The sequence below is a fragment of the Nostoc sp. genome (assembly GCF_036918245.1).
GTDB lineage: Bacteria > Cyanobacteriota > Cyanobacteriia > Cyanobacteriales > Nostocaceae > Nostoc.
Genome location: NZ_JBALEF010000049.1, coordinates 1 through 57,671, shown reverse-complemented (window position 1 = coordinate 57,671; position 57,671 = coordinate 1). Strand labels below are relative to the sequence as shown.

The following is a 57,671-nucleotide window of genomic DNA, read 5'->3' as shown; positions in this document are numbered from 1 at the left end:
GGTAGCAATAGAAACTTATGGTTGTGCAAAGTATGAATAGTTAAAAATATTTTTAGAACTACCGAATGGCATTATTAGTAATTATCTCAAAATCTCATCACTATGTTGCTAAAAAGTCTACAAGGATTTATCTCAAATCCTTGTAAAAACTGGATTGCAACTTTTCCGACAAGTTTATTTATCCTTAATCTTTGAATACTTGAGCTGCTAAGAACGCTAATGCTACTGTACCAGCGATCGCACCCCACTGGAGAAGCGGATTTTTATCTAGCCAGTCGGAAACGCTAGGTATAACTAAGTTACCAAAATCTCCGTTAACTCTGTCGTCTTCAGGAACAGATTGGTAAAAATTATTTGGTGCATCTTCAGACTTTGGCTCAGAAGAACGTAGTAAATCGAAGCCGACGAGCAGTAACAGTGAATCTACTAATGATGGTGAGACGCGCTGTACCACATCTAATATTTTAGATACATCCCCAACCAAGAAGTCACGAGTTGGATGTTCGGCTACATAGAGGATAGCATCAGCTACAAGTTTAGGCTCGTAGTAAGGTGGTATCCCAAAAGGCTTTACGCCTAATTTCGTCAGACCATTATTCCAGAAGGGGGTGTTGATCACCCCTGGTTTCACACTCGTGACGCTGATCGGCCATTTTTCATGTTTCAACTCAAGGCGCATGGCTTCGATAAAGCCCTCTACCCCGTGCTTGGCTGCCGAGTAAGCACTTTGGTAGGGGAGCGATCGCCTACCTTCCATTGAAGAGACGTGGATCAGTGCCCCCCTTCCCTCACGCTTCAGATGGGGTAGGGCTGCCATTGCACCATACACTTGTCCCATAAGATCGACATCAATGACATGCTTAAACTCTTCCGGTGTTGTGTTGTCGAAAGTGGCAAAGATGCCGATAGCAGAGACATGTACCCATGTATCGAGTCGCCCGTAGACTTCTACAGTTTTATCTGCGATCGCTTTAACTTGCTCAAATGCTTCCACATCAGCTACGTAAAAAGTTGCCTCACCACCAAAGCCGCGAATCTCCTCCACTAAAGACTTTAGCTTCGACTCACTGCGAGCCGAGACTACCACTTTTGCCCCGCGTCTTGCAAACTCAAGAGCTGTGACACGTCCGATACCGCTGGAGGCTCCAACGACAGAAACGACTTGCTGATTGATTGGCTTTAATTGCATAAGTGTTACTTTTTAAAATAAATTAGGGATTGGAAATTGGCTTCGACAGCGTTAGAGACTTTAGCTTCAGTAGGTAATTCAGTCGCTTTGTTAGTATCAGTTGCTATTAAAAATATTTTTTAATAACTCTACTCTACATATATATGTTAATTATTATTACGGTTCCAGTTCTCTGTCTATTGGGGAATCTGAAAACGTCACAGGATGTATCTCAGGGCATTGTCTAGACTTTTGATAGTTTCGACTAAGAAGTATCAGGAACTTACCCGACAAAGTTTAGAAAATCTCATCTGTAGCCGTTTACCTACTTCAGACTCAAATTTCAAATGACGCAATTTCCTGATACTATTTACTTTTTTTACAAACAGCCTCTTAGTCTGATTCACTCCTCAAGATAGATGTCAAAGCAGATTTGATTGTACCTCCCGCTTCCTTGAGTTTCTGGGCGATGGGTTGCTCATTATGCAAAAACACACGCGCACAGTTGCGTCCCGGCAAACCGGAAATTGAACCACCCGGATGAGTTCCAGCACCAGTAAGATACAAGTTATCAATTGGTGTTTTGTAGTTAGCTAATTCCGGCAAGGGACGGAAGCAAAGCATCTGTTCTAAGGTCATATCGATGTGGTAATAATTACCTTTATAAGTCCCTAACCGTTCTCCCAACTCAGCCGGACTTTCTACATGACGGGCAATAATTGAATGTTGCAGATTAGGCGAGTACTGCGCCAGTTTATTAATCACCTTGTCTGCAACTTTGTTTTTCAGTTCATCCGTCCAACCCGTACCTTTTAACCCCGTACCCTCTGCACCAGCAATTTGATAAGGGGCAAAAAACTCTATCCATAATGTGTGTTTGCCTTCCGGTGCCATTGATGGGTCGAGTCCGGTAGGCATTACCACATACATTGATGGGTCTTCATCAGGAATTTTGCCTAGAGTAATCAGACTATGAGCTTGTTCCACATGATTGACGGAATCGGCAATCAGAACAGAACCCATCAAATAATTATCTTGGTGATTGTGGTGTACAAAACGCAACGGTTCAGATAAAGCACAATCGATTTTGAGGATGGTTTCATTATTGTTGACGATACGGCGGTCTAACCTTTCGCGCAAATTGCAATCGGCACTATCGACATCGCTAGTATCCATTAATTGCAGGAATAAGCGCTTGGCATCAATACTTGAGATTACACCTTTGTTAGCACGATATTCTTTTCCACCAGCAACCCGCACACCGACAGCTTTACCATCATCTACCAATACTTTTTCTACCTTTTGGTCGGTGAGAATCGTACCACCTTCACTTGTTACCAGCTTCACCAAAGCTTCGACGAGTCCGCCGCTACCGCCACGTGGTCTTGCCATACCGGGATTATGACGCAACATCATCATCATCGCCCCAAAGGACATAGCTTTTTGCGAGGGAGGAGAACTCAGTTCTGCTGAGAGTCTAGCCAGAGGTGCTTTGAGAAACTCAGAATCGAAATACTCGTTAATATTATCTGTAGCACTGCTGAGTAGGGTACGCAGTAAGTCAAGGGTTGTGTTAGAGCCACCTAGAAGAGAAAATAAGTCTTGCAGACTATTGAGATTGTAATTACCAGCAATATCAACAATTGATTTGGGTGGTGCATTGAAGAAAGGAGCAATCCCTGTGATAAACCGCTGCCAAAAGTCAGCATACTCAGCGTATTTTTGAGCATCACGCTGACTGTAACGGGCTATTTCTGCACAAGTCTTTTCCACTGATTTATGGGCTAAGAAATACTTGCCATCAGGATGGGGGCAAAAGACAACCGGATCGCAGCTAAGATATTCCAAGCCGTACTTATGCAGTTCCAATTCTTGAATAACTGGCCCTAAGAAAATAAATAGATGGTTAATCGCGCAAGGACTAAATTTAAAACCAGGCGCTTCGTTAGGCATAAGTTCTTCTGTAGTACAACCGCCACCAGGGAGCGATCGCCCTTCTAATAACAGGACGCTGTAACCAGCTTTCAGTAGGTAGCCTGCACAAACTAAGCCATTATGACCAGCGCCAATAATTACAACGTCATACGCTTCCATGACTGCAATGTGGGGATTAAAGTATATTCCCTAATATTAGAAAGTGCTGAAGATATCTAAATCTTTCATAGGTTATAGAATATTTATATGTCTAGCAGTAGTATTTTTATCGCCAAGAAGCAAATTTATTTTTAATCTAATTTGGCTACTATCTACGTATAGGATTGTGCCCAAATGAGCAAGACTATAAATAAATTAAAATCTTAGATTACTTGCCATTTAAATCTAGCGATAAATAAGAGCGACATTATTATATTCAAATTATATAAAAATTCTATCTATCAAATGAAGTATAGATTATTAAGTTTCAATGTAATCTTCATTACAATTGAATCTTTACTAACAGTAAAATGCCTATATTTAATCTTTTTTAGCTATTTAAAATAAAAAATGCCAGACAATATATAATATAAAAAATCGTTAATAATCTCAAAAATTAATTTTATTTTTTACCAACTTAGCTTAACTGCTTTACCAAATGTAACCATAGTATTCTAAGTTATTTATTTTAATTTTTTCCTCAATTGTATAAAACGAAGTTAATTCCTTTAGGATTTAGGCAAAGAACCTCAGTTTCTACGATAAATAAAACTTTCTAATACCAGATATGAACAATGGTGTTGTTTAAGGGAGCCATTGTAATCCTTTCTTTTCTAATTTATGCTCGATATGCTGCATTTCTTCGATAGTTTTTCCAGTAACGATCGCATAAATTTCGGTGTAGATTTTTCCGTATTTGACCTTCTCTAAAGCCGACAGAATGATTAAGTCTTTGCGATCTAGTTCTGGTTTTAAGGTCACTAAAATTGAATCCAACGTTCCTTCCATGCGGTAGTCACTGGAATATTTAGCAACTTCCTTTCCCAGCCCCAGTAGGGTATGACGCTGCAAGCACAACGGAGTTGAGCCATTGACTCGGAAATTGGCATCGATCGCATAAAATTGTCCGTCTTGGTCTTCTAGCACATCAAACCCAATTACGCCGAAATAACCCTGTTTGTGAGCATACTGACCAATGCCGGCAATCATCTCAAAGAACTTGCTCATGTCAGTGTTGCGGTAGTCAATCAGTCCCCCTAAATAGTTGCCTTCTGGAGTGACGAGTTGCCTGGTAGTGCCGATGAGGGTTATCTCTCCCGCCTTGTTGACATAGAACTGTACGCAGTAATTCTGCACCTCATTCTTGACGAACTCCGAGACAATAATTTTATCGAGCAACTTAATATCCAGATATTTCTTGATTTCTTCAAGGCAGTAGTTCAAATCGCTGAGGCTTTTGATGATATAAGTGCCTTCTCCTGAGAGTCCGTGGGACGTTTTAATTAAGTAGGGAAATTGTGGTAACTGAATGTCTTCGAGATTGACTTCGTGCAAATTGTAACTCTCGTATTTTGGACATTGCACCCCCAGTTCGGCTAGGGTTACTTTGCTGAGTAAGCGGTAATGTGTGTCTGAATCAATAGCGTGTTTTTCAGGTTTTAGACGATCAAAGGGAAATAGAGTGATGAGTTTGTCAAAGCGTTCGCTGTGGCTGAGATCATCCAGATAAGTCAAGCGATCCATCATCAACCTATTGGAGTAGCTGAAGCCAAAATGCTCTTGCCAGTATGCAAGCAGCGATTTTGGCGGCGGATTAATCGCAATTCCTGGAATGCGATCGCCTAACACAGCTAAAATTTTCCAAGGTTCCTTTTGGCAAATCTTGTCAAAGGAGGTTTTGGTGGCTTCACTACTGCCATCTTGAATAAAATATTTTTCCAGGTTGGGATAAGCAGCCCAACTGGCAGTTGCAGGGTAATTTAGGATAAACCCATAAGATGCATCTGTAATGTCTTGAGCAAATAGATCGGAAAGAGAACTTCCTTGAAAGTATTGAAAGTTATATTTTGAGTTCATTTAGCCCTCCGAAAAACCGCATCCCTAAACAGTTGGACAGATACATCTTCTGTCTGCACTCCTACCAGTAGCACCCTGTCTTGCTCAGAGACAATTTTTTTAGTAATTACAGCTAAGGCTTGGACAAATTCCGGCGAAATGAATCTATCTTTTGGTTGATTTTGCTTGTAAAATCGTTGTATTTTTTTTGTTTTACTAGATTTTATACTCTGAAGATTGCTATAGTTTTTTTGCATAAAGCTAATATTTGATAAATTACTCTTTATTTATATATCTTACTTGTATTTTAATTAACTCTATCAAACGAAATAAATAAGTAAATTAGTTTATTTATTATTTTAAAATAACATTCGTCTGAAATGATTGTTCATCTGATAAAGCAATATGCATGAAGGTGTAAATGTGTAAATATTGCTGTAGCTAAAAGCTGATCTTAGCTATAGGTAATGCACCAACTAGTTCATACTCTAGATAAATGCGTAGGCGTAGCCTGTCTTAGACATCGCAACCTACTTTCAAAACACCAAATTATAGACGAGCAAATACGATCCATTTGCTCGTCAAAGTTTTTCAGAGTGAGATGCTAGTGGCTAAGTGCGTGAAGACTCAGATTTGAATGAAAATCTAAGTTTAGGTATTCCACTTTCCTGTAAGCGACTTTTGATAATGTCTACAACTTCGTTGTATGACATATCATCTTTAGGGCCAAATGGTATATCTGCTCTCCATTTTCCGTTTAAACTGACAGAAAGCATAGCAGGTACTAGGAATTTTCTAGGGGATATATATGCTTTGCTTATGTATCCTTCTTCTTCGTTAAGCTTTACTTGGACAAAATCTGATAAGTATGGTTCTAACATCAACCAAAAAACTCGATCTACTGTCGCTGCTAAATAAACTTCTTTGTAAAGAGAACCTTGTAATGTACTACCTTTTGCTCCATGTATGAAATTACCTCTACCAACTGTCGTTGTTTTACCATTCTCTAGCTTAATAACCATGTAGCTTATTGGTTCTTTAAGATTACCCAAAAATGTTTTGACAAAGATAGTTATCCTTTTATCTTTCATGCTGTCTACGTAGTCATCATTTATTGGTATAGACTCCAAATACTTATTAACCTGATACTGCTCCAAGTCAATACCACGTTCTATTAATAATTTCTTGAAATACTCTTTTTTGGCAATAAGGTTTGTTAGTCTATTCGGAGAGTTGGTATTGCTTTCTTCTTCCGTCTTGTGTTCTATCAGAAAAACTTTAAGTTTGCTAGTGTCTATGTGTTCGTTAAATAGTAATTTAATCAGTCCTTCTTATATGGAGACAATCGTTCTATTGCCTTCTGACAATTTTGCTCATATGCATGGTATTGCTTCTCAGAAGACATATAAATTCCAGTAACACTTAGCAGGCATTTATTTTTGAGTGCAACTAGAGAGTTTTCATTGATAACCCTCATATCAACTCCAGCCAATTGAGTCAATTCATAACCTTGAATATGTTCTAAAGCTTCTTTCGCGGCTCTGTAGATTTCGATAGCAAAGCCATTAACTAATAGTCTTCTTAAGAAGAATAAACCATATTTTTCATCTTTTCTTTGACCTTTACAAGCCCAGTTATCTGAATAGTTAGTGCGCTGCCTGAATACATGTTTTAAGAAACGATTAACAGACCACCAATCCTTTGCAAATTCTTCTAACTCTTTTAAATTTATACAGATGTGTATTACATTCAGTGGCAATACAGCTTTCTGAACTCTCCAATCATCTCGCCAATGTATAGAATCATTAATCAGTTTAGGATCTTGTTTTCGCGGAGGTTCTACACCTAGTAGAAAACTGTATGGTGCAAGGGTAGTTAGTGTTTCCCGTAATAGCGTTTCTGTTGGATGTAGTTTCTTTGTTCTAATTTTAGTTCCATTCAGTTGCGGGTTGTACTCTTGAATGCGCTGTCGTTCCATAGCATTGAGATGTGATTCAGCTACCAATTCGTAGTATATGACAAACTGCTTCTTTCGCTGTTTTTGTAACTGATACAGTCTGTGATGGCTATCACCTGCCCAACGACTACGTAAATTTTTCGCCTGCCCTACATACCAAACTATAAATTGTTCATCTAGTACATAGTATATCCCTGAATTTTCAGGAAGTAATTCTCTATTTTTTATACTTATATGAGGTAATTGTAAGATAAATTCAGTCGCATTCATATTCACGTTCTATAGTTACTAAGTTAAGTCTCTACAGCTAATATTCCCAACTTTGCAAGCTATATGAAAATGTATCTCACAACTTAACAATAAAACTATCCCGCAGATGAAAGTCAGCTTTCTCACCTCTATGAGTTAAAGCCCAGTAACTCACATTACCATCTATATTTTTGATAACAGTAGTAATGCCAATTTTAATAGCTTGTTCTGCCGAGACGATTTTATCCAAATCGACATCTAACGCAAGTGCTAGACTGTCAGCTTTATTCTGAACATTAAACGGTAGCTTTTCAAAAGCTGTTTCCTCTTGCATCCCTTGACGATATCCATCAAAGCGATAGATATTCCAATGTCCGGCGGGAGAAAGGTTAAATTCCCAATATCGTTGAGAATCTTTGATACCAAGGAAGAACTCAAAGCAAGTGTCTTCCCACAATTCGTGCTTGCGTGATGGTGCATTTGATGGTAGAGCAATTGCAATTTTTTTTAAGTCACCTCCAAGGTTGTAGCAGATGGCAAGTTGATTAGCATTTCGGGAGATATTGCCTGTAATTTTCAAATTAGGAAAGGACTCGGTAGAAGGGAAAGGTTGCAGGGAAAATGTCTGCTTGTTCATTTCATATCTTGAATAATTTTGCGAATCTGCGTTTCTTGAGATTCGATACTTTCAGTCAGCTTAAACTGGACGATCGCTCTTGCTAAGTTATGTTCTGGGTGCTTAACTTTGAAGTAGACATTCCCTGCTAAATAATCAGCAAAAAATCTCAGTCCTAGTTCAAAAGTAATTAGACGCATGGCATCATAGATGTATGCATAATCATTCTCGGTCAGAAATGCCTTAGCCACAGCGAGATAACCCCGGAGAATTTCCTGACACAGATCAGTATCGAAATTAATACTTTCCCAATTCTCGGTTTCTTCACCAGCAGGATTGCAACCCGATCGCAGGCAATCACCAATATCGTAATGTACCAAACCGGGTTTCACGGTGTCCAGGTCGATGACGCTGACGGCTTGCTGGGTAACAATGTCAAACATAACGTTATTTATTTTTGGATCGCCATGCATCAGACGTAGGGGTAGTTTGCCTTCAGCTTTGGCATTTTCTAGGATATGTGCAAAGGCTTGGCGATCGCTAACAAACTGTAAGCAATAATTAACATCAGAAGATTGACGCACACTAGTTTTTGGCAAAACTTCCTGATAATGCTGGAGATAAAACGGTGTAATATGGAACCCTTCGAGGGTGTCAGCAAGTTTTTCTGCTGGCAAATCGCTGATCAGATTGTGGAACATTCCCAAGGCATAACCGATTTCTTTCGCGTGTGAGCGATCGCCTATACTATCAAAGGACTGGGAGCCTTGAATAAAGCTGATTGCCCGCCAAAATGAGCCATCTGCATCCTTCCAGTGGTCTTGAGCGTTTTTGGTCAACAGTACGCTTGGCACTTCCCAACGACGATTAAGGGGGATATCCTGCAACCTTTTTTGAACGTGTTCAGTTAAGGTACGCATATTCTGCATAATCAGTTGTGGCTGACGAAACACCTGTGTGTTAATGCGTTGCAGGACAAAATGTTGTTCCTTTGAGGAATCTAGAGTTGCTAAAAAAGTGTCATTTATATTACCACTGCCAAATGCTTTAACGCTTGTAACCTTCTCCAATTGGGCGAATTGGTTCGCGATCGCCACCAGATTCTCTGCGGCCTGTGTATTGAATTCTTCTGTCATATTTTTGACCTGTCCTACTCCTCATATACATTGCATCAAAGCAATAGGGGATATCGTAGCGCAAGTGTCAAAATAATTTGTAATTAAAAAGGGTTTGTTTCCTGATGCTACAAAAACCTCTACCTAACCCACTGGTCGGTCTTTTCGTTGTGGGATTGGTTCTGCAACCGATGGCTAGCCATTCCCAGACTGTAACATATTCATTGAATGCACATTTATTTAAGCTGTTCTTGGTAATAAGTCAAGTTAGACCAGGTGGGAGTTGTGAAGCAAACGACAACTTAAGTTTATTTGCTGATACTTTCATTAGTACGTGCTGCAAAGCATCAATTAGACGGGAGTTTCCCAGCCAGTATTTAAACTCCTATTTAGAAGACATCAAAAATGATAAATCAGCCCCCGGTAAAAGGGCTTGGAAGTTATTGAATGATGGTAGATTCAAGAAGTAGTCTTGGAGGAAATTGGATGAAACCCGAAAGTGCAGATAAAACGGAATCCTTCTACATTGCTGTAATTCTTTATGAATCATCCTCCGATGCACCGGATTATCAACCGTTGTACCAGGAATGCTTTGTTTTGCTCAAATCTAGTTCTTTAGAAAAAGCCAAAGAAAAGGCTATAAGTTATGCTAAAAAAGAAGAAGGAAGCTATAAAAATGAGGATGGAGAAACTATTACCTGGTCTTTGAAAAAGGTAATAGATGTGAATTCAGTATTAGATGATGGCTTTGAATCGGCTAGTGATGGTGTTGACTTATACGCTAGACATTTTCGTAATTATGAGGCTTATCATTTATTTGAACCATTCTTATCTCAACAGTAATAGGACTTACGCAAAAAACCTCTCAAACTCTTATTCCTCCGTGTCGCGCCAGTTGCTTCTCCTGTCGGAGACGCTACGCGTAGCTTGCTTCCCCGAAGGGGGTACAAGTCGGGGAACCGCAAGGGCGCACTGGCTTCTCTGCGTCCTCTGTGGTAGCCTGCGGCAAGCCGCTTCTCTACGAGACGCTCCGCGAATGCGTCTACGATTTTCCGTTCCTTGTGCGTAAGTCCTGAGTAATTCTGACTAAGAGAATTATTCTTCAATTATGAATTTTGATAAATGCTGTATGCTAGCACAGGGCGCGATACTCAATAGCCCATCGCAGATATTGCTCTCGTCGGCCCCGTGCTAATTCAACAGTTAGGAAATCTCATCGCTATCAACCCACTCGTCATAAGATGAGTCATAACCAACGTAGTGAAGATAGTATTGCTGACCTTGGATTTGCTCAATCGTTGCGGAATACCAAGCCTCTTGGTCATCATCCCAACATTTTACCTTTTGACCTACTGCATATCCATTCTCATCAGTGGAGCGAAGATCGCGAGTCCGAATGTCATCTTCGCCTACCCACTCGTTATAAGATGAACCGTAACCAAGGTAATGAACAAAGAACTGGTCATCTTCGATTTTTTCAATTGTTCCCTGATACCAATCCTCGTCATCATTATCCCAGACTTCTACTGTTTTACTTACTTCATACTGATTCTTATCTGATTTAACAGCAGATGAGACATCTTGAATCGGCTTTTGTTCCTCTTGCTTGATTTCCTCTTTTACTAAAGTGTATGCTTGCAAAATCAAACTGCGAACGACAGTTTGAATTCCTGTATGCTCATAGTAATTGGTAGTTTGATCTAAGAATGCTGCAACTAAATCTAAATTATCATCAGCAATCTGAATAAAATTACCCAAATTACTAGAAATTGATTGTGGGGTTATACCTGTCTTGGATACTAAATTCTTCATCCAGCCTTCCACAGAGTTGAAACCCTGACTGATAAAACCAACTTTATCAGAAGGATTATTGCCTGGAAGAAAGTTATTAACGGCTAAGAAAACCGGATTTTGAGTTATTGCACTAGCATCAGTACCACTAATAACTCCGTGAATTTTGCTGAGGAAGTCAGGGCCCAAGGGTAGAATTCCATCTAGACAAACTAAAGCTACCATCCGCATTAGGGATGCATTTTGATAGTTGTTAGTCAGGGAATTAGCAAACTCTTGGGGATTAGGTTGAGGAATGCCGTTTAGTTTGCAAAAGGCGATGATTTCGACGGCAATTTTTAGTACTAAGTCAATGGATTGAGTGACATCAGCTTTGGGAGTAATTTTGCCTAAAAAAGAGAGAAAGCCGATTTTTTCACTAACTTTATTCGCTAAAGCTGCCGCTGCCATAGCTGTGTCTGCCTTATCAATTGTTTGATAAAGTTTGATTGCAAACTGGTAGCCTTGTTGAGGATCTTCGTATAAAGTAGCAGCGCGATCGCGGATTTTTTGAATTACCTTAGCATCGGTTTCTCCAGTAATAGCGCGGATATTATTGTCAAACCCCGTCAAATTGCTCCATTCACCTGGTGCTACATAATCAAGAGCCTTTAAAACTTTGACAGTAATATTGTCAGTCGGTAATTCGTCAACCAACTGAATAATTGATTTATCCATCAGCCGATCCTCAAAACTCAGAATATCGTTAAAACACGGTTCAGAACAGCCCACATCCAGGGCTGGGCAATTACTGAACCGTATTTATAGAGTTCCCCAACCTGACCAAAAAATAACGATGTTAGTAACAGGTGCTACATCTAAAGATATTGCACATGCACAGGCGATCGCATCCCAAATGCAAAACTGAATCAACAGCTTGAGTCTGCGATGGATGCGATCGCGTTTAATCGCGCCTACTTACTTCGGCAAAACGACGCTTTGACGCACAGCACGCTTGCGATCGCTTTTACGAGTACCTCCAGCCATCTGATACTCATGGCTATTATTACCATACTTATAAGCAATACCACGCAAAACTTTCTCAGAATAATCTGCTAAATCCTGTTCATTTTCGACGAGCTGGGTTAGTAAGACATCGATAGTAGACAGGGTGGTATTGTATGCTTCTAGAGATTGCCGCATCCTTTCAATTTTTTCAGTATAATCTTTGACTGTTAACCCCTCTCCGACATCGAGAGTTTGACTAATAGATTTAACGCTTGCTAGACGTAGTTCAGCTTTGCCAAGAGTACGTGAATTGCGTTTTCGCCTTCCCATAATTAATACTCATTTTCTCAATTTCTCATAACTCTATAGTGGACAATTGTTGAAAAGGTTGTCATACGTGGAATTGTTGATTTTTCTGAAAAAGCCTAAAATCTATTTGCTTTATACCAATTCGTAATTACGAATTCTGAATTACGAATTGATAGAATGTCAAAGCAGAAGCTGCTACAGACTGCGCGAAACACGGAAACGTCAAAGCAGAAGTTGCTGCAAGCAAAGCGGAAGTTGCTACAGCTTGCGCGAAACGCGGAAACGTTAAAGCAGAAGTTGCTGCAAGCAAAGCGGAAGTTGCTACAGCTTGCGCGAAACACGGAAACGTGAAAGTGGAAGTTGCTGCAAGCAAAGCGGAAGTTGCTACAGCTTGCGCGAATTGATACTGATTTATTCCAGCATTTCTTCCGAATCCTTTATCTCCGTTCGGCTCCCTTCGACGGCTTCTTTTGACTGCTCCCTGAGCGAAGTCGAAGGGAGCGTTCTTGTGTCGAAGCCATCACCACCGAAGCCAGCCAACCTACTGTAATGAGTTTCATTTTGACATTCGGCTAACTTATGCAACAAATTTGTATTCCCTGAAATCAGAGCTTGCTTCTTTTTTCGACTCCAACCTTGCACCTGCTTCTCACGCTCAAAAGCATCCACTACGCACTGATAATACTCGCAAAAAACTAGCTTCACAGGCAACCGTTTTGCCGTGTGGTTTGCGCCCTCACCTTGTTGATGTTGCCACAGCCGCCGCTCAAGATCCGTTGTACTACCCGTGTAGTAACTACCATCAGCACATTCAAGAATGTACATATAAGCCATAAATTGATTTGCGCGATCGCTTTTTATTAGAAAAAGTGTTCCCTTCGACTTCGCTCAGGGAACACCTCCTGCTGAATTTTCATAATTCTTGTAAAATTTGAACAGCAGTCAACTTTAGGTCGGCAAATACCAGTGAAGCGATCGCCTCAAAATCCCGAAAGTGCGATCGCTACGCCCCCGCAGGCATCGCAGTAGCAGTAATTGATTTCCCTAAACAAAACCTTCCCTGAGCAAAACGTTCCCTGAGCGGAGTCGAAGGGAACATTCTAATTGCTCTTAGTACCAATGCCATCGCAGAGAGTGCGATCGCTATCGCTCACATTGGGATTTGATTGTAAATAAACATGTAGCCTATTGCAACTGTAGCTCATCAGATCGTTGAGGCTACCAGAAATTATTAAATTCTTAAGGTGATTTGGGTACATATTCCAGAGTTTGACGGTATGGTCAGTACTAGCAGAAGCGATGGTCTTGCCATCGGGGCTGAATGCTACACTAGTGACCTCATTGCTATGTCCGTTGAGGGTGATGATTTCTTTACCTGTAGACGCATTCCAAAGTTTGACGGTATTGTCAGCACTAGCAGAAGCGATGGTCTTGCCATCGGGGCTAAATGCTACACTCCAGATATAATTGCTATGCCCGTTGAGGGTAGTAATTTCCTTGCCTGTAGCCACATTCCAGAGTTTGACGGTTTTGTCAGCACTAGCAGAAGCGATGGTCTTACCATCAGGGCTGAATGCTACGCTATAGACCCAATCGCTATGCCCGTTGAGGGTAGTAATTTCTATGCCTGTAGCCGTATTCCAGAGTTTGACGTTTTTGTCAGCACTAGCAGAAGCGATGGTTTTGCCATCGGGGCTGAATGCTACACTACGTACCAAATTGCTATGCCCGTTGAGGGTAGTAATTTCCTTACCTGTAGCCGCATTCCAGAATTTTACGGTTTTGTCAGCACTAGCAGAAGCAATGGTCTTGCCATCGGGGCTGAATGCTACGCTAAAGACCTGATCACTATGCCCGTTGAGGGTAGTAATTTCCTTACCTGTAGTCGCATTCCAAAGTTTAACGGTTTTGTCTTTACTAGCTGAAGCAATGATCTTGCCATTGGGGCTGAATGCTACGCTATTGACCTCATTGCTATGTCCCTTGAGGGGAATAATTTCCTTGCCTGTAGCCGCATTCCAGAGTTTGACGGTATTGTCAGCACTAGCAGAAGCGATGGTCTTGCCATCGGGGCTAAATGCTACGCCCCAGACATAATAGTAATTCGCTTGGAGGGTAGTAATTTCCTTCTCTGTAGCCGCATTCCAGAGTTTGACGGTATTATCAGCACTAGCAGAAGCGATGGTCTTGCCATCGGGACTAAATGCTACGCTAAAGACAGAATTGCTATGCTCGTCGAAGGTGATGATTTCTTTACCTGTAGACGCATTCCAGAGTTTGACGGTATTGTCAGCACTAGCAGAAGCGATGGTCTTGCCATCGGGGCTGAATGCTACGCTACGTACCCAATTTTTATGCCCTTTAAGAGTAATAATTTCCTTGCCTGTAGCCGCATTCCAGAGTTTGACGGTTTCGTCAACACTAGCAGAAGCGATGGTCTTGCCATCGGGACTAAATACTACGCTATAGACGCAATTGCTATGCCCGTTGAAGGTAATGATTTCTTTACCTGTAGCCGCATTCCAGAGTTTGACGGTTTTGTCTTTACTCGCTGAAGCGATGGTCTTGCCATCGGGGCTGAATACTATGCTATTGACAGAATTGCTATGCGCGTTGAGGGTAGTAATTTCCTTCTCTGTAGACGCATTCCAGAATTTTACGGTTTTGTCAGCACTAGCAGAAGCAATGGTCTTGCCATCGGGGCTGAATGCTACGCTATTGACCGCAGAGCTATGCCCGTTGAGGGTGGTAATTTCCTTACCTGTAGTCGCATTCCAAAGTTTAACGGTTTTGTCTTTACTAGCTGAAGCAATGATCTTGCCATCGGGGCTGAATGCTACGCTATTGACCGCAGAGCTATGCCCCTTGAGGGTAGTAATTTCCTTGCCTGTAGCCGCATTCCAGAGTTTGACGGTATTATCAGCACTAGCAGAAGCGATGGTCTTACTATCGGGGCTGAATGCTACGCTATAGACCCAATTGCTATGCCCTTCCAAGCGATTTTGCTCTTGCATATTGTAGATTGCTTGCCTTAGTGCGACTACAGCTTGCTGGTTAGCCGTTTGTTCTAAATTGACATCTTTCCTAAGTGTTCTACTTGAAAGTTCTCTGTTTGACTGTGTAGCTGCAATTAAAGCTTCAATTTGCTTGTTAGATACTAGCGAAGATTCAGAACTTTGCGCCAGAGCGATCGCAGTTTGTTGTGCTGCTTCCTTAGCTTTGTTTTGGGCATCATACCATTGAGAAATCGCAAAGATAGCTACTCCAGCTAACCCCATGCTAAACATAGTGACAACTCGGTTTTGCCGCCGTGCTGCTGCCAACTTTTCTTGTTGGCGTTCTTTTTCTTCTCGAACCAGGCGATTTTGCAGTTCTTGACTCTCCTGAATATACTCCTCGGCTACCCCATTCAGCATTTGCCAATCACCAAATCTAGCTAAATATCCCTCTGCTACTGCTAACCTGTCATCTTTTCTGAGAAATCCTGGCTTTTTATCATTCTTCTCCCATTCTTCGGCTTCCGCTTCAATCTGTCGCTCAATGCCTATTCCCAACTTATATTCCTCTTTCCAATCCCGCAACATTTGCCAGTGGCGGATTAAGGCTTCGTGGACAACATCTAAAATTACATCCTGGGAATCCGGCTCATCCGTCTTTGTAATTAATCGGGCATCTTTATCCGCTAACTTATCGCTCACCTGTTGCAAAAGTTCCAAGAAATGATGGGAATTAACCAACTCGCCCAAACGCACGCGCCGCCGTACATCTGTAGTTTCTCCCATTTGCGTCAATTCTAGAAAAATCCGCCGCGCCACAGTTTTTTCTGTTGGTAAAAGACTGTCGTAAACTGCATCGGCGCGTTTTTGTAGCGTTCCTTCCACGCCGCCTAAATCCTGATAAGTTTTCAGGCTGAGAAGTTCATCGCTTTGATTTATCGATTCACGCCACAATTCTGTCAACGTATATTGCAGCAAGGGCAAACTTCCGGGGTAATCCTCAACATCATTAATTAGTTGCTGTTCTAATCTTCCCTCTATGCCTAATCCTACCCAATCAGCCGGTTTAGTAATCGCTTCTTCAATTTCCTCACGGGTTAAGTGTTCGACGTTGATGTAAGGTTTATGGATTCTGCCCGCAAATTCGGGATATTCTCGCCATCTCCCCCGAAAATCCGATCGCATCCCAATGAAAATATAGAGGTTATCTGTACAGTCAATTAATTCTTGCAAACAGTCAAAGAATTTTTGGCGCTGGCTGTCATCGCACATGGTAAAGCATTCTTCAAACTGATCGATAATCAAAATGACTGGTGTGTTTAATGCTTTTAACTCCTCGCCGATGACATGGGCAAAATTACCCCTCCCCAACCCTCCCCTTGTAAAGGGGAGGGAGTTAGATTTTCCGGTTTCCCCCCTTTCCAAGCGATGCCCTGAGCTTGTCGAAGGGGGGGGATTAAGGGGGGTAATTTGACTTGTGTGTACACCGTAGCTTGGCAAGGGGGTACGGGAAAGATTAGGCAAGGAAAGTGCAAAAGCCTCCTGTAAACTGTTAACAGGAGTTTCTTTAGGCGTAAACGGAGTAATATAAGTCCAGCGATCGCTTCCTGGAATTTCTTGTCCTAGCTTCAGCTGGTAGAGTAACCCAGCCCGTAACATAGATGATTTTCCACTACCGGAAGCACCTAATACGGCAATTAGGCCATGCTTCTCTCTTACCTGTTGAATCAACTCCTGAGTCAGCGCACTCCGCCCATAAAAAACCTCAGCATCTTCCTTTGTCTCGGTAAAATATGACAGGGAACGATAAGGACACTTATCCTGAAAGCTTTTTTGAGAAAACTTAGTAGTCAGCAGAATTGCTCGTGGAGAATTGGCAATTAACGGACGCTGGACTGTATTTGGCATTTGGCTGATAATTAAATCTGCCAATTTGTGGCTATTGATGATCCCATCTGCGTCATTTTCCGGGTTCAATCCTACAAGTAACGCCTCCGTCAACAACCCCTGCGTGTGGGGAATTTCGACTCCAGTTTCGTAGGAACGGGTTGCAGTAATCAAACAGTAGTCTCTATCTGTGGGAATAAATTTTAACAATTCACCGCTAAAGCAGCAATCTAGCCAAACAACGACTCGTTTAGCCGGACTTCTTTGCAACTGCTCACCCAACCAACTTAAGGGAATACCATAGATTTCTGCATCAGGTAGGACATCACTGGTAGCGAGAAATACTTCTTCTTTGCCCGCCACAGTTTTGCACCACCCATGTCCTGAAAAGAAGAATAACGCTGTTTCTGGGATGGGGTTAGGAGGAGGAGGATTGAAAAGATTAGCGATCGCCTCTTGTAATTCTTGCACCTTTACCGTCCCTTGGCGATCGATTTTACTTTCTCCCTTCTGGTTTAAAGTTCTAGGTAAACACTGAGCGCGAAAAGGTCTATAACCGTATTGTTCTAATTGTTCGGCAATTTTCTCAGCATCCTCTGCTGCTGCTGTTAGCGGCTTTAAGGTGGTGTACTCTGGGTAATAATTAATTCCAATAACAATAGCCGCCCATTCCGATGCCATTTTTCTTACCTGACTAACCATTAGAACTTTTTGTTGAACTGTAGGCAAAATCTGCACACAGCTTTAATACCTAATTCACAGCATTCTTTAGTTTTTACGGAAAATAACTAGAAAACCGTGCAATCAGCTATATTAATTTACGCAACAAAAAGTATAATAAAGAGCATTTTATTGTGTCAATTATTCTTTCTAGACATAAAAAATCAAAACTGAACATCAAATATCTGCTGTAATCATCTCACTTAAATTATGTTTATACTAGTCGTAGTAAGTTAAGTTTGGTATAAAAACCTATGAAGACAAAGCCTGACAATACTATCATCGCTTTTCTCTTGGCATTTCAAGATTTAAAAACCGCCCTCGGAGAAGAACATAAACAGAATTTAAAAGAAGTTGCCAAGCAATTAGAAACCCAACCTAAAGCTTGGGAAGTCCATATTAAAGAACGTTTATTAGAGATAATTGCTGCTAATTCTGAATTAAGTCAGTCTTATGAATTTTATCAGTCTCAATTGGAGAATCTAGAAGAAATTCCTGATAATTTACTTCCAACTGAAGCTGAAATTAGTAAGCTCGTTTCTCGTGACAAGGCTCCAATAACTAGAGGCTTTAAACCCAAGGATGAAGCTATAGGCTACGAAAGCCAACTCAATAATGTTGTAGTCATTGTTGGTAATTCTGAAAAACCAGAAGAAACAGTTAAAGAAGCCACATTTTTAGGAAAATGGAAACAACTTTTATCTCAATCCAATCAATCAAATTAGTTTTTACCTTGTAATGAGCGATTTAATCTATCCTACAGTCGATTTATTTTTATATGCTTTAAAAAGTTCCTTAAACACAACTGATACAGAAACAGAAAAAAACAAAGCAGCTTTTTTAGCTCAATTACCCTCTGATACTCAATTTAACGATCCTGACATTGAAACCGAGTATTTAGAGATTACCCATCCTACTCAAATTAACTTTATTTCCCACAATAAAACTTTAGAAGGATACTACTATGCTGTTAGATTAAATGACACTTATGGCTTACAAATTGATTGTTCTATTAATAATCAAACCGAAAGTCAACCAGCTAAATCTTTTACAATATTAAAAACTGAAATTGAACAAAAACTAAATAAAGAACTAGCAACAATTGGAAAAACCTGGTTGCTTTCTGGTTGGCTACCAGAAAAATCGTCTCATAACCATGAGGATATTGCCAAAAATTGCTATTATGCTTTATTTAAAGATACTTATTGGCAACCAGAAAAAGGTACTTTTTTAGACGGGAAAGTTTTTGAAATATGGCGTTCAGAAAATACAAATTACAGCCTAGAGAAAGCAACCAATGCTCTAAATAGTCATGAACATCATGTGATTATTGCTATTTATACTAATCGAGAGAGTGCAGAACAAGCTGCGGAATTTTATAAAGATTGGATGGGGTTATTTTGTTATCGAAGTAAGATTTCGTGGGCTTATTGGCAAAGTCGTTTAATCAAACAATCTCTGCTGAATCATTATAAACAGATTGAAGCAAATAGAAAAATTACCAATCGAAGCAATTCTAGGCAAGAAAAGCAGAATATTACAACTTCTCGCAAGATTTTAAATAATATTGATAACATTCTCCAGCAATATACAATCGACTTACTCAACCTCTCTTTTCAAAAACAAATTATTGAAATTAATTTATCTAATTATCAACTTCGTTTAGCTTTGATTCAAGAAAAAGCAGGTCAAAATAATCAGTTAGATTTTTTAGAAAAATTGAGCGGACTAGCGAACAAAAAATATTTACCACAAATTACCAAAGATATTGAGAATATGCAACTTGGTTTGCAACTTTTAGAAGATACAATTAACACTACTCGCAGTCGTATAGAAGTCGAAAAATCTGAACGCGATCGCAATTTTCAAGAATTAGTAGCTGTCGCTGGTTCAGTAATAGCAACAACATCTCTAGTACAATCACCTGCCAAAGATTTTTGTAGTAAAGAAAGTATGAAAGATATCTTTCCTAAAATTCCTTATTTTTGCGACTACCCTTTCAGTTCCAGTCTGATGGTTGGAATCATTGTTGGTTTTATGGTTTGGTGGCTGAGAAAACGAGTGCGATAAGCGAAGCTTAAGCCTTCTCCTTCTCCCAAAGGGAGAGGCTACGCCAATGGAGACGCTAGCGCAAACGGCTATCGTGAGATAATTTAATATCCTCACTAGTCAAATTTCTTGGCTAATCGACTAAAATAACTTTTTCGTAAACACTACCGAGTATTGCGTAGGCGCAGCCCAACCTAAGCATCGCTATTTTTTAACCAACATTACCCGCAGCTAACACTTGTTCAACTGTAAGCACAATTTTTGGGAAAGTTGCAGACACAATTTGCTGATTTTCGCTAAACTCTTTTTCCTCGTACAATCCATCTTCCAACAATAAAATCGTAATTTTTGACTTTATTGGGTCTACAATCCAATACTCAGGAATTTCTAACGCTGCATATTCAGAACGTTTATATCGATAATCGCGTTTTACTGAATCAAGACTGACAACTACCACTACTAATAACGGCACAGACTGACAAACAGCAGACTCATCAAGAAATTCCATCACCTGTTCAGCCGTGACAACATAAACATCAGGCAATCTTGACTTTCGCCATCCCGTTCTTACCCCCGCCTCTCTAAAACATAGCCAAGGTAAACTCAAGCGATTGATTTCTGTGTCAAATGTCTGTTCTATGAATTTAGCAAGTAGTAAATGTCTAAAAGTTGGTGGATTGATGCGTTCTAGTTTCCCATCCACCAACTCATAACGGCTATCAGTACTATCGTCATAAACGAGATATTCTTCAAAAGAGTATAGACACTCTGTAGTTGTCTGTGTCATCGCGCTACTTTATAAATAAAGGTTTTTTTGAGGTAGTTCTCAAAAAACCATGAGCAATTGCACATTGGCTTATAGTAGCGTTTAAAGGCAAACTGTGCATGAATAATTCGATAAGCATGATTACTGTGTAACCAAAAACTACGGTTAATTTATCAATTACATGTATTTAATGCCTGAAAGCAGGTATTATAAGAATTTATAAGAAATCAAGTCTTAATTCTTTTAGCTGGGTTGGAAATGCATTTAGTCCCGGTAGATAGACTTGATAAAGCAGGCGTAACTATTTATTTTAACTAAGACCGCCATGAACCCTAGTTTTTTAACTGCCCATACTCCAACCACGATCGCGATTGTTGGCGGAGGTTTTAGTGGTTCTCTAGTCGCTACCCACCTATTGAAAACTGCCAGCCAACCCCTCACCATTAAGCTGATTGAGCGTAGTGATCAAATTGGCAAGGGAATTGCCTACAGCACAGATACCAATTGTCATTTGCTGAATGTATCGGCAGGCAACATGAGTGCATTTGCCCATGATCCGGGGCATTTGTTACGTTGGCTTCAGCACAACCGCGATGAGTTAACAGCATTTTTGCCCCAAAAAGTCAATGCCAGTACCTTCATACCTCGTAAGGTCTATGGTTTATACATTCAATCGGTTTTGGCAGAAGCAGAAGCCACAGCACCCAGTGATGTGCGACTAGAACGCTTGACTGATGAAGTGGTAGGGGTACAGCCTGAAGAAAAAGGCGCAATGATTTCTCTGCGTAGTGGTCGCTGTTTTACCGCAGACAGAGTTGTGTTGGCATTGGGGAACTCACCCTCTGCACCCCCCACTATTGAAAACGCAAACAGTAATGATGAAAGTTATCTACGGAATGCTTGGTCAGCCGATGCCCTAGCAGACCTTGATGCTGATGCACCTGTGTTGCTAATTGGTACAGGACTGACGATGGTGGATATGGTTTTATCTCTGAGCGATCGCCAACATCGGGGCAAAATTTATGCTGTGTCGCGACGAGGATTATTTCCCCTCAAACATCAAGCAGCTCAACCTTATCCCTCCTTTTTGACCCCAGAAAATTTACCAAAAAGTGTACGCGGCTGGTTACATCGGGTGCGTGCCGAGGTGGAAATTGCTGCTGCCCAAGGCTACGACTGGCGAGCAGTAATTGATTCTCTGCGTCCCATGATTCAGAAAATCTGGCAAAAACTACCGACGGAGGAACAGCAACGTTTTTTGCGTCATTTGACACCCTATTGGGATGTGCATCGTCACCGCATTGCCCCAAGAGTGGCGGATGTTGTCACCCAAATGCTGGATTCTGCTCAACTCACCATTACCGCAGGGCGAATTCGGGAATATCAAGCTTTGCCGGACGGTGTAGCTGTTACCGTGTGCCAGCGCAAAACCCAAACTAATAATATCTTGCACGTCCGCCGGGTGGTGAATTGTACAGGGGTAGCAGCAGATTATCGCCGATCGCCTCATCCTCTGATTACTAATTTGCGATCGCAGAAATTAATTCGCCCCAATGCCATCGGTTTAGGATTAGATACAGATACCCACGGTGCTTTATATGCAGCAGATGGTAACGTTTCGACGCTGCTTTATACCTTGGGAACTCCCCGCAAGGGCGACTTGTGGGAAAGTATTGCCGTTCCAGAATTACGGGGACAGGCGCAGGAATTATCTAAGGCGTTGTTGCAGTCGTTACCAGTGCGTATGCGGACTATTGCGACGATGCCTTTGTTAAGCGTAACTGATGGCAGTGCAGAGATACCGCAGTCAACTTTCCTATTTCGGCAATTTTTTGACCCGGAAACTAGTAGTTACACTTATTTAATTGCCGATCAGCAGACAGGAGATGCTGTTCTAGTCGATCCTGTATTAGAGCAAGTTGACCGCGATTTGCAATCATTAGGTGAACTGGGATTAAAGCTACGCTACTGTTTAGAAACTCACCTTCATGCCGATCACATCACAGGGGCAGGCAAACTCAGGCAACAAACAGGCGCTCAGGTAATTGTTCCCCAGAATACTGCTGTGACAAAAGCCGATCGCTCCCTTGTCGGTGGCGAAATCCTAGAGGTGGGATCGGTAATCATCGAAACAATTTCCACACCAGGACACACCGCCGGTCATATAGCATATTTGGTGAACAAAAGCCATCTGTTAACTGGTGATGCCTTATTTATTCGTGGTTGTGGACGCACAGATTTTCAGGGAGGCGATGCTGGAACTTTATACGATGTAGTGACACAACGCTTATTCACCTTGCCAGATGATACCAAGGTATATCCTGCCCATGACTATAAAGGGCGCACAGTTTCCACCATTGGCGAAGAAAAGCGGCTTAATCCTAGATTTAGCGATCGCAGCCGTAGTCAATTCATTACCATCATGAATAATCTCAAATTGAGTTATCCCCAAAAGATGAATGCAGCTGTACCTGCGAATGAATACTGTGGTGATTTTATCCTCCAAGAAAGCTTAGACCAGGCTACGAGTTCGGCAACAGATGAAGAACAGAAACAAATAGAACTCACAGTCATGACTAATACAGAAATCTACAATGATTACTTTGCTATGTATATCTAGAGCAGAGTGAAAATCAAAATTTTTCTACCCAAGGTCGCAATTCAACTTCCCAAGTCCAAGCATTGCGAGGTTGGCGGAGAATGTTCAGATAAGTTTGAGCGATGGCATCTGGATCAAGTAAACTATCTGGTTGATTATCTGGTTCTATCCGGGTAGCAGAACGAATTCCTCCATCAATCACAAAATGCGCCACATGGATATTCTGAGGAGCCAATTCACGGGCAATGCTTTGAGCCAAACCCCGTAAAGCAAATTTACCCATTGCAAACGGTGCAGACTGAGGATAACCCTTAACACTGGCGGAAGCACCTGTAAAAAAGATAGCTCCTCCACCCACAGCTAACTGACGTTTTGCCGCCGCTTGTGCTACTAAAAAGCCACCATACGCAGTAATTTCTAGTGTTTTGGCAACATCGGCTGGGTCAAGTTCCACAAATGAACCCCGAACGCGCCAGCTAGGATTATACACAACCAATGTTGGTACTCCTAGTTTTTGTTCGACATCTGTAAATAGTTGTTCAACTTCATCTAATTGAGAAGCATCGGCAGTAAAACTGACGGCTCCAATTTCATCAGATAATGCTTTAAGCTTATCAATTTGTCGCGCTGCTAAAGCAATAGTAAAGCCTTCTTTTGCCAATAAACGGGCTAGTGAGGCACTGAGTCCACTACCAGCCCCAACAATCAATGCAATATTTGGCATACCCTCAAGTTCTCCGTCAAATTAATAACATAACCAACAATTTACCAAAGCTGTACTAAACAAGCTCCTGACTTCTTGTCAAAATGAGCAACAGAGATATTTTTGCAGTTAGGAGAGTTTCAACCTTCTACCTGTTCTATCTCTACACCCGTTCCTTGGTCTAGTTCTATGAACTTTGGCCCGGCGATCAGAACTACAATCATCATTAAAATACTCGTCACCATGATGATGCTGACTACGCTGGGATCTTCAAAATTACTTGTAGCTACTAATAATGCTGCGGCAAAATTACGTTGAGCTGTTCCGACTCCTAGCACTCGTTGGGTATCGATACCAGGGCCGCCCAAAAGATAACCCACGGTAAAGGAGAAGACTATGAAAACGGCACAAACTAAAATTGCACCTGTTTGTAATAAGCCAATGATATCGTTAGTGTGAACTATCAGCCTGACTACCAGACCTAAAAGCAATCCAGCATTAGATAATTTGAACAAAATCGGCTGGATAATGGGGGCGATCGCACTCAATTTTGCTTTGATGAATAACCCAATGATCAATGGGCTGACCATCATTAACAATAAGGGTTTAGCAATGTCCCAAGAGTTAATTTGCACACCTTCCACCACTAAGGGTAATACAATCGGCATATAAAAAATTGTGCCCAGCATTAGCAACATCATTAATCCCACCGAGAAAGCTATATTGCCTTTGACTATGTGGGCAAGTTTAGGTAGTGCTGGAGGCCCTGATGCTACTGCCATGATTAGTAAGCCATCTCTGAGTGGTTCACTTAAATGTACTACTTGTAGTAACAAATATACAAAAAGCGGCACTAGCACAAAATTAGTTAGCAGCGATGATATGACTAAGCGGAGGTTGCGGAGTGGTTCCCAAATCTGTTGTACGGTGAGACTTAACCCTGCACCCAGCATGGTGAACACGATAAATGTGAAAAGTGCGAGTTTGTCGATTAGTGACAAGATTTCGTTCATGATTTTTTTCTCACGCAGAGTGGCGGAGGGGCAGAGGGGCAAAGGAAAATAACCAATGCCCAATCTCCAATCCCCAATGCCCAGTTTCTATTACTTCAATTCCAGGGTGACTTGCTGTAAGTTGCCGGTGAATGCAAAAGGTGTTTGGTAAGTATCTACCGCAGGTGTGCCAGTATCTTGACCAACATCAAAGGTTTCATCTAAACCAAATCGGTAGCCTACGGTTTTATCAATGCGGCCTTCGGCAACCTGCTGCTCATTAATCAAGAGCTTACCAGTACCACCTGCTCCCGGAGCGCCACCATCATAAGTAAAGTCAAATTTGATTTGGGATTTGCCGATCGCAATTGGTTGGGAAGATTGAATGATTGTGCGATCGCTATTTAAGAAGTTGTAAGCAAAGGTGGGTTTACCTTTTTTCAAGAAGAAACTCCAACCCGCAAAACGTCCGCCTTGGGTGACTAAAACGCCTTCAGTACCATCTTTGGCAACATCCACATCGGCAGTGATGCTAAAGGAGCGACTCTTAATATTGGGAGCGCTGCCTTCGGGAATCCCTGCAACAGATGTGTGATAAGTAAAGTTATTGCGTCCTGTGATTAGGTTAGAACGGGTTTTGACATCAAACCGTTGAATCAAGCGATCGTCCAAGGGCAGAACTTTGTACTTCTTTGCTTCCTTCAGAAATAGATTTTGTAGTTGCGCTAACTTGTCAGGGTTCTGCTTGGCTAAATCGTTGGCTTCACTGAAGTCTTTGGTAATATCGTATAGTTCCCAATTATCTTCATCGAAGGTGGTTTTGGAGACACGCTCCCAAGGTAAGCGTCCATGACGGGCGGCTGCTACCCAACCTTGATCGTAAATGCCACGATTGCCAAACATCTCAAAATACTGGGTTTTGTGATGGGATGGTACAGCAGGATTATCAAAGCTATAGACAAGGCTAGTACCTTCGATGGGTTGTTGTTTTGCACCGTTGACAACCTCTGGTTCTTCAATTCCCACAGCTTCCAGAATTGTAGGCGCAATATCAATTACATGATGGAATTGGCTCCGCACTCTACCACGATCTTTGATGCGTTCGCCCCAAGCCACAACTAAACCATTGCGAGTTCCGCCGAAGTGAGAAGCAATTTGTTTTGTCCATTGGAAGGGGCTATCCACTGCCCAAGCCCAAGCTGCATGAAAATGATTGAAGGTTTTTGGCCCACCTAAATCATCTAAAGCCGCGAGAACTTCTTGAGGACTTTCTGCTACGCCATTAAAGACTTTTAATTCATTAACACTACCTGTTAAGCCGCCTTCAGCACTCGCACCATTATCGCCGGCGATGAAAAAGACTAAGGTATTATCTAATTCGCCTAGTTGGTCGATGGCATCAATGACTCTACCAATTTGTGCATCGGTATGGCTGAGGAAACCTGCAAATACTTCCGCCTGACGCGCATAAACTTTCTGCTCGGTGGGAGTGAGGGAATCCCAAGCCGGGAGTTCCGCCGGGCGAGGAGTCAGCTTAGTATCGGCGGGAATTACACCAAGGGCTAGCTGACGAGCAAAGATGTCTTCGCGTAATTTATCCCAACCTTGAGCAAATTTACCCTTGTACTTGTCAATCCATTCTTTGGGCGCATGGTGTGGGGCATGGGTAGCGCCAGTGGCAAAGTAGGTAAAGAAGGGTTTATCAGGAGCGATCGCTTGTTGGGTGCGAATCCACTTAATCGCATGGTCTGCTAGATCAGGGGTAAGGTGATAATCAGGGCGATCGCTTGGTTTTTGAATATGTTGGGTATTTTCTACCAAAGCTGGACTCCATTGATTGGTATCACCGCCCATAAATCCATAGAAGTACTCAAAACCTAAACCTGTCGGCCAGCGATCAAATGGGCCGGCTGCACTGGTTTCGTAGTCTGGGGTATTGTGCCATTTGCCAAAGGCCGCTGTGTTATATCCATAGTCTCGCAATACTTCGGCGATCGTTGCCGCACTTCTAGGTAAAATCGCAGTATAACCTGGATAGCCTGTGGCTAACTCCGTAACCACACCTGTACTCACAGAATGATGGTTGCGTCCCGTGAGCAATGCGGCTCTGGTAGGAGAGCAGAGTGCTGTAGTGTGGAATTGGTTATAACGCAATCCCCTTTCTGCTAGACGGTCTAAATTAGGCGTATCGATCAGACCGCCAAAGGTGCTGGTTTGTCCAAAACCGACATCATCAAGCAACACCAGCAACACGTTTGGTGAATTTTCTGGAGCCTTAATGGGTTTGGGGAAGTCTGGTTCGGATTCTTTGTAAGTAATCCCAATTTTGCCTTTAAAAGATGGTTGGGGTAATGGCAATTTGTCGCCATAGTCCGCCCAAGCAGGTAGAGGTAAGAGACTAGAAAATATTAGCGTCAGGGCTGTCAAAAAGGCGATCGCTTGAGAAGTTAACTTGAGAGATGCATACAAAGAATCTCTCTTGTGAGGATCAGTCAGTTGTGCCATTATTGTTGCTCATCAAAGGTAGTGTGCTGGAATCAGCCAAATTTTTAACTAGCCGAAACCCGATATGAGTAGTTCCCGTATCCGGTGATTCTGACTCCCGCGCCGCCGGACGGAAGCGGCTACAGTAATTGGGAGCGCAGAGATATGATCCCCCCTTGATCACGTGTAACTCTGATTCATCGGGCTTTTTGGGATCAAAGCTTTGATTTAAGGCAATAGGATTAATTTCATGGGATTTGCGATCGTGTCCGACTTGAAAAAAATCAGTAGTCCATTCCCAAACATTGCCGGTCATGTCATAGAGTCCATAACCATTGGGTGCAAAAGAACCGACGGGAGCAATGCCCAAGTGACCATCGGCTTTGGTGTTGAAAAAGGGAAAAATTCCTTGCCAAGTGTTGGCTCTATGTTCAGAATATTCATTGCCCCAAGCATAGGTTGCACCATCCAAGCCACCACGGGCAGCGTATTCCCATTGAGCTTCGGTGGGTAAGGATTTTCCTGACCATTTGGCGTAGGCTAGGGCATCTTCGTAAGCTATGTGAACAACTGGATAGTTGGATTTGCTAGCGATTGCACTGTCTGGCCCAAAGGGATGTTGCCAATTCGCGCCAGTAGTCCAATGCCACCAACTTAGAAAGGAAACTTGCTTGACACCTGGTTTTGGCATCTCAAACACTAAAGAACCCGGTAATCGCTGCTCATCGGGTAAATCGGGAAACTGTTCTTCAGATAAGGGACGCTCTGCAACTGTCACATATCCAGTGGCTTTGACAAATTCACCAAATTGTGCATTCGTTACCTCATATTTATCAATACAGAAGTTAGTCAGCGTTACATCTCCAGGCGATCGCTCCTCCACAAAACTGGAATTATCAGACCCCATTTTGAACGTTCCTCCTGAAATCATCGCCATACCTTGAGGACAGGGATTGACTGTGGCTGCAAATGCGGTTGTATTGATGAATAAGAGTGCGATCGCTATTCCCTGAATGAATATTAATGTGAGAAAGCAATATTTTTTTTCATCCCTAATATTCTCACTTTTACTATTTCTAATTGAATACCTGTAGTTCATCAATAAGATTCAACTTTTCTTAAAACTTATATCATTTTAGATTTTAGATGAACAATCCCCCTTTTCGTTGTATTTTTCAGTAATCTATTTCTCGCATTACATTATTTCTTGTCGAAAAATCCGTATTTTATACCAATAAATCTTCAGAAATTTTTCAATCTTTGATATTATACAGAAACTATTAACTCTAAACTCAGGCTAATTTACAATAAATATCTTTATTTCTGTTAAGGGACTTCCAAGAAATAAATTACCAAAATAAACCTAGACACATTCGCGAAGCGTCTCGTTAAAGGCTACCACAGAGGCACAGAGAAATAAGGAGGAGAGAGTTTTTGAGCTATTTTTTATTTGGAATTTCCCAAAATACTAAAAACCGATAAATTTACCGATGTTTTATCTAATATTGATAAATTACATCTTGTGAAAACATAAGTCAAGCACTATATATATTTAGCTACGAAAAAGCTTAACACCACCTTAGTGAGATATTGGTGTAGCCACAAAACCAGTTTTGATACCCTTCTTAAACCCAGTTTTTTCGTAAAACTGGAGTACTTCCTTGGTTTGACTTCTACTTAGAAGCATTACTTTGTAACAATTATGACTCCATGCAGATTGTAAAGCATGATGTATCAGGCACTTTCCTACACCTTGGTGACGATAATCGGGATGAGTAATTACATTCTCAATTAGTCCATAGGGACGAGCGCCTCGCGTCAGATTAGGGACAATCACCAAAATACAAGAGGCAATTAAGTTTCCCTCCCAGTCTGCTACAAAGCAATTAATCTTGCGATCAGCTACGCTGGGCGGAACGCCATCGCTCAATATTTCGTTCCATATTTTCTCAATAGTTGATGCGTCAGGTAAGGGAGCATCCGTTGGGTTCAGATGTTTGTACAGGTCTAGCAGTATCCTTAACGCTGCGTATTGAAATATCCATAATTTATGTGAGGTTTTAAATTGCTTTGTAAACCCATATTTCAAACTTAGCTTCAGAGGAGAGATTAGTTTTTAAAGAGCCATAATGATTGATACAAAATTCTTCAAATTCATTTATTACTTGATGAAATATATCATCTGATACTTGCCAACATAAACCGTATGCTCGTGCTTTGAAAAAACTTAGTATCTCTTCAACTGTATTGCTAACTCTCCATTCCTTAGCTACGAAATAATTGGATACATAACCTTTTCGCTGTAAATATCCTTCTACATCTATCTTTTGTATTGCTATATTAATACTTGGCGATTTTTGCTTTACTCCTTCATACTTAGATAATATATCTTGAAAATATCCTTCAAATTCTCGTCTGGCTGGTGGTGTAATCCACTGACAATTGAGATAAAAGCCTCCAGACTTCAGTACTCGATCAATATTGTCTAAAAATACTCTCCAATCAGAGACAGTATGGATCATGTGGACAGTCAATACAACATCAAAACTGTTGTCTGGAAAAGCTAATTGTGAAGCATCACCGTAGATCAGGTTCAAATTAGGAGGAGTGACATTTAATTTTTGACGGAACTGAGCAAGCATTTCTTGAGAAGCATCAATTCCTGTCACAGAATAACCCCGTTTAACAAGAGGAATAACATTTAACCCTGTGCCAACACCTGGTTCTAAAAAAGAGGTTTCAGGCGTGGCATAAGTAAGCTTAAGAATAAAATCAGCAACTTCCTCTGCAACTGATTCTGTTAGCCAGCGTGTTTGGTCATAGATTTGTGCAATATAGTCATAGTAGTTGGATTTTTTCATATCTATAAGGTTCAGTCGAGCTATACCTTTGTATTTAATTTATTTTCCTTATATTGTGGCAGGAGTGTAAGCAATTGATATCAATGAAACTACTTTCTAAACTAACTTTTTAATCGACCCTATCTCTTAATCCTTTTTTTTGGTGAAGGTATTGCTCAGTAAAGGTATTTTACTCAGCACTCCCATAACACCGAAAATATGTTTAAACTGTGACTCTTGTACCGTCAAATTTGGTGAAGGTGAAGCCATTGAATATTTCGTTATAACCCAGTCTCTCATCCCTGAGCAGACTAATAGCAACCTCTTCTCCTAAAGCCAAACCATCAGAACCATCTGAACGCCAATGGATACCGCCGTGACCGCGACCAATAGCATAGTTAGTTGCTAGTTTATTCAACTCTCCACCCACAGTTAGTGGTGGGCCACTGTAAGAAATTACTTTTGTTGGGTCATTGGGATCAAGCACTACTGGTGAGGGGATAACAAAGTTTTCATCAAAAAACGCTTTCAACAGTGTGACATTGACACCAGAATGCTTTTACCAACGTTGCCTATTGCTTGAGCGACTTCTGAGGCTGCCTGTGTGACGGCAGCAGGAACTAGCACTGACAGCACCACATCAAATTCAATCACCAGTTGTTTGAATGAACTTGAAAGAAGTTATTTTTTCTCCTTCGTAAGCTAGGGCTTGGTCGCCTGCTTGGGCAAATGCTTGGGCGAGTTCAAGCAGCTTTTGTCGCTCTTGCTCGTTAACGATACCAGCCGGAGGCGGCATTCGTTTTTCTTTAATTTGGCGCACCGTTTCGTGTCGTAAGGAGAGCGCTTGATTTGGATAACTCAGCATTAATAAAGGATTCTGCTTAGCTGCGTTATCTGGACTATGGCAAACAATACAAGCGTGTTGACGTAGATTAACCTCAAATGCACGATAAGCAGCATCAACTTTAGCGAGGTGTGGGTTCGATGGAGAAAACAAACGGGTATATAGTGTTACATAAGGTTGCTTTTTGCCATGAGCATCATTCCAAACCCACCTACCATCCCATACATGATTTACTACTGGTCTTTGTGAGTCAACCACAGCTGAACGCAGCGCCCCTTTGAGCTTTTTCTGTTCTAGAAACAGAAGTAATTCAGTACTTTGCTGGTAAGAATTCCACTTTTTCGATGAGTGCCAAAAAGGATAAGGATAAGCACCAATATCAAGCTGATTACGGAACTGAATGGGAAGGTGAATCACAATTAAATTGTTTACCTGTTCAACCTTTGGTTCACCTTTGAACATAAAAGTAGCTAGGTAAATGCGACGCCAAACTAATGGATTAAATTCAGTTGTTTGATTATCTTTGAGATTATAATTACCGACTTTGCTTTGAGCGCCCCACAAGAAGGGTGCATTCATGGTTTCGCGGAGGGTTGTTAGCTTAGCGAGTTTGTCAGCGCATGAGTTGAAGGCAGCTAAATTTTTAGTATCAGAGACAACGGGACAAGCAGCAATAATTTCTTTACCTAATTTATTAGCTAGTTCTATGTCCGGCGATGCTTCTTGTGCTGATACTATATTTTTGGGATTGAGTGCTTGTGTTGTAGATATCAAGAGCGCGATCGCTACCACTATGCTCAATAACATAGATCGCGACCGAGAGTAAAATCTCCGAAGATCAGACATTGTAGAACTCTGAAACTAAATAGGATTTAAGTAAATATAGAGACGCGAAATATCGTGTCTCTATATTTTCTAAACAGTTAAAGCCTTAAACTGTGATTTTTGTACCATCAAACTTGGTGAAGGTGAAACCTGCAAATTTTTCGCGGAACGTTAGCTTTTCATCTCTGAGAATGCTGATCGCGACCGCTTCGCCAAGGGCCAACGACGCTGCTGCATCTGTGCGCCAGTGAATCCCAGCACTATCACGACCCAAGCCAATATTTGCCGCCAGTTTGTTCAATTCGCCACCCACGGTCAGCAGTGGGCCTTGATAGGGAATCAACTTGGTGGGATCTTTAGGATCGGGTACCACCGGATTCGGAATCACATAACTCTCATCAAATAGTGCTTTCAAGATTGTCACACTAGCACCTGCCGCTACCGAAGCCCCTCCTGGATAAGAAGAGTGGAATGGTGCCCCTTCAGGAAAAGCTTGCGGTAGCAGATAGGATTTGTTTTTGCTGAAGAAGCGGTCTAGTACTTCTGAGTTAAAAACATCGGGGTGAATCGGATAGTTTGTTTTATTCACCTTGTTGTTATGAACCAACCCACCATAAGCCTCTGCTCGCAGACGACGGTGAACATAGTACTTCTGCCAATAAGCCGCTCTGATTGCATGTGGACTAACCCAAGCGATGAGAGATTGTGAATACCCTGGACCAAATGTCGCAGAACCACTCGCTTGGGTCTTCGAGTTGTTATAAGGATTACCGGGATTGTAAGGTGAGCCAACGCCACCTGCTAGGAAGTTATCAATGACTGGCTTGGCGAGTAGAATTAGAGCAGCATTTGCATAGACGGGTGGTGGCGTGTGGGCAATCTCTGACTGGTCGCGCCCGTTGATAAAGTAGCGACGGGTTGAGTCAAATTTAATCGTTCGACCAGAATCACCACCATTTTGCACCAGCAACCACTCGTTATAGTTGGTTTGAAAACTGTTTTCGGGAATAGCTAGGGGAACACGGTTAAGCTGAACATAACTCTGTGTTCCTGCGGGCACAGGACGCAGTAAAAACTGGGAGACGTATGGCCCCACATCTACCCCTGGTAACGTGTGGTAAGTCGTTCCACCAGAGGCATTAACGTAAATCGCGGTGCCTCGAAATAGGAGTTCGGGTGTAACTCGTCCGTTCTGTTTAGGCCCTTTGAATGCTGACAACCGATTCAGATCCTGAACTGCTGCCAGAATCAGCGGGTTAGTTGTATTATTGCGGAACTCGCTAAAGGGTACATCCTGCAACAGTTGTTGCCAAGCAATTTCGAGGAATTCAGCCGCCTGCTCTGCACTATCGAGAGTAGGTGGCACTGGAATTGTCAATTGGCTCGGATTCAGCCCACTCAAGCTAACCGCTAATGGACCGAGCGGTTGTACCAGCTTCCGTGTGCCACCCAGGATGATCTTTTCATACTCATTGGGATCATCGGAGTTCAACGCATTAATAAAAGATTGATAAGCCTTCAGATCCACTTCGCCCAGCTTGTTATGCGGTAATCCTCGTGTATCCGTCGCAATTTTGTTAGCATACTTCGCCTCATCTCCATTGGTGGGATGAGGAGGAATAGGAATTTCCGAATTAATCTTGGCTGCTCTTGTACGTACTTGAAAAGCTCTATTACGAAAGTTGCTATAGTTAAACGTTGCAGGAGTAAACGTTGCAGGAGGTCTTTGGGCCTGGACAACATTTCCTCCTTTCTTCAAGGAAAGGGATGAGCTGAAAACCCCTGCCACAACACTAGCTGCACTAAACAAACCGGCGCGACCGAGAAATAAACGTCTGCTGCCGCGACCGAGGAATAATCTTCTACTACCTGCGCTAGTTTGAGGTTGCTTAGTTTTTGTTATTTCACTATGAGCCTGAGCATTTTTTTCAGAATCTTGATGAGAATTGGGATCTGCTTGCATCTAAGTTGTTCTCCACTAGTAAAAAATTACATAAAAATCCATTCAGAGGGAATAGGCAATCCTACGCGCTAATAATGGGATTGAAATAAAAACCAGAGGCTGAGCCGCTCTGGCTTTGCGCTTTATGCCTCGTTGAAAGCAATTTCGGCATAATTCTTTAGAAACGTTTGCTAGCTACACGGGGTTGTTTCAGTTTTTCTATTTCGCTATTAGCCTGAGTATCTTGCTCGGAACCTTGATGAGAATTTGGATCTACTTGCATGAGATGTTCTCCACTGGAAAAAAATAATCCAAAAATTTAGTCATAAGTGAATACATGAGCATCTGAAAACTAGAACAACTAGCCACACACAAAATGCCCACCTCTAGAGAAACAGGGAAATCTAACCAGATTTGGGATGATATCTGGGGTTACTTTACTGGAAGGTAACTTGCATAAGAGTGATATCAGGTTCGGTTAAATACTTAATAATATCTATAGGTTGGGTTGAAGAACGTAGAATCGAATGCGAACAGCATCTCGTAGAGAAGGGGGTTCTCCTGCGGGAAGCCAACATTTGATCCTTGTTCATCTTGGGTTTCACTGCCGTTTAACCCAACCTAAATTGATAGATTTTATTAGAAGTAATCATCCAAACTTGATATGATTCTCCTGACAGTAATATTGGCATTCAGTGCTGGTATGATGCTTTAATCGCATGGCTGTTATACTTTTGTAGTTCTAATCAGTGCGATCGGATATTGCCGGGATTAAAGCACAGCTAAAACCACGGCTTGCTTCCAGTCAAGCTATAAAACACGGTAAATCTATCGATTTACCGTTGTTTTGTAGATATTAAATTAGACTTTCCCACAATCGCTGATAAAAATCAAGAGGTCTTTACAATAAACTTAGCAAGAGCGTGAAAGCCCTAGAGGAACAGGCGCACAGCGTCGTATTCTCTGCTTGAGAATTTTCTCTTCCGTACACTGAAATGAGCGATAAACGCCACAGCCAACAAAAAGAATCCCAAAGCACAAACGCCTCATTAAAGCGTATTTCAGGTAAATGAAGTACACGGGTAGGGGCACAGCCATGTTCCCTACGATTATCTGTACCTCACAAAGTTGCTGTATGTCTAGCTATTTATTTAGTTGCACTAATAATTAGGTATGCATATTTTCAGAAAGACTGTATAATATTTAAAACACATTAAGCCGATCGGCAAAGTGTAGTATGTCATATAATAACTGACGTAAATACCTGCCAGTCAATTATTTAACTGCACTAATCAGAAAACAGAATGGTTTTTTTCATCTATACTGGGCGAGCGCTCATGAACAGCTTCTGTTTTATTGCTTTAGGTTGAGTTGTGCAATCTAATAGTCTGCATTTACGATTATTACAAGGAAAAGATTTCATGAGCAACATACAACTATACTTCGCCAAAGCCTCTACCTTCTCTCAACGGACTCGTGTAGTCTTACTGGAAAAAGGCATTGACTTCACCCCGATAGAAATTGACTTACAAAATAAACCAGATGGGTACACGCAGATTTCCCACTATGGCAAAGTTCCAGCAATCAAACATGGGGATGTTGAAATTTATGAGTCCGCTATCATCAATGAATATCTAGATGAGGTTTTTCCCGAACCAGCTTTATTATCCCGCGATCCCGCAGCTAAAGCGATCGCTCGCATCTGGATAGACTACGCCAATACTCGCCTTGTCCCAGCTTTTAACAAATTGCTGCGCGGTAAAGATAGCACCGAACAAGAACAAGGAAGAAAAGAGTTCACAGAAGCGCTTCTATATATTGAACAAGAAGGATTAGGCAAAGGTGATTACTTATTAGGAGATCAGTTTAGCCTAGTTGATATCAGCTTCTATCCTTGGTTTGAACGTTTACCACTCTTAGAACACTTCCGTAAATTCACACTACCGGCCGAAACACCTCGTTTGCAGACATGGTGGAATCTGGTAGGCGATCGCTCCTCAATCCAAGCAGTAGCAAACCCTGTGGACTTCTATTTGCAAAGATTCGCCAAAGTTCTCGGTGAACCTGTTCCCGTTGGTGCATCTCAAAAATAGGACACATGACCAACAATTAACCAAAATTCAAAATGGGATAACCTATGAGCTTAAATAACCAAGTTATAGACAGACCGATTTCCCTGGATCTGCCATCCGTAGAGGCTAACCTCACTTACCTGATTCCAATGGCAGAAAAACCTGTTAACTATACTTATGAACCGCCAGCCGGGATTCCCCGCACGAATGCAACTTATCAGACGCACAAACTGCCAATTTACAATGCTCGTTCTATCTCAGAGAACATCTCGTTAGATAAAGAAGGATTCGCCTTTACTGGACATAATACTAATGTCCGCAACTTTTATGATGAAGACGAAGTACGCCGCGTCTACTATCCAGAAGCCGAGCAATTATTAAAAGAGGTGACAGGTGCAACGAAGGTAGTGATATTCGATCATACCCTTCGTAATGCTGGTAACTCCAAGCCAGGTGAGAATAATATTAAAGAACCTGCCTTGCGCGTACACAACGACTTCACCGCCAAATCCGGCTATACTCGCGCCCATTTGGAACTAGCAGCGCGGGGGATAGATGATATTGATGCGCTACTAAAACAACGATTTGCCATCATCAATGTTTGGCGAGCGATCGCACAACCAATCCAAGAGTCACCCTTAGCAGTGTGTGACTCACAAAGCATTGCAATAACTGACCTTGTAGCTAATGATTTAGTCTACCGCGATCGGGTTGGTGAAACATACGGAGTCACGTATAACTCCAAACATAAATGGTTCTACTTCCCGCAAATGCACAGAGACGAAGCACTATTTATCAAATGCTTTGACTCCGCAGAAGAAGGACACGCCCGTTTTGCTGCCCATACAGCCTTTGAAGACCCCACCAGCCCAGCCAACGCTCCCCCACGAGAAAGCATCGAGCTACGAACATTCGTCTTTTACCCCGCATAGATCGCAAAAACTTGTCTCAAACTCCTACTCTCTGCGCCTCTGCGTAAAATAAATTACAGCAGTTTTCATGTATTTGAACCACACCTGTCGTAGGGGCGCAAGGCCTTGCGCCCCTACCCTGTGGTCTATTTACTAGGTAGGAATTTAGCTTTTGGTTTGCTAATCTAGCGATCGCCCACATAAACTCAAAATGAGCCAAATTGTAGAAGAAGTTCTGGCAGCTAATCTTAATTACACTGATAAATTCGGTGATAAAAGTAATCTCACCATACCCCCATCTCGTCGGTTTGCAATTCTCACCTGCATGGATGCTCGACTTGACCCAGCTAAATTTGCTGGACTAGCTGAAGGAGATGCCCATGTAATTCGTAATGCAGGTGGACGTGCTAGCGATGATGCGATTCGCTCTTTAGTGATTTCTTACAAATTACTTGGTACGCGTGAATGGTTTGTAATTCATCACACTAATTGCGGGATGGAAACCTTCACTAATGAAATCATCAGCAATTTACTTTCTAGTAGCCTCAAAACAGCCAAGCTAGATGCAAGAGGTTGGTCAGATATTGGATCTGGGTCAGGATCAGGCGAAGGCAAGTTTATCAATTGGTTGACTATTGATGACCAAGCCAAAAGCGTCTATACAGATGTCCAACGGATTCGTTTGCATCCATTAGTTCCGAATGAAATTCCTATCTATGGCTATATCTACGATGTCAAAACAGGGCAATTAATTGAAGTTCCTGAAGCTACTAAGCTTGGTAAAGCTGCGTAGTTTTATCGTGTAACGTAAAAGTAGTATTTAATGAAGTAGCTATTTGTGTAAAAACCTCCTTTGCTGGTGAAGCGTATTCGCTTATCGCAATCGGATTTCCAGTATCACTACCACTACAAATGCGGGAATCAATGGGAATTTGTCCCAACAGAGGCGCTTGTAATTCTGCGGCTAGTTGTTCGCCGCCACCACTACCAAAAATCGGTGTGCGTAAACCACAATCACCGCAAATTAAATAACTCATATTTTCAACGATACCAAGAACAGGAACACCCACTTGGCGAAACATATATATATTACGTCGTACATCTGCAACAGCCACCTGTTGAGGAGTTGTCACTAAAATGACTCCACAAATTGGGCTTTCTTGGATAATTGTAATTTGAGCATCACCTGTACCGGGAGGTAAATCTATCAATAAATAATCTAATTCCCCCCATTCCACATCTTGCAAAAATTGCGTGATAATTTTATGCAATACAGGCCCCCGCCATGCCAAAGGACGATTTGCTTCTGCAAGTAAACCCACTGACATTATTTTTATTCCCTGAACTTCTAGAGGTAAAAACTTCTCACCTGTGGGAGTATTAATCACTTGAATATCAGCTTGTCCTAAACCCAACATCTGGGGAACATTGGGGCCATAAATATCAGCATCTAATAGTCCTACTTTTGCACCTTGTAATTTTAAAGCTGAGGCGATATTAACGGCTGTTGTGGATTTGCCCACACCACCTTTACCACTAGAAACTGCAAGAGTTCTTTTAACACCGGGAATTGTACAAATTTGAATGTAAGTTTTTTTACACCAAGATATAGATGATAATTTAGATTGAATTTCTGGTTGTAATCGGTGCTGATGAGAACCAATATATAAACGTAAGTAAATATAATCATCAACTATGCGTAAGTTTCGTACCATTCCCAAACTAACGATGTCATTTTTTAAGATAGGTTCGATGATTTGTTTGAGTAGTTGGACGACTTCTTGCTGATGGATTGTAGTCATATCTTCTGAATGTTAGAAGGGATATTTATGTACCTCATGTTGGTGTAAGTTCTCCTAGATAATTTGAAATCTGCTGTATAACCTTTAATAATTTATGAGTATGTCTTACGCACTCGTACATTACCCCAATATTAACACAGAGGATATCAATCAAATAAGGCAGAAATATGACCCACAAGTTGATTTAATTGAACCACATATTACACTTATATTTCCCCTAATCGAATCTATTAATCAAAACAATCTCATTCTTCATATTGATAGTATCTTGAGTAAGTGGAAAACATTTCCTATTTGTCTCAAAGGATTACAAAAATCATGGGATGAGTATATGTTTTTAATGGTTGAAGAAGGAAAAGTAGATATGGTAAAACTACACAACGAATTGTATACAGGTATATTAGCTGAATATTTCAGGAAAAATTTACCATTCGTTCCGCATTTAACGCTAGGAAAATTTACAAAAGGTACAGATAAATTTTTGCAAGTGTTAGAAGAAGCACAACATTTAGATTTAAATTATCGTTGTTTTGTCGATAAAGTTCACCTGATAAATATTGTTGATGAGCAAAGGTCAATAATTTGGAGTAAGGAATTTGTATTGCGAAATTAGCAAAGCTTTAATCGTGTTGGGATTTCCTCTAGTTATTTACTGCTCCCTTGAGACTATTCTATCTGTTTGAATCTTCTGAATTGCCCGTTGCGCTTGGATAGACACTTCTTTGTCAGGGTCATCTAAGGCTTGTTGGAGGGTGTTAATAACATCGGGATGAGCTAAATTACCAAGTGCGATCGCAGCTTCTTTGCGGACATCTGCATATTCATCTGTTAAGGCTTGAATTAATCTTGGCATAACTTGAATATCTGGAATTTTTTGCAAAGCTTGTGCTGCTGATTTCCGCACTTGCCAATGCTCATCACCTAAAGCTATTTCTAATGCTGAAATTGCTTGCTGATTTTCATGAATAGCCAGAGATTTAGCTGCATTACGACGAACTTGCCAGTCACTATCATTTGTAAGTGCTTGACAAAGTATTGTAATCACTTCTGCATCTTGTAAATTTTCTAAAGTTAAAGCAGTAGCACGACGTACACTTGCTTCTTGATCAAAGATTAAATTTAAAGCTTGCGGACATTTTTCTAGTTGATTGATATATCGCAGTGTCGTAACAGCTGCTTCTCTTAACTCAGGATTTTTTGATTCTAAAAATGGTAAAATGTCGGGTAAAGATTGAATATCATGTATCTTCCGCAAAAGCACCAAAATATTTAATTGAATATTGACATCATTACTTTGGAGTTTATCTAGTAAAAGTAACAATTCCTCTTGTGTAACTAACTCGTTTAATGCTGATGCGGCTTCAGTGCGAATATCTGTATCTGCTGAACTGAGGCATTCAATTAAGGCAGGGATGGCAACAGGATTAGCAATTTCCCAAAGGGCTGATATTGCTATTTTTTGAACAGTAATATGTTCGTCTTTTAAAGCTATAATTAAACCATCGATTGTTTCGTCATCGCCTAAATGTTGCAAGGTTTTGACAGCTACTATACGATCATTTACGTCACGCGATCGCAACATTTCTAGCCAATGTTTGAGGTCATCATTCATTAATTTTTACCACAGATAGTTAACGTAGCAAAAAGGGAATTTGTACTGTAATTGCATTGGTTGGACATTCTTTTTCACAAGGTAGGCAAAACCAACACTCATCATATTTCATGTAAGCTTTGCCTGTTTCTGGATTTTTTGCCAATACATCCAAGGGACAAACTTCAATACAGGCTGTGCATTTTTCTAAACATTTTGATTCATCAACGATCACAGGAACATCTATTCTTTGATTGATTAAAGCCATAAAATAACTCCATGATTTTGTACTGAAACTGCTAAACGGTAAAATAAATAGTGTAAGCTTGCATGAATTATCTCACGATTGTAGGTTGTTTAGATGCATACGATGTAGTTCATTCAAATATTTAAATCGCAGACGATCAGCAAGCAGACGGTGAGTGGCAAATGTATTAATTAACTGCATATTTTTCAATGAATCAATTTTTTCTGAAAAGTTAATGATTGCTTGATATTGGTATAACCAATTTTTTCATAAAACAAGTGAGCTTCTTTGCGTTTAATATTAGAACGTAAGAAAACACTATCACATCCAGCCAGAGAAGCCCACTGTTCAATTTGCTGCATTAAAAAACGTCCAATTCCACTATGACGATAATCTTTATCTACAACTAATCCTAAAATAATCACTGGAGTTGGAATAACTATTGAGTCACAAATATGAGCGTGCGCCCAAGCTATTACATATTCATCTTCTAAAGTGGCAACATACACAATATGAGCATCGTTATTTTTAATTTTAGTAAGGCGCTGCTCTATTTGTTGATTTGCCACAGAATATTCAAGTTGTTCGCAAAGACTAGCAATTCTTTCTACATCTTTAATCTCAGCTTGTCTAATTTTAATTTTCTCACTTACACTAACTTTGTTTATCATAATTTAATTTTAAATTACAATTATTTAATTATCCATTGCACGGATAAAACGATAGCCTATATCAATCTCTGTCAAATTGTGAATATCACCATATTTTTTCCTCCATTCTCCACTACTTAAATCTGCTGCAAGTAACTTTACTCCTTGCTCTGCTAAATCTTGATTAGCTAAAGCAAAAGATGATATTCCTGCACGTACTTCTGGTTGAAGATATAACTCTGGTCGTCTCCAGCCTGCTGCTGCGAATAAATCAGATAAATCGTATGGTAACAAAAGGGGTATGGCTTCAACACGCCTTTTAGTATTACTCTGAATTAAATTAACCTGTTCGTTAAGTGGTAAAAATCGTAACGCATCTTCCCACAAAAACGGAAAATAATCATAAAGCCATATCTTCTGAGCTAATCTAATATCAAAAGTTAACAAAATTATTGCCCCATCTCTAATTATTCTGTGCATTTCCTGAAAAGCTTTTTCGAGATGAGAAAAGTGATGAATTGCCAGGATACTTACAACAGCATCAACAGACTTATCTGATAGAGGTAAATTTTCTGCATAGTCAGTGAACCACTTAATTTGCTGATGTTCTACTGCTTGTTTTTGCATAACTACAGAAGGTTCAACAGCATTAACAAGAAATCCTTTATTAGCTAGCGCTAGGCTGTATCCACCAGTCCCAGCGCCGATATCAGCAATAATCCTACCTTTAGGTAAATTGAGTAAATCAATTAATTTATTGACAATACGGATATCAGGAACGCGAGTTTTTGAGTATTTTTGACCAATTGAATTATATATAGACATATTGATTATAAAGTTACTCAAAATAATTGAAAATTAACCAGTTAAAATTGAACTTTAAATGAACAAATTAAACATCTGTTAATTAACTAATTCTAGCAATTTCAAGAGTTCACTTATCATAAACTTTTGATATTCCGCCACCATATCAATAAACTCTGAATACAAATCACAAGTTGGATTAATTAATTCAAGCATTTTAGAAAATTTATTGAATTGCTAATGAATTTTCAAATACTCTAATTACAATTTTTTTATCATCCGAATAGATGGCATTTTTCGACCAGAACGTAGGGTATGTTCTTCAAAACCTTCATTCATATAACCATTAACTTGATAAAACGATTCAGCGTTAAGCGAAGCGTTCAGATGTAATTCCGACAATCCTTGCTCACGTGCTAATCGCTCTAACTCTTGAAGTATTGCATTTCCTACTCCAGAACGACCGAAACTTGGAGACACGTACACAGCACGTAGTTCGTTCTTAGTGACAACAATTGCACCGAAGCCCACAATTCGACCATTAATTTCTGCCACAATTCGGGTTTCTTCCCCAACAACAGTGTTGTCTGCAAAGGCTTTGATTTTAGAGGGCGTAATTGGAGATGCCCAATCTTGAATAATTTCTTTTGGATAACACGATGAAGCAGTTTCATGAATTGCAGCTCGGTGTACTTTTAAGACGCTCTCTGCATCTGATGGCAGACAACTTCGTACTTTTATATCTAACTTCACAACTTCTGACATGATATATTACGAGTTACCGTTCCAAATAATGTCTTTGACTTGGATTTACTTAGGAACTAAGATGTGGTTTGAGGAATGAAATCCAACACCTCAAAGCCTTGTAATTGTTGGATTTCACTACGTTTAACCCAACATAGGCATCTATTTCATTTTTTCTGGAATTGGTATTACTTAGCTGCAACACTATACGATTCTTTAATTGTATCTACTTCCACAATGTAAGTATCTACAGGACGCTTAAACAATATCATTTGTCTTGATTCATCTTTCTTTAAATTGACATGACAAAACCACTCATCATCATTCTTTTCGGGGTAATCTAAACGGTAATGATAAAGTCCCCAACGAGTTTCTTGACGATATAATGATGCTCTGGCTGCCATTTCTGCACAGTCTCGAATAAAATGCACTTCTAGACTACGCATCAATTCATGAGGGTCACGAGCGCCCATTAAATCTAATGTTTCTTGATATTGCACAAAATGTTTTAAACCAATCTCGATTTTATTACCTGATTTTGGTGGTTGTAGATAATCATTAACTAAGCGTCTTAATTTATATTCTACCTGGGTGTGAGGTACACCATTCGGACGAGTTAAAGGTGCATAAATTCTGGCTTTTTCAGCTTCTAAAAAATCTGTATCTGGTTCAATAAAATCTAAATTTTGGATATATTCAATGGCATGAGTTCCGGCTATGCGACCAAAAACAAATGCCCCAATCATGTAATTATGGGGAACGCTGGCCATATCTCCGGCTGCATATAAACCTGGGATGGTTGTTTGAGCGTTTTCATTTACCCACACACCAGAAGCACTATGACCGCTACATAAGCCTATTTCAGAAATGTGCATCTCTACGCCGTGAGTGCGATAATCTTCATTTCTACCTTGATGAAAACGTTCTCTACTCGGTCGTTCATTCGCCCAAAGTATGGATTCAATTTCTGCAATTGTATCTTCATCCAAATGGGTCATTTTCAATTGGACTGGCCCTTTTCCAGAATTTAATTCTTTCCAGATTTCCAACATCATTTGACCACTCCAATAGTCACAGCTAATGAAGCGATTTCCTTCGGCGTTAGCAGTATGAGCGCCAAAAGGACCGGCGACATAAGCACAGGCGGGGCCGTTGTAATCTTTAATTAAAGGATTAACTTGAAAGCATTCAATATTACTAAGTTCTGCACCTGCATGATAAGCCATTGAATAGCCATCTCCAGCATTAGTAGGATTTTCATAAGTGCCGTAGAGATAACCAGAAGCAGGTAATCCTAATCTGCCACAAGCACCTGTACATAGGATGACTGCCTTAGCTTGAATGACAATATAATCACCGTTTCTGACATCAAATCCCACTGCACCAATAGCACGTCCTGCTTTGACTAATACACGGGTTGCCATGACGCGATTTGTGACTTTGACTTTGTGGCGTTTAACTTGGCGGGTGAGAATTGTTTTGAGGTCTTTACCTTCTGGCATGGGTAAGACATATTTACCCACACGATGCACTTGTTTTAAGTCATAGTTGCCTTGGGCATCTTTTTGAAATTTTACACCCCAACTTTCTAATTCTTGGATGACTTCGTAACCTAATTTGCCTGTTTGATAAACGGCTTTTTGGTTGACAATGCCATCGTTAGCAAGGGTGATTTCGCGCACGTATTGTTCTGGTGTGGAATGACCGGGAATGACTGCGGTATTCACGCCATCCATACCCATTGCGATCGCACCACTCCGTCGGATGTTAGCCTTTTCTAAAATCAGCACCTCTGCATTAGGATTTGCTTGTTTGGCTTTAATTCCACCCATTGTCCCGGCCGTACCACCACCGATGACAAGTACATCAGTTTTTATTTGTTGGGTGTTGATGTCCATAAGCTTTTGCGAATAGGGAGGAACTTTTAAGATTTATTACTGTTCCAAACGATATCTTTGACTTGGATTTGCTTGGGAACTAGCTTGATTTTGTGAAAAGTATCGGCAATGTTTTGTTGCTGAGTGATTACTTCATCTGTTAGCGGTAAAACGCCATACTTTCGTCGTTTTTCGGCATTTTCTAATGCTGCTGCGGGAATACCTAACTCTGGTTCTAAAAACTTGGCAACTTCTTCTGGATTATTTGTTGCCCATTTATCTACTTTGCTGACTTCATCTAACAGGGTTTTCAACAAATCTGGATGAGAATTAACAAACTCTTGACGCGCAAGATAGTAACCCCGATTCGGTGCTAAATTTGTCGCATCTGTTAATGTCCTAACCTTTGTGTCGTGTTCAACTGCTGCTAGGTAAGGGTCCCAAATTGCCCAAGCATCAACGTTACCACCAGTAAATGCTGCACGAGCATCTGCTGGTGTTAGATGTGCTGGTTGAATGTCACTATACTTTAATCCGGCAGCTTCTACAGCTTTGACAACAAGATAGTTAGTGTTCGAGCCTTTAGCAAAGGCTACTCTTTTCCCTTTAAGGTCAGCAACCGTTTTAATTGGTGAATCTTTCGGTACAATAATTGCTTCAGCTTTGGGACCCCAAGGATCATAAGCAACATAAAGCAAGGGAGTACCTCCGGCTTGGGCAAATATTGGTGGTGATTCACCTGTATAGCCAAAGTCAATACTACCTGCGTTCATTGCTTCTAGCATGGGTGGGCCTGCGGGAAATTCTGCCCATGTCACCGAAGCACCAGCAGTCGTTAAAGTTTGCGCTAAATTACCTCGGTTTTTGAGAGCACTGAGAATAGTCGCCGCTTTTTGATAGCCGATACGAACTACCACACCTTGATTTGCTGTGTGTGTTGCTACAGAGTTACCTGTATTGTTGGCAGAACACGCAGATATCACAAGAGTCAAACTTAACCCACAGGTAAAGAATAAGGCAAATATGCCGATTCTGGATATTTCATAATTTTGAAGAAAGCTGCTGACAATCTTTATCAGTCGATGTGGTAAATACTTAGTGAACATAAGTACATTTAAACTACAATCAATATAAATACTACGATAAATCGAGCAATTTGCCGTATTTCACTCATAGAATATTCACATAGATAAGCTGCAAATGCAAGATCCGAAAAAGTATGTCTACGGCTAAAACAATTAATCAGAAATGGGAAAGGTAGCCACCATCAACAGCTAAAACCTGTCCGGTGATGTAAGATGCGGCTGGAGAAGCGAAGAACACAACAAGTCCCAAACCTTGTCCCGCTCCAGTTACTAAGGCAACTTTTCTAGCTAATGAAAACTCTGATAACGTCACAAAAATTACTTTTCAGGGTGGTATTGAGCCGATATCTAACCAAAAACTTGCTGCAAAGGCTTGATTCTTAGTTGTATTCCTCTCCTAAGAATCAAGCTTACTTAACTAACTTTGATAGGGGCGCGGCAGTTGGCGTAGTTTATGAGCAGTATCTAATTCACTATTGTTTTTTCTGCCATATCCCCAACCTAAGATCCGACGATATTCACCCATGATGCCACTTTCAATTAAATCATCCTCATTGACTGCAACATTGGTGTGAGATTCAGGCGCAACATAGAGCGCATCCGCAGGACAATATGCTTCACACATGAAACAAGTTTGACAATCTTCCTGTCGGGCGATCGCAGGTGGTTGGTTCGGTACTGAGTCAAAAACATTAGTAGGACATACTTGGACGCACAGATTGCAATTGATACAGAGTTTATGGCTGACAAGCTCGATCATGATTCTGCTCCTACTACAACTTTGATACAGAGGGTGTGGTTTGAGTGGTTAGTGCTGGTGGTGTAGCGTAGACGCTTTGCGGTTCTGTTATCCAATCACGTCTCACCCAAAGTCTTTCTAAGCCACCTGTTGCTTGGTAATAACGCTGATTTGGATCGGTTTCGGGATAGTCCACACGAATATGTTCGCTGCGTGTTTCCGTGCGATGTAAAGCACTAAAGTATGCCCATCGCGCTACAGCCGTCAGAGCAGCCGCTCGACGAGAAAATTCCACATCGCGCACTGTATCTTGTTTTGGGTTCCCTTGTACTTGCTGCCACAGTGTTTCTAATTTGGCGAGGGAATCCAGAAGTCCCTGCTCAGAACGCAAGTAGTTCTTCTCCAACGGGAACATCTGGGCTTGTACACCGCGCACGATCGCCTCACTATCGAATGTTTCAGAAGATGGTGAAGGCGATGGGCTACGCCCCGCCATAGGCGATCGCAATCCCACTTGACCAGCAGGACGCGCAACCCGTTCATTTGCTTGAGCGCCCAAACTTTTCGCAAAGGTAGCTGCCCCAACTCCAGCCCATTGTCCTGTGGAGATTGCCCAAGCAGCATTGGGGCCACCGCCTCCAGAAGCTAACCCGGCTAGAAACTCCCGCGATGCTGCATCACCGGCGGCGTAGAGGCCAGGAACCTTTGTACCGCAACTATCATCGGTCAAACGGATTCCACCTGTACCACGGACTGTACCTTCTAAAATTAGTGTTACAGGCACTCGTTCTGTATAGGGGTCAATGTCAGCTTTTTTATAGGGTAGAAAAGAGATGAAATGAGACTTTTCAATTATTGCCTTGACTTCAGGTGTGGCTTTATCCAAACGGGCATAAACGGAGCCTTTCAGGAGGGCATTGGGAAGGAACGATGGATCACGACGACCATCGACATAGCCACCAAGATCGTTACCCGCTTCATCAGTGTAACTAGCCCAGCCAAAGGGAACACCCCGCGTCACTGTGGCATTAAAAGCAGTCGAAATTGCATAGTGATTGGAAGCTTCCATACTAGAGAGTTCGCCACCAGCTTCCACTGCCATCAGCAGCCCATCACCTGTATTGGTATTGCACCCTAATGCTTTACTCAAGAATGCACAACCGCCATTCGCTAAGACTACTGCACCAGTACGAACAGTATAGGTACGATGATGTTGCCTCTGCACACCTCTTGCCCCAGCTACTGAGCCATCGTCAGCCAATAAAAGTTCTAGAGCCGGACTTTGGTCGAAAATTTGCACACCAACACGCAAGAGGTTTTTACGAAGTACCCGCATATATTCAGGACCATAATAACTCTGGCGCACAGATTCCCCATTTTCTTTGGGGAAACGATAGCCCCAATCTTCCACTAAGGGCAAACTGAGCCAAGTTTTTTCGATAACACGCTCGATCCAACGTGAGTTAGCGAGGTTTTTTCCTATGCGATAACGTTCCGATAAAACTTTGTCCCAATTCTCTGGAGAAGGAGCCATGATGCCGTTACCACTGGCAGCGGCTGCACCACTTGTACCCAAAAAACCTTTGTCAACAATGATGACTTTGACTCCTTGGGATGCAGCCGCCCATGCTGCCCATGCAGCAGCAGGGCCACCACCAATTACCAGCACATCAGCAGATAGTTGTAGTTCATTTTCTGTTAGCAATTCCTTTCCTCCTTTTTGGCAGTCAACATATTTTTTTGCCACTGTGAGCGGACTTTACAGGCAAAAATCCACCCGCCTGCATTTTAAGCACCACTTAATTTGTCATCGGTATCATCTTGGACAATGAGCTACTATACTGGCGTGTTTTGCTCATCTGCTTTTTGTTTATAAAATTGCGTTAGCGGTAGCTCTACCAGAGGTCCCGCTGATTTGTCTGACTAAATTATGCAGTAGATAGAGTTTGGATAATATATACAAAGAGTGTACGGCAAATTACATTTAACATGATACTCTAATTGTTAGCTTTTCAAACATTAAGTGTTACAATTTAATTTCTTATCCGGTTGGAACTGGTGTACTTGAAACCGAATGACAGAGGGAAGATTAATTCTTTCCTCCTGCCCCCTGCCTGGTTGTTGAGCAACTTGCCCTGAGCAGAAGTCGTACCCCTGCGGGGAAGCAAGCTACGCGTAGCGTCCCGTAGGGAAGGGAGTCGAAACACTGCCTCCTGCCTTCTTGACTAGAACGGCTGGATGAAATAATAAAGGTTTAATCGCGGTGATAATTTCTATACTTTCCGTAGCTTCAGCCAACGCCGCACAAGCTGTCCAAGTTTCCAACTGTTGTAAATCCAGACTACGGGGATTGGCAAGGTGCTGTGCGACTAAGGTTGTGACATATCCTAAGCGTTCTGCTTCTAATAATAGCGATCGCGTGCGTTCATAACTAGCATCAATCGCTTCATCTGGCGCATTGAGAGGGCCAAAGTTACCTCCAACAGGTACCCAAATACCGTAGCGTGGTTCTGACATTTTTGCCTCCAAATTAAATGGGGACTGGGGAGATATACCTTGTTTTTTATGCTCACCTATGCAAATCTCATAGTATACTACTATAAGTATACCGATTTACCGTATAAATTTTTAGTTGCAAGAATAAAGTTTTAGTCCCGACTACAAAGGTTCTAGAAAACTATGTTTGAACCACGCTATGGGATTTGGATTCCCGTTTACGGCAACTGCGGCGTGATGAACCATCCTCTTGAACCTCGTGATGCTAGTTACTCACGAGCCAAGAACTAGCTGCAAAAAAAGCGCATACATTTTTCCTCAATGGTCGTCCGATTGAAGTCATCCGTGAAACCATTGCTCAGGTTACTCAAAAAACTAAATTTCGCTCTCAACCTCTGGGCTTCGCCATGTCAGCTTTTGTCATTGCTCGACCAACAGACGAAGAAGTTCAACGCCGACGCAATCCTTACCTTCGGGATCATTGGCAGTTGAGTCAAAAAGCTATTGGTATTGAAATTGATGATTTGCTAATACTTTATGATGCTTGGCGGCGAGAGGTTCTTTCTTACTTCTTGGATATCCCTATATCTAGACTGCCCAAACTTGTGAGCGTGAATGATTGATGATAAAAAACTGCCCTTTAAGCTTTAATTTGAAACAAGCTCCCAAATAAGGAACGATTAACTTCTACGGTTTACCGTAGTAACACAATTAATTTTTCAGATTTTCTCAGATTTTAAATATTACTAATTATCAATAAATTAGTAATATTTATAATTGCCAGGTTAATTTTGTAATAACTATAGGATTGTTAGCTATTATTAACTATTTTTTATGAGGTATTCTTTTGAAAGTTTAGTCGCTAATCACACGACAAACGTCAGGTTTAAGGCCTATCATATTTATCTATCAAAGTCAGATTTTTAAAATAAATTGATCTGGAATTTTAGCTATATTTTTGTTTGTTTTAGATATAATTTCGATGTTAAAGTCGGACGAAAAATTTTTAAGAATCAACAACTACCTCAAGGGGACGGTTGCCCCTGCATTCTAAACATGATACGGAGGGCTAATGAGCAGATCGAAGCAATTAAAACTGGGTGCTTTCATGCGCCCGGTAAGCATACATACAGGCGCTTGGCGCTATCCTGGGGCTTTGCCTGACGCTAATTTCAACTTCCCAGCGCTGAAACGATTCATCCAGAAACTAGAGCAGGGCAAGTTTGACGCATTCTTCATGGCTGACCACTTAGCGGTGCTGGATATGCCAATCAACGCACTGAAGCGCAGCCATACTGTCACATCCTTTGAACCTTTCACCCTACTTTCTGCCCTTGCCAGCGTCACCGAACACATTGGGCTGGTAGCCACCGCTTCCACGACCTATGACCAGCCTTACCACATTGCTCGCCGCTTCGCGTCTCTCGACCATATCAGTGGCGGTCGCGCTGGCTAGAACATCGTCACCACATCAAATCCAGAGGCAGCGCTCAACTTTGGATTAGAAGAGGAGGTAGATCATGACGAACGCTACGTGCGGGCTAGGGAATTTTATGATGTCGTGACGGGCCTTTGGGATTCCTTCGCTGACGATGCGTTCATTCGAGATGTGGAATCAGGGATTTATTTCGATCCTGCAAAAATTCACGTTCTAGGTCATAAAGGAAAACATCTCTCGGTGCAGGGGCCATTGAACATCGCCAGACCTGTCCAGGGTTGGCCGGTGATCGTCCAGGCGGGAGCTTCCGAAGCAGGTCGTCAACTGGCCGCCGCAACCGCCGAGGTCGTGTTTGCATCAGCCAGCAATTTGGAAGTAGGAAAGGCATTCTTTGCTGACATTAAGGGTCGTGTACAGGCGATCGGACGTGATCCAGATAGCATCAAAATTCTTCCAGGTGTCTTGGTGATCGTGGGTGAAACCGTTGTAGAAGCGCGTGCCAAGCGTCTTCATTTGGACAGCTTAGTACATTATGACAGTGGGATCGCGAGCTTGAATAGCGCACTTGGCTACGATGTTTCGCGCTTTGATCCAGACGGTCCCTTACCGGAAATCCCGCAGACTAACGCCGGACAGACCTCACGCGAACGAGTGATCGCGCTGGCGCAACGCGAAAACCTGACCATTCGACAGCTAGCTCAACGCATCGGCAGTTACGGCGGGCTGGCCTTCATCGGCACACCCCAAACGATCGCCGATGATATGGAGCAATGGCTCATAGAGTCAGGGTCTGACGGCTTCAACGTCATGTTCCCTTTTCTTCCTGAAGGGCTGAATGACTTTGTGGACAAGGTTGTGCCAGAACTTCAACGGCGTGGGATTTTCCGCCACGACTATGAGGGCAAGACGCTGCGCGAAAATCTGGGACTGGCACGCCCCGCCAACTGCTTTTTCCAGACCACCACAGCGTCTGTCAGCTAGACATCACACAACAATGTGATGAAAATCTCTTTTCCCAGTTAGAATCATGCCAACCTGTATGGTTTTCCCTAGCCCAACCGAGTCAGCTAGTAATAACCTGGGTCGAAGTTGTTCTAGCGATCGCTCAGAGTTTGAGGAATATGAGGCATAACAAATTCCTTTCGTTATGCCTTACGTTAAATTTATAAATTTACACCAAGTATGCACAGATGATCTTCTATGATTTCCTGGCCTAAATGCATTGGGTATGGCAAGATGATATTTCCCATAGACCAAGCAGGTGAACATCTTAAATAGTGAGGTACTCGACATAGTGCCTTTAAAGCTTCTTCTGTCTGAAAATCTGGGTGTACAAAGAACGGCACCATCTCCACCATCTGTTGATGTTTGAATGGAATGTTAGCACCGTATTTATCCTCTTGGAACCCAAGTTTATAAAGTTCGGGTATTGGCATTTCATCTTGCGCCTTCTGTGTTTTTGGTAGCCTTCCCACAGAGAAGTAATGTAGTAGTTCTGGTGCTGACTTATCGTAAAAACTGCTCAGATGTTGAAAATCTCGTGCTGGACAATCTTGGTTCCAAGCTTCTCGATTGGTAATGTACTGCGGTGTTTCTTTACCAATGCGAATACGAATTATTGCTAATAAGTTCTGTAGTTGTTTATTGTCACGCTTATACTCGCAAGTGTTACCAGGAACATGGCAGAAGTCGAGAACGTTGCGTTTTGCTAGAAGGTTCTCATTTTGCAACAGGGGCCAGATTTTGCCATCATTGTCTTCGCCACGTCCGTTACGCCACCCTTCAGCTTCAATTAGAACAATAGTTGGTCGGTCTAAATCTTTGGTTAGTACGCGTGTAACAAACTCTACTAATTCCGTGCCGTTCAACTTGATTTTACAATGATGCACTTTTTACCATGCAATATTGTTGCGAGAAGACTAGGAATAGCTTGAAATCCTAATCCTCTCTCTGCGTTAATATCACGCACAAGTGTTTCCGGCTTGATGGGTTGCCACTTCCAATCTGGCGGTATTACAGCTATCCTTTCGAGAAAGCGATCGCACACACTGTTCACTTCATCTGTTTTACCGTTGTCACGATACTGCTTCATCCACTCATGCGCCCAAATTATCACTAATTGATGTATTTGCTGGGGTGTGGGAGTCTTCAATGGGTTCTCTGGCGTTCCCACTGCTAAGGCCTGATATAAAGGAAAAGGAAGCTTGGTTTCTTCATTTGAGCTAAGGAACTCAAAACCGTATGTAAGTGTAGATGCACAGGCAAGCAGAGCATTATTTAACTGACGATACGGTGTCCAAACCTCTTTTTTATTGTTACCACGAAACAGTACTCGTTCCATATCGCGGCGAAAGTCTGCTACCTCCTGAACAAAAGGGAATGTCAGCACAGCAATTTCTAGGTTGGCAAAGGCATCTGTTACCAGGCTCATGCGAGCAGGTAGCAAAATATTTGCTGGTATAGTTTTACTAGTCATACTCTTTATCTATCTCTTGCGTCTATTTCCCAGCTGAAGCCATCGATATCAGCCAAAGCATCTGCTATTGATTGGTATAAAGCTTGACTGATAACATCTTCATTAACATATTCACAAAGCAAATCAATGATTGCTGCTAGCAAGCTGGTACGCGGTGTATCCGGCTGTTGTTCTTTGGCATAGTTTGGTGCCCAAGCAGCATCAACAAAGTAAGCGTGAAAAAGAACACCTCCACGTAAAAGACGACCTACAGCTTGAACAATTACACCAGCAGTGGTTGCGGCTAAATCTTGACGGGGAAAGGCGCGTAACTCTTCATTTGCACGCAGTGTTTTATAATAAGAACGATGTTCTACCGATCGCCAGTAACACGCAGCCAACCGACGTACGGCTTCCGCACGTCCTAAAATTCCGTCTCCTTCCCAAGCAATGAAATTCGCATCTTCTATCCAATCCAAGGCACGACGGTTGATTTCTTGAGCGATCGCCTGAGTATCATGTGGATGAGGATGATGTTTCGCAGCATGAATAATCTGAGAATCTAAATCCTGGATATCAAAATCATAGTTACGTCTATTTTGCGGAATATTGCGGATGTAGAAACGTAATGCCCCCAACCATTCAAAACGTGCAGAAAACGGAATAATTTGCCGAGCGTTAGCAACTGCACGCCGTTGCAACTCATCTAAGTTTTGTAAACGTGGGTGTCGCAAAGGCATACCACTGAGTATTGCCCAAACTGCTGTTACTGGTTCATCATCGATTTCTAAACGCTCCATCAAGGCAAAGCCAAGTTCTACCTGAAGTAATAATTGGGCTTGCTCTCGATCTAGCTCAGAGTTATCTTTCAATTCCTTTAAGCGTTCTGTCAAAATATCAGGTGGCTTAAATAATGTCATTTGACTGATAATGCTATTTCCCTTTACTCAGGTGCATTATCTTGGCGCTGACTCGTTCTTCAAAAGCTGTATCGCTGAAAAGATGGGTGCTTTTTGGCAATCCTGTTGCTTCTTCACGCAGAATTTCGATGTAATCTTGGCGCTGATGCAAACGATGGCTAGGAATAACATAAAAACTTTCGTTATAGTGCAAATCGCCTTCTCCAAATATCGGCTTCAGTTGCAAAGCCAAATCATACGGATTTCGGTAGTCTTTGATATCTACAGCCCACACTGAGCCGTCACCAAAACGTAGTTGCAGGTCGTAACGGTCAATACCAGGCCACAGTTGAACTTCGCAAAGATATTCTGACTGTTGTTTATGCAGCTTTTCTAAAGCATGGAATAGACGGATCTCTGGGATTCCAGGCAAACAGACACGCCAGTGAATGCCAAACTTGAGACGACGCAGACCTTGCTTCCCAGAAATGCGCCGGACATGGGACAAGTTTTTACGATGGTCATTGCAGACGCTTGGTTTAATGCCACGTAAATGTCCATGTTTTTTAATTAAAGGGCCACAGCGATCGCAGCACCAATAAGATTCATTTTCTTTACAGTCTTCGTACAGTTCGCCGACATCATCAATAGAGATATAACGCGTTTGAGAAAAGGTGTTACGAAGCTGCCCTAAAGTAGTGTAAGGATTCGTAATTAGAAATTGACGCAGCAAAACATATTCCCTTTGAGAGCGTTCAGCATCCTGTTCATTGGCTTGTTGCAGCTTGTCCAGCAATCTCAGAAACTGAAAGTTCTCCAATGCAATTTGTTGTACTTTCACAGAAGCAAACTCAGCAAGTTGCCCTCGTTTTATCAACTGTTCGTAAAAATACTGGCTTGCTTCCTCACTTAGCGCTCTATCGTATATCAAACCATATTCTGAGTCAAACTCCTTCGGAATTACCAGTGGATACCATGTTTGCAAAGGTTTTTCTAAAAGAGCCAAAAGACCTTCTAAAGTACGTGGATAAAGAAAAGTTGTCATCTTCAATGCCAGAGTATTGGAGGCACGCTGTAAGAAATCAGGGTATGGGTATTTAGGGAGTTGGTATTGAGTATCTGGACGAAAAAACTCTGCTAAACCAACAACCAACAAATCAAATATGATTATTTCGCTATTATCCAAGGAGTACCTCCTTTGTATAAAGCAAGCTTTGGATATTCTGTTTCTTTAGTGAAACAGTGTCATTTTAAGAACACATAACAACTATAGCTGATGTGAGACAATAAAGAAACACGTTTCATAAATGAAACAGTAAGTACGCATGGGATACAACTTAGACACAGTTTTATTGGCTGCAATGGTGAAGACGAAGCGAGGGGGCAAAGGGCTGCGAGACACAGCTAAAGAAATAGGTAATGTTAGTTCTTCTACAGTCTCACGGGTAGAAAATGGCAAAATGCCCGATATGGAAACCTTTTTAGTACTTTGCGATTGGCTGCAAGTGTCGCCTGCTGAACTATTTAAGAAAACAGAAGAATCCGAAGCTTCCTCCGACTCAAACACATTAGAGACAATAGAAATTCAATTGCGAGCATCTAAAAAACTCGATCCGGCGATCGCCAATGCACTAGCAGAGTTAGTCAAAGCAGCGTATCGCAATAATTCTCAACAAAGCGACAACCAACAGCCGGATTAAAAAGAATCATGACACTAACAGAGAAATTACCAACTGAGTTTAGGCAAAGGTGTGAAGGAATTGCTACCGAGCAACGTAGTTTATTAAATTTACGGGCATTTGACCCATTACCAGCAGATGTACTGGCGGCTAAACTGAATGCAAAAATTTTGACACCTGAACAGATTCCCAGCTTAGACCTTTGTGTAGTAGCGGTATTGCTCGATAGCGACCAATGGTCAGCAGGAATTATTAATCAAAACCCACTCTGGATTGTCAACAATCCACGCCATACTCCCGCGCGACGCGAGTCGAACCTGATGCACGAGTTTGGGCACCTGCTATTAAGACATAAAATTGTCCGCTTTGATCCAAATACCGGGCTTCCTCTGCGCCGACAGACCGATGAAGATGAAGCAACTTATTTAGGTGGGTGTTTTCAAATTCCACGCAGGGGTTTACTCTGGGCTGTTCAACGCCAAATGACGCAGACACAGATAGCAGTACATTTTAATGCAAGTGAGGAAATGGTGCGATTCCGTAGCAATCTCACTGGAGTAAATATTAGATAAACGTTGTATAAGAAATTTTGCACCTTCTGAAGCTAACTCTAATTTAAAATTTTCTCAACAATTTCCTGGCATTTTGTGACATTTCTGAAGATATTTGCCGGATAGGAAGTTGGAAATAGGTTGCTACTTTCACTCATAATACTACCCAAGAACTTTGAAGTTATAGATTGAATATTGTAGAAATATAAAAAAATTGTATAATTTAAGCGCCTATAAGCATTATTCTATCGTTAGCTACTCAGAAATTTTGAAAAAATAAAGTTGTACAATTTTATCATGCTAACATCTAAAAAAAAATAAAAAAGTTGTACAACTTTCGGAAAGCTTAATAGGCAAAGGTTTTAACCTATTGTTGTAAGGGATGAGGCTTATGATCGTACTTTCTTTACCTATGAACCCTTTGCCCTTTTCTACTCCTTGGTAAAATAGCTCATCGTTACAATGCTTTAGGACAATTAGGATATTCGAGACGATATGTAGTACTATTTCTTTAGCTTGCGTCCATTCCCCTGTGCCCCTGATCAGAAAAAATAATCTCAGGCATAGTGATCGCAAGCAAGATTGTTCCTATTATTGATGTGTTATGAGGTTTTTTGGTTGCGATCGCACTCCAAATACAAACCTAACCTGTAAAACTGATTTTGGGAATTATGTGATCGTCTCTCTGTGGAAAACCTAATGGCTGTTATCTAAAGATTAACTGTTGTTTTTGTACTACCACCATGTTGAGTGACCCTGAGACAGAACCTGATTTTTACAGTTTTTAGTACCAATTACCAGGAACTGCGTAGGCGCAGCCAAATCTAAACATCGCTATTTTCTAACCAACATTATCCACAGCTAACACTTGTTCAACTGTAAGCGCTATTTCCGGGAAAGTTGCAGAGACAATTGGTTCACTTTTGCTAAATTCTTTTTCCTCGTACAATCCTTCTGACAACAATAAAATCGTAATTAAAGCTAGGGTTTTTGCCGGAGAAAGAAAACCGAGTTCTTAATTTTGGATAAAGTCGAGCTTAGCTCCCACTCAAGGGGAAAACGAGCCTCAACCAAGTATTACACGGCAAAGGGAGTTGCATCAGACATCTGATTAGGCAGCAAAACAGTCTGTTGGGTTGCCTACGGTAAAAGAACTTGAAATTTTACATGACCGTGTTTTATCCCACATTCCGCACCCATAACTGTCACACCCCAAAGAAACGGATCTATTTAGTACATAAGAACTAATGATTGGGAGAATTGACTAGGATTTATTAGAGCTAAATAGGAATTACTATGATTAATTTAGAGATACAGTTGAATATTTACGACTAAGTACAAAATTTGAGTTCTTAGGTTATTTTGATGGCAAAATTGGTTCCAAATCATTGAAAGCTTTATCCTCAATGACTATAAAAAGATAAAAAAACGTTTTGAATCAAGATAATCAGGAGAAAATTTCAACAGATGTTTTTGTGGAATTTCTGTTGCCATGTTTAGTGCCAAAGACATTAAATTTGAGAAGATTGACCATTTAGGGATAGTAGCAGGAATAGTAGATTCAATTGGGATTGTAGAAATAATTAATAATTTACTAGGGTCAGAGCCAGGAGAAAAAGTCAGTGCGGGTCAGGTGGTAAAGGCAATGATTTTAAACGGCTTAAGTCTGATGTCACAGCCTTTATATATGTTCCCAAAGTTCTTTGAAGTAATCGCTTGTGAACACTTAATTGGTGCAGGAGTAAAACCAGAATACCTCAATGATGATAAGCTGGGGAGAATCTTAGATAAATTATTTATAAAAGGACTAGATACAGTATTTT

Annotated in this window: 48 protein-coding genes and 2 pseudogenes; 13 read left to right on the top strand and 37 right to left on the bottom strand. The window is 41.4% G+C overall.

Annotation, left to right across the window (positions count from 1 at the left end):
- Positions 1 to 184 precede the first annotated feature (184 nt).
- The 7 genes from V7L12_RS13015 to V7L12_RS12985 all read right to left on the bottom strand — a co-directional run bounded on the left by V7L12_RS13015 (position 185) and on the right by V7L12_RS12985 (position 9,095).
- On the bottom strand, positions 185 to 1,189 hold the full coding sequence (locus tag V7L12_RS13015) for an SDR family oxidoreductase (protein WP_335084640.1): 1,005 nt from the start codon (positions 1,187 to 1,189) through the stop codon (positions 185 to 187).
- Between the two features lie 372 nt (positions 1,190 to 1,561).
- Positions 1,562 to 3,262, bottom strand: a complete 1,701-nt coding sequence (gene crtO, locus V7L12_RS13010; RefSeq protein ID WP_335084639.1) for a beta-carotene ketolase CrtO — start codon at positions 3,260 to 3,262, stop codon at positions 1,562 to 1,564.
- A gap of 624 nt (positions 3,263 to 3,886) precedes the next feature.
- Complete coding sequence (locus V7L12_RS13005; protein WP_335084638.1) at positions 3,887 to 5,158, bottom strand: carbamoylphosphate synthase large subunit; 1,272 nt, start codon at positions 5,156 to 5,158, stop codon at positions 3,887 to 3,889.
- A 590-nt stretch (positions 5,159 to 5,748) separates the two neighbouring features.
- Positions 5,749 to 6,228, bottom strand: coding sequence for a hypothetical protein (locus V7L12_RS13000; protein ID WP_335084637.1), 480 nt, complete (start codon positions 6,226 to 6,228; stop codon positions 5,749 to 5,751).
- 230 nt (positions 6,229 to 6,458) lie between these two features.
- Positions 6,459 to 7,364 carry a GIY-YIG nuclease family protein gene (locus V7L12_RS12995; RefSeq protein WP_335084636.1) on the bottom strand — a complete coding sequence of 302 codons (906 nt, stop codon included), beginning with the start codon at positions 7,362 to 7,364 and terminating at the stop codon, positions 6,459 to 6,461.
- Between the two features lie 76 nt (positions 7,365 to 7,440).
- The gene (locus tag V7L12_RS12990; RefSeq protein WP_335084635.1) at positions 7,441 to 7,980 is read right to left on the bottom strand and encodes a DOMON-like domain-containing protein; all 540 of its coding nucleotides are present in this window, start codon (positions 7,978 to 7,980) and stop codon (positions 7,441 to 7,443) included.
- Complete coding sequence (locus V7L12_RS12985) at positions 7,977 to 9,095, bottom strand: phosphotransferase enzyme family protein (RefSeq protein WP_335084634.1); 1,119 nt, start codon at positions 9,093 to 9,095, stop codon at positions 7,977 to 7,979. The genes V7L12_RS12990 and V7L12_RS12985 overlap by 4 nt, the downstream gene beginning before the upstream one ends.
- A gap of 426 nt (positions 9,096 to 9,521) precedes the next feature.
- On the opposite strand from V7L12_RS12985, the gene V7L12_RS12980 reads away from it, so the two are divergent.
- Positions 9,522 to 9,917: a DUF4288 domain-containing protein gene (locus tag V7L12_RS12980; protein ID WP_335084633.1), complete on the top strand. Its 396-nt coding sequence runs from the start codon at positions 9,522 to 9,524 to the stop codon at positions 9,915 to 9,917.
- Between the two features lie 360 nt (positions 9,918 to 10,277).
- Here the strand turns inward: V7L12_RS12980 and V7L12_RS12975 are convergent, their stop codons facing one another.
- From V7L12_RS12975 to V7L12_RS12960, 4 genes are all read right to left on the bottom strand, one after another.
- The gene (locus V7L12_RS12975; protein WP_335084632.1) at positions 10,278 to 11,582 is read right to left on the bottom strand and encodes a Tudor-knot domain-containing protein; all 1,305 of its coding nucleotides are present in this window, start codon (positions 11,580 to 11,582) and stop codon (positions 10,278 to 10,280) included.
- 240 nt (positions 11,583 to 11,822) lie between these two features.
- The gene (locus tag V7L12_RS12970; RefSeq protein ID WP_335084631.1) at positions 11,823 to 12,182 is read right to left on the bottom strand and encodes a hypothetical protein; all 360 of its coding nucleotides are present in this window, start codon (positions 12,180 to 12,182) and stop codon (positions 11,823 to 11,825) included.
- 390 nt (positions 12,183 to 12,572) lie between these two features.
- Complete coding sequence (locus V7L12_RS12965) at positions 12,573 to 12,995, bottom strand: GIY-YIG nuclease family protein (RefSeq protein WP_335084630.1); 423 nt, start codon at positions 12,993 to 12,995, stop codon at positions 12,573 to 12,575.
- A gap of 266 nt (positions 12,996 to 13,261) precedes the next feature.
- Positions 13,262 to 17,746, bottom strand: coding sequence for an nSTAND1 domain-containing NTPase (locus tag V7L12_RS12960; protein ID WP_335084629.1), 4,485 nt, complete (start codon positions 17,744 to 17,746; stop codon positions 13,262 to 13,264).
- A 272-nt stretch (positions 17,747 to 18,018) separates the two neighbouring features.
- On the opposite strand from V7L12_RS12960, the gene V7L12_RS12955 reads away from it, so the two are divergent.
- Positions 18,019 to 18,489, top strand: coding sequence for a hypothetical protein (locus tag V7L12_RS12955; RefSeq protein ID WP_335084628.1), 471 nt, complete (start codon positions 18,019 to 18,021; stop codon positions 18,487 to 18,489).
- Between the two features lie 13 nt (positions 18,490 to 18,502).
- Positions 18,503 to 19,834, top strand: coding sequence for a hypothetical protein (locus V7L12_RS12950; RefSeq protein ID WP_335084627.1), 1,332 nt, complete (start codon positions 18,503 to 18,505; stop codon positions 19,832 to 19,834).
- 190 nt (positions 19,835 to 20,024) lie between these two features.
- On the opposite strand, the gene V7L12_RS12945 is transcribed toward V7L12_RS12950, so the two are convergent.
- Positions 20,025 to 20,600 carry a Uma2 family endonuclease gene (locus V7L12_RS12945; protein ID WP_335084626.1) on the bottom strand — a complete coding sequence of 192 codons (576 nt, stop codon included), beginning with the start codon at positions 20,598 to 20,600 and terminating at the stop codon, positions 20,025 to 20,027.
- A 304-nt stretch (positions 20,601 to 20,904) separates the two neighbouring features.
- Here V7L12_RS12945 and V7L12_RS12940 point away from each other — a divergent pair, with 304 nt between their 5' ends.
- Positions 20,905 to 23,199, top strand: a complete 2,295-nt coding sequence (locus V7L12_RS12940) for an FAD/NAD(P)-binding protein (RefSeq protein ID WP_335084625.1) — start codon at positions 20,905 to 20,907, stop codon at positions 23,197 to 23,199.
- A 13-nt stretch (positions 23,200 to 23,212) separates the two neighbouring features.
- Here V7L12_RS12940 and V7L12_RS12935 read toward each other — a convergent pair whose 3' ends face one another.
- The 9 genes and pseudogenes from V7L12_RS12935 to V7L12_RS12895 form a co-directional block, all read right to left on the bottom strand.
- The gene (locus tag V7L12_RS12935; protein ID WP_335084624.1) at positions 23,213 to 23,902 is read right to left on the bottom strand and encodes an SDR family NAD(P)-dependent oxidoreductase; all 690 of its coding nucleotides are present in this window, start codon (positions 23,900 to 23,902) and stop codon (positions 23,213 to 23,215) included.
- 119 nt (positions 23,903 to 24,021) lie between these two features.
- Complete coding sequence (locus V7L12_RS12930; protein ID WP_298905466.1) at positions 24,022 to 24,894, bottom strand: bile acid:sodium symporter family protein; 873 nt, start codon at positions 24,892 to 24,894, stop codon at positions 24,022 to 24,024.
- A gap of 90 nt (positions 24,895 to 24,984) precedes the next feature.
- Positions 24,985 to 27,378 carry an arylsulfatase gene (locus tag V7L12_RS12925; protein WP_335084623.1) on the bottom strand — a complete coding sequence of 798 codons (2,394 nt, stop codon included), beginning with the start codon at positions 27,376 to 27,378 and terminating at the stop codon, positions 24,985 to 24,987.
- The gene (locus tag V7L12_RS12920; RefSeq protein WP_335084622.1) at positions 27,362 to 28,456 is read right to left on the bottom strand and encodes a formylglycine-generating enzyme family protein; all 1,095 of its coding nucleotides are present in this window, start codon (positions 28,454 to 28,456) and stop codon (positions 27,362 to 27,364) included. The genes V7L12_RS12925 and V7L12_RS12920 overlap by 17 nt, the downstream gene beginning before the upstream one ends.
- 480 nt (positions 28,457 to 28,936) lie before the next feature.
- Complete coding sequence (locus tag V7L12_RS12915; protein ID WP_335084621.1) at positions 28,937 to 29,446, bottom strand: GNAT family N-acetyltransferase; 510 nt, start codon at positions 29,444 to 29,446, stop codon at positions 28,937 to 28,939.
- The gene (locus V7L12_RS12910; protein WP_335084620.1) at positions 29,418 to 30,218 is read right to left on the bottom strand and encodes a class I SAM-dependent methyltransferase; all 801 of its coding nucleotides are present in this window, start codon (positions 30,216 to 30,218) and stop codon (positions 29,418 to 29,420) included. The genes V7L12_RS12915 and V7L12_RS12910 overlap by 29 nt, the downstream gene beginning before the upstream one ends.
- Before the next feature lie 202 nt (positions 30,219 to 30,420).
- A pseudogene (locus V7L12_RS12905) lies at positions 30,421 to 30,750 on the bottom strand (twin-arginine translocation pathway signal protein); the annotation flags it as partial.
- 93 nt (positions 30,751 to 30,843) lie between these two features.
- Positions 30,844 to 31,848 carry a hypothetical protein gene (locus V7L12_RS12900; RefSeq protein ID WP_335084619.1) on the bottom strand — a complete coding sequence of 335 codons (1,005 nt, stop codon included), beginning with the start codon at positions 31,846 to 31,848 and terminating at the stop codon, positions 30,844 to 30,846.
- 124 nt (positions 31,849 to 31,972) lie between these two features.
- Complete coding sequence (locus V7L12_RS12895; protein ID WP_335084618.1) at positions 31,973 to 33,829, bottom strand: vanadium-dependent haloperoxidase; 1,857 nt, start codon at positions 33,827 to 33,829, stop codon at positions 31,973 to 31,975.
- A 1,400-nt stretch (positions 33,830 to 35,229) separates the two neighbouring features.
- Here V7L12_RS12895 and V7L12_RS12890 point away from each other — a divergent pair.
- From V7L12_RS12890 to V7L12_RS12880, 3 genes are all read left to right on the top strand, one after another.
- Positions 35,230 to 35,901, top strand: a complete 672-nt coding sequence (locus tag V7L12_RS12890) for a glutathione S-transferase family protein (RefSeq protein ID WP_335084617.1) — start codon at positions 35,230 to 35,232, stop codon at positions 35,899 to 35,901.
- A gap of 44 nt (positions 35,902 to 35,945) precedes the next feature.
- On the top strand, positions 35,946 to 36,812 hold the full coding sequence (locus V7L12_RS12885) for a CmcJ/NvfI family oxidoreductase (RefSeq protein WP_335084616.1): 867 nt from the start codon (positions 35,946 to 35,948) through the stop codon (positions 36,810 to 36,812).
- Positions 36,813 to 37,002: 190 nt separating this feature from the next.
- Positions 37,003 to 37,584: a beta-class carbonic anhydrase gene (locus V7L12_RS12880; RefSeq protein ID WP_335084615.1), complete on the top strand. Its 582-nt coding sequence runs from the start codon at positions 37,003 to 37,005 to the stop codon at positions 37,582 to 37,584.
- Here the strand turns inward: V7L12_RS12880 and V7L12_RS12875 are convergent.
- A complete protein-coding gene (locus V7L12_RS12875; protein WP_335084614.1) occupies positions 37,562 to 38,593 on the bottom strand; it encodes an Mrp/NBP35 family ATP-binding protein in 1,032 nt (343 codons plus the stop codon). The two genes, V7L12_RS12880 and V7L12_RS12875, sit on opposite strands and share 23 nt — an antisense overlap.
- A 100-nt stretch (positions 38,594 to 38,693) precedes the next feature.
- Between V7L12_RS12875 and V7L12_RS12870 the strand changes: the two genes are divergently transcribed.
- A complete protein-coding gene (locus tag V7L12_RS12870; protein ID WP_335084613.1) occupies positions 38,694 to 39,206 on the top strand; it encodes a 2'-5' RNA ligase family protein in 513 nt (170 codons plus the stop codon).
- Positions 39,207 to 39,242: 36 nt separating this feature from the next.
- On the opposite strand, the gene V7L12_RS12865 is transcribed toward V7L12_RS12870, so the two are convergent.
- The 11 genes from V7L12_RS12865 to V7L12_RS12815 form a co-directional block, all read right to left on the bottom strand.
- Positions 39,243 to 40,205 carry a HEAT repeat domain-containing protein gene (locus V7L12_RS12865; RefSeq protein ID WP_335084612.1) on the bottom strand — a complete coding sequence of 321 codons (963 nt, stop codon included), beginning with the start codon at positions 40,203 to 40,205 and terminating at the stop codon, positions 39,243 to 39,245.
- Between the two features lie 19 nt (positions 40,206 to 40,224).
- Entirely contained in the window at positions 40,225 to 40,452 is a 228-nt protein-coding gene (locus V7L12_RS12860; RefSeq protein WP_012408944.1) for a 4Fe-4S dicluster domain-containing protein, read from the bottom strand.
- A gap of 185 nt (positions 40,453 to 40,637) precedes the next feature.
- A complete protein-coding gene (locus tag V7L12_RS12855; protein ID WP_335084611.1) occupies positions 40,638 to 41,102 on the bottom strand; it encodes a GNAT family N-acetyltransferase in 465 nt (154 codons plus the stop codon).
- 24 nt (positions 41,103 to 41,126) lie between these two features.
- On the bottom strand, positions 41,127 to 41,927 hold the full coding sequence (locus V7L12_RS12850) for a class I SAM-dependent methyltransferase (RefSeq protein ID WP_335084610.1): 801 nt from the start codon (positions 41,925 to 41,927) through the stop codon (positions 41,127 to 41,129).
- A gap of 219 nt (positions 41,928 to 42,146) precedes the next feature.
- Positions 42,147 to 42,650 carry a GNAT family N-acetyltransferase gene (locus V7L12_RS12845; RefSeq protein ID WP_335084609.1) on the bottom strand — a complete coding sequence of 168 codons (504 nt, stop codon included), beginning with the start codon at positions 42,648 to 42,650 and terminating at the stop codon, positions 42,147 to 42,149.
- A gap of 167 nt (positions 42,651 to 42,817) precedes the next feature.
- Positions 42,818 to 44,527 (bottom strand): fumarate reductase/succinate dehydrogenase flavoprotein subunit, encoded by a 1,710-nt coding sequence (locus tag V7L12_RS12840; protein WP_335084608.1) that lies wholly within the window; start codon positions 44,525 to 44,527, stop codon positions 42,818 to 42,820.
- 26 nt (positions 44,528 to 44,553) lie between these two features.
- Positions 44,554 to 45,612, bottom strand: coding sequence for a sulfonate ABC transporter substrate-binding protein (locus V7L12_RS12835; RefSeq protein ID WP_335084607.1), 1,059 nt, complete (start codon positions 45,610 to 45,612; stop codon positions 44,554 to 44,556).
- A 136-nt stretch (positions 45,613 to 45,748) separates the two neighbouring features.
- Entirely contained in the window at positions 45,749 to 45,904 is a 156-nt protein-coding gene (locus V7L12_RS12830) for an SDR family oxidoreductase (protein ID WP_335084606.1), read from the bottom strand.
- A gap of 105 nt (positions 45,905 to 46,009) precedes the next feature.
- The gene (locus V7L12_RS12825; RefSeq protein WP_334718286.1) at positions 46,010 to 46,351 is read right to left on the bottom strand and encodes a 4Fe-4S binding protein; all 342 of its coding nucleotides are present in this window, start codon (positions 46,349 to 46,351) and stop codon (positions 46,010 to 46,012) included.
- Positions 46,352 to 46,364: 13 nt separating this feature from the next.
- A complete protein-coding gene (locus V7L12_RS12820) occupies positions 46,365 to 48,035 on the bottom strand; it encodes an FAD-binding protein (protein ID WP_335084605.1) in 1,671 nt (556 codons plus the stop codon).
- Between the two features lie 464 nt (positions 48,036 to 48,499).
- Positions 48,500 to 48,847 (bottom strand): LLM class flavin-dependent oxidoreductase, encoded by a 348-nt coding sequence (locus V7L12_RS12815; protein ID WP_335084604.1) that lies wholly within the window; start codon positions 48,845 to 48,847, stop codon positions 48,500 to 48,502.
- Between the two features lie 311 nt (positions 48,848 to 49,158).
- Between V7L12_RS12815 and V7L12_RS12810 the strand changes: the two genes are divergently transcribed.
- Both V7L12_RS12810 and V7L12_RS12805 read left to right on the top strand, forming a co-directional pair.
- On the top strand, positions 49,159 to 49,449 hold the full coding sequence (locus tag V7L12_RS12810) for a hypothetical protein (RefSeq protein ID WP_335084753.1): 291 nt from the start codon (positions 49,159 to 49,161) through the stop codon (positions 49,447 to 49,449).
- Between the two features lie 449 nt (positions 49,450 to 49,898).
- Positions 49,899 to 51,245: pseudogene (locus V7L12_RS12805) on the top strand (LLM class flavin-dependent oxidoreductase).
- Positions 51,246 to 51,427: 182 nt separating this feature from the next.
- Here the strand turns inward: V7L12_RS12805 and V7L12_RS12800 are convergent.
- From V7L12_RS12800 to V7L12_RS12785, 4 genes are read right to left on the bottom strand one after another with little or no spacing between them, the layout of a single operon-like run.
- Entirely contained in the window at positions 51,428 to 52,153 is a 726-nt protein-coding gene (locus V7L12_RS12800) for an RNaseH domain-containing protein (protein WP_335084603.1), read from the bottom strand.
- The gene (locus V7L12_RS12795; protein WP_335084602.1) at positions 52,129 to 52,740 is read right to left on the bottom strand and encodes a hypothetical protein; all 612 of its coding nucleotides are present in this window, start codon (positions 52,738 to 52,740) and stop codon (positions 52,129 to 52,131) included. The genes V7L12_RS12800 and V7L12_RS12795 overlap by 25 nt, the downstream gene beginning before the upstream one ends.
- Before the next feature lie 5 nt (positions 52,741 to 52,745).
- Positions 52,746 to 53,639 carry a hypothetical protein gene (locus V7L12_RS12790; RefSeq protein WP_335084601.1) on the bottom strand — a complete coding sequence of 298 codons (894 nt, stop codon included), beginning with the start codon at positions 53,637 to 53,639 and terminating at the stop codon, positions 52,746 to 52,748.
- Between the two features lie 13 nt (positions 53,640 to 53,652).
- On the bottom strand, positions 53,653 to 54,804 hold the full coding sequence (locus V7L12_RS12785; protein WP_335084600.1) for a restriction endonuclease-related protein: 1,152 nt from the start codon (positions 54,802 to 54,804) through the stop codon (positions 53,653 to 53,655).
- A gap of 139 nt (positions 54,805 to 54,943) precedes the next feature.
- Between V7L12_RS12785 and V7L12_RS12780 the strand changes: the two genes are divergently transcribed.
- From V7L12_RS12780 to V7L12_RS12770, 3 genes are all read left to right on the top strand, one after another.
- Positions 54,944 to 55,318 (top strand): helix-turn-helix domain-containing protein, encoded by a 375-nt coding sequence (locus tag V7L12_RS12780; RefSeq protein ID WP_335084599.1) that lies wholly within the window; start codon positions 54,944 to 54,946, stop codon positions 55,316 to 55,318.
- Between the two features lie 8 nt (positions 55,319 to 55,326).
- Positions 55,327 to 55,869 carry an ImmA/IrrE family metallo-endopeptidase gene (locus tag V7L12_RS12775; RefSeq protein WP_335084598.1) on the top strand — a complete coding sequence of 181 codons (543 nt, stop codon included), beginning with the start codon at positions 55,327 to 55,329 and terminating at the stop codon, positions 55,867 to 55,869.
- Positions 55,870 to 57,340: 1,471 nt separating this feature from the next.
- A partial coding sequence (locus V7L12_RS12770) for a DUF4277 domain-containing protein (protein ID WP_335084597.1) occupies positions 57,341 to 57,671 on the top strand: 331 nt, incomplete at its 3' end.

What these genes read in the sequence shown, in the direction of transcription:
- V7L12_RS12940 (WP_335084625.1), top strand. Translation starts at nt 20,905, where the DNA reads ATGAACCCTAGTTTTTTAACTGCCCATACTCCAACCACGATCGCGATT.
- V7L12_RS13015 (WP_335084640.1), bottom strand. Translation starts at nt 1,189, where the DNA reads ATGCAATTAAAGCCAATCAATCAGCAAGTCGTTTCTGTCGTTGGAGCC.
- V7L12_RS13000 (WP_335084637.1), bottom strand. Translation starts at nt 6,228, where the DNA reads ATGAAAGATAAAAGGATAACTATCTTTGTCAAAACATTTTTGGGTAAT.
- V7L12_RS12955 (WP_335084628.1), top strand. Translation starts at nt 18,019, where the DNA reads ATGAAGACAAAGCCTGACAATACTATCATCGCTTTTCTCTTGGCATTT.
- V7L12_RS12875 (WP_335084614.1), bottom strand. Translation starts at nt 38,593, where the DNA reads ATGACTACAATCCATCAGCAAGAAGTCGTCCAACTACTCAAACAAATC.
- V7L12_RS12825 (WP_334718286.1), bottom strand. Translation starts at nt 46,351, where the DNA reads ATGATCGAGCTTGTCAGCCATAAACTCTGTATCAATTGCAATCTGTGC.
- V7L12_RS12920 (WP_335084622.1), bottom strand. Translation starts at nt 28,456, where the DNA reads ATGAACTACAGGTATTCAATTAGAAATAGTAAAAGTGAGAATATTAGG.
- V7L12_RS12985 (WP_335084634.1), bottom strand. Translation starts at nt 9,095, where the DNA reads ATGACAGAAGAATTCAATACACAGGCCGCAGAGAATCTGGTGGCGATC.
- V7L12_RS12960 (WP_335084629.1), bottom strand. Translation starts at nt 17,746, where the DNA reads ATGGTTAGTCAGGTAAGAAAAATGGCATCGGAATGGGCGGCTATTGTT.
- V7L12_RS12970 (WP_335084631.1), bottom strand. Translation starts at nt 12,182, where the DNA reads ATGGGAAGGCGAAAACGCAATTCACGTACTCTTGGCAAAGCTGAACTA.
- V7L12_RS12900 (WP_335084619.1), bottom strand. Translation starts at nt 31,848, where the DNA reads ATGTTATTGAGCATAGTGGTAGCGATCGCGCTCTTGATATCTACAACA.
- V7L12_RS12855 (WP_335084611.1), bottom strand. Translation starts at nt 41,102, where the DNA reads ATGATAAACAAAGTTAGTGTAAGTGAGAAAATTAAAATTAGACAAGCT.
- V7L12_RS12950 (WP_335084627.1), top strand. Translation starts at nt 18,503, where the DNA reads ATGAGCGATTTAATCTATCCTACAGTCGATTTATTTTTATATGCTTTA.
- V7L12_RS12965 (WP_335084630.1), bottom strand. Translation starts at nt 12,995, where the DNA reads ATGGCTTATATGTACATTCTTGAATGTGCTGATGGTAGTTACTACACG.
- V7L12_RS12990 (WP_335084635.1), bottom strand. Translation starts at nt 7,980, where the DNA reads ATGAACAAGCAGACATTTTCCCTGCAACCTTTCCCTTCTACCGAGTCC.
- V7L12_RS12795 (WP_335084602.1), bottom strand. Translation starts at nt 52,740, where the DNA reads ATGACTAGTAAAACTATACCAGCAAATATTTTGCTACCTGCTCGCATG.
- V7L12_RS12980 (WP_335084633.1), top strand. Translation starts at nt 9,522, where the DNA reads ATGATGGTAGATTCAAGAAGTAGTCTTGGAGGAAATTGGATGAAACCC.
- V7L12_RS12885 (WP_335084616.1), top strand. Translation starts at nt 35,946, where the DNA reads ATGAGCTTAAATAACCAAGTTATAGACAGACCGATTTCCCTGGATCTG.
- V7L12_RS13005 (WP_335084638.1), bottom strand. Translation starts at nt 5,158, where the DNA reads ATGAACTCAAAATATAACTTTCAATACTTTCAAGGAAGTTCTCTTTCC.
- V7L12_RS12780 (WP_335084599.1), top strand. Translation starts at nt 54,944, where the DNA reads ATGGGATACAACTTAGACACAGTTTTATTGGCTGCAATGGTGAAGACG.
- V7L12_RS12845 (WP_335084609.1), bottom strand. Translation starts at nt 42,650, where the DNA reads ATGTCAGAAGTTGTGAAGTTAGATATAAAAGTACGAAGTTGTCTGCCA.
- V7L12_RS12860 (WP_012408944.1), bottom strand. Translation starts at nt 40,452, where the DNA reads ATGGCTTTAATCAATCAAAGAATAGATGTTCCTGTGATCGTTGATGAA.
- V7L12_RS12880 (WP_335084615.1), top strand. Translation starts at nt 37,003, where the DNA reads ATGAGCCAAATTGTAGAAGAAGTTCTGGCAGCTAATCTTAATTACACT.
- V7L12_RS12870 (WP_335084613.1), top strand. Translation starts at nt 38,694, where the DNA reads ATGTCTTACGCACTCGTACATTACCCCAATATTAACACAGAGGATATC.
- V7L12_RS12840 (WP_335084608.1), bottom strand. Translation starts at nt 44,527, where the DNA reads ATGGACATCAACACCCAACAAATAAAAACTGATGTACTTGTCATCGGT.
- V7L12_RS12865 (WP_335084612.1), bottom strand. Translation starts at nt 40,205, where the DNA reads ATGAATGATGACCTCAAACATTGGCTAGAAATGTTGCGATCGCGTGAC.
- V7L12_RS12930 (WP_298905466.1), bottom strand. Translation starts at nt 24,894, where the DNA reads ATGAACGAAATCTTGTCACTAATCGACAAACTCGCACTTTTCACATTT.
- V7L12_RS12925 (WP_335084623.1), bottom strand. Translation starts at nt 27,378, where the DNA reads ATGGCACAACTGACTGATCCTCACAAGAGAGATTCTTTGTATGCATCT.
- V7L12_RS12935 (WP_335084624.1), bottom strand. Translation starts at nt 23,902, where the DNA reads ATGCCAAATATTGCATTGATTGTTGGGGCTGGTAGTGGACTCAGTGCC.
- V7L12_RS12975 (WP_335084632.1), bottom strand. Translation starts at nt 11,582, where the DNA reads ATGGATAAATCAATTATTCAGTTGGTTGACGAATTACCGACTGACAAT.
- V7L12_RS12895 (WP_335084618.1), bottom strand. Translation starts at nt 33,829, where the DNA reads ATGCAAGCAGATCCCAATTCTCATCAAGATTCTGAAAAAAATGCTCAG.
- V7L12_RS12945 (WP_335084626.1), bottom strand. Translation starts at nt 20,600, where the DNA reads ATGACACAGACAACTACAGAGTGTCTATACTCTTTTGAAGAATATCTC.
- V7L12_RS12910 (WP_335084620.1), bottom strand. Translation starts at nt 30,218, where the DNA reads ATGAAAAAATCCAACTACTATGACTATATTGCACAAATCTATGACCAA.
- V7L12_RS12890 (WP_335084617.1), top strand. Translation starts at nt 35,230, where the DNA reads ATGAGCAACATACAACTATACTTCGCCAAAGCCTCTACCTTCTCTCAA.
- V7L12_RS12995 (WP_335084636.1), bottom strand. Translation starts at nt 7,364, where the DNA reads ATGAATGCGACTGAATTTATCTTACAATTACCTCATATAAGTATAAAA.
- V7L12_RS12790 (WP_335084601.1), bottom strand. Translation starts at nt 53,639, where the DNA reads ATGACATTATTTAAGCCACCTGATATTTTGACAGAACGCTTAAAGGAA.
- V7L12_RS12775 (WP_335084598.1), top strand. Translation starts at nt 55,327, where the DNA reads ATGACACTAACAGAGAAATTACCAACTGAGTTTAGGCAAAGGTGTGAA.
- V7L12_RS12835 (WP_335084607.1), bottom strand. Translation starts at nt 45,612, where the DNA reads ATGTTCACTAAGTATTTACCACATCGACTGATAAAGATTGTCAGCAGC.
- crtO (WP_335084639.1), bottom strand. Translation starts at nt 3,262, where the DNA reads ATGGAAGCGTATGACGTTGTAATTATTGGCGCTGGTCATAATGGCTTA.
- V7L12_RS12815 (WP_335084604.1), bottom strand. Translation starts at nt 48,847, where the DNA reads ATGTCAGAACCACGCTACGGTATTTGGGTACCTGTTGGAGGTAACTTT.